A 56,543-nucleotide genomic window follows, 5' to 3' on the forward strand; every position below is an offset into this window, starting at 1 on the left:
AGGACTCCAAGGTCATCGTCGCCGTCAACAAGGACGAGGAGGCCCCCATCTTCCAGGTGGCGGACTACGGCCTCGTCGGCGATATCAACACCGTCATCCCTGAACTCAAGGCGGAAATCGCCAAGGTTAAGGGATAGGATCCGAGATCGCCGGGCGGGAAGCTTGTTCCGCCCGGCGCTCGGCAGGCGCCGAAGGAGCGGGAGGTCAGCCCGCTCCTTCGGGGACTGGAACACCTCAGACGCGCGGTTGGCCGCCTCGGCCCTGCTCCACCGCCCCCGCAAGGGAAAATCGCACGCTGGTGTTGATGCCCCCCCTCGGCTTGTCCCAGGACGCATCTCCCGTGAACACTGACACCAACGCCAAACAGAACCAGGGGAAGACGATGAGATTGCGCCATTGCCTCTATGCAGGCCTCGCTCTTGCGGCGTCGACGCTCCTCGTCCACGAAACGCAGGCTCAGGAAGCCATCCGCGTGCCGATGATGACGCCGCTCACCGGATCGATCGCGGTGCTGGGACAGGATTCCAAGAAGGCCGCGGAGGTTGCCCAGGAAACCATCAATGCGGCAGGCGGCATCGGCGGCCGGCCTCTCCAGCTCGAAATCGTGGACACGCAGGGCCGGCCCGAGATCGCGCGGCGTGAGATGGAGCGGCTGACGCGCGAGGGGCGGGCACCGGTCGTCCTCGCCTGCGACATCAGCGCGGGCACGTCGGGCGCCGCGCAGTACGCCGAATCCGCGCAGGTTCCCCTGCTCAACGGTTCGGCGGTCTCGGCCGATATCCTGGCCCGCGGCTACAAATGGTATTTCTCCCACCAGATGAGCAGCGACGACGAGGCGGCCACCGCATTCGCCTACATGAAGACCGCCACCGGCACAAAGCCTCTCGCCGACCGCCGGATCGCCCTGCTCTATGAGGACAGCCCCCGCGGCGCGGGCACCGGCGAGCGCCTTCGCAAGCTCATGGATGCCAATGGCGTGAAGGTCGTCAGCGAGACCACCTACAACCGTGCCGACCGCAACCTGCTGCCTGTGATGCGCAAGGTTCAGGACAGCACGCCCGAGCTCGTCGTCTGGATCGGCTATACCGAGGATGTGGTGGCCGGGATGAAGGCGGCCCGCCAGCTCGACTTCAAACCCTACGTGCTCGGCATCGGCGGCGGCATGGGCGACCCGCGCCTCCCGGAACTCGTTGACCCCGCCATCATCGAGCAGCTTCACGTCGCGAACGTCGACTACTTCAATCCCGACATCAAGCGCGCCGCCGCATTCCGCGAGGCCTACTTGAAGAAGTTCGGTGCCGAGCCGTCGAGCTATGCCGGCACCTGCTACGCCGCCATCTTCACGCTGAAGGCCGCGCTCGAATCGGCTCTCAAGGCCTCCCCGGACTTGACCACCACCTCGATGCGCGACGCTTTCCGCAAGCTCGACATTCCCGGCGACCAAACAGTGACGTCCTTCCGCTCCATCCGCTTCGATCCGGCGAACGGCCGGAACCTCGGCGCCGAGGATCTCGTGGCGGCCTGGGTCGACGGCAAGCGCAAGGTCACCGTCTTCCCTCCGAGCATTGCCGTCGGCAAGCCCGTCATGTTGCCCTGACCGAGCAAGCCAGCGCATGTCTTTCGCAACCCTCCTCCAGGCCGTCGTTTCCGGCCTGCTGCTCGGCGGCATCTATGCACTCGTCGCAATGTCGCTGGCGCTCGTCTTCGGCGTGATGCGAGTGCTGAATTTCGCCCACGGCGACCTCCTGATGGCCGGCATGTACGGCATCGTCGTCCTCAACCAGGCGTTCGGGATCAACCCGTACGCCGCCATCGTCCTCGTGGCTCCCGTTCTCGCCCTGATTGGCATCGCCGTTTATTTCGTGCTGATCCGGCGGGTGCTCGGCGCCGGTCCCCTGATGCAGGCGCAGGTGACGCTCGGACTGTCCTTTGCCATCCAGAGCACCGCGCTTCTGGTGTTCGGCGCAGACCTTCTGAACGTGCGCACGTCGCTTGACGGCGCGGCGTTCCGGGTTGCGGGCGTGGTGATCGGGACGCCGGAGCTGATCGGGTTCCTCATCTCGATCGTCGTTTGTGCCGCCCTCACCTGGTTCATCCTCAGCACGGAATTCGGCCGCCGCCTGAGGGCGGTGGCTCAGGACCCGACGATGGCCATTCTCTGCGGCATTCCTGTCCGCTCGGTCCAGATGATGGTGTTCGTCGGGTGCACGGCGCTTCTCGCCGTGCCCGCAGGCTGCCTCATGGCCTTCTCACAGCTCACGCCGACGGCCGGCATCCAGTACAGCCTGTTGTCGCTGATGGTCGTGGTGCTCGGCGGCCTCGGCGACTTGCGGGGGGCGTTCGTCGGCGGCCTCCTGATCGGCATCGTCGAAGCCGTGACCAGCGCGCTCTTCAACAATCCCGCGGCGCCCGGCATCATCTACCTGGTGTTCGGCCTCGCTCTCCTGGCCCGTCCCCGTGGCCTGTTCGGACGCGGGAGCGAAGCATGAACAGTCTCTCCCGCTTCACCCGCAGCCAGACCGCGGCGGCCCTCGTCGCCATGTGGCTCGCCATCGCCGCGGCCGCGCTGTTCCTGGACGGCTACTGGATCGGCATCATGGTCGGCCTGCTCGGCTGGATCCTGCTGGCGGCATCCTGGAACATGGTCGGCGGCCTGCTCGGCCAAGTCTCGTTCGGACATTCGGCCTTCTTCGGGCTGGGCGCCTACACCGCCGTGTATCTTGCAACCGCCCATGGCGTGAGCCCCTGGCTCGGCATGCTGGTCGGAGGCCTGCTCGCGGCCGGGTTTTCGATGATCGTGGGGTATCTGCCATTCCGCCGCGGCCTCAGCCCCCTCGTCTTCTCGCTGCTGACGCTGGCTTCATCCTACGTCCTGCTCTTCGCGGTCAGCGGCATCCCGGCGCTGGGCGGAACCAATGGCCTGTTTCCCCCGGCGGTGGGGCAGTCCGTGTGGGACATGCGCTTCAACAGCCCGGTGAGCTATCTCCTCCTTGCCGGCGCCCTGACGACCTTCGCCCTGGCCACCATCCAGATCCTCTATTCGGGTCGGCTCGGTTTCTACTGGCGTGCCATCCATGACAGCGAAGCCGCCGCCGGCGCCATCGGCATCAACACGATGGCGGTCAAGCTGTTCACGTTCGCGGTCAGTGCCTTCTTCGCGGCGATGGCCGGCACCTTCAGTGCCCAGCACACTGGGTTCATCGATCCCCAATCGGTCTTTGGCGTCGAGATCACCATCTATCTTCTTCTCTTCGCTGTCGTCGGCGGCGCAGGCAGCTTGCTCGGGCCAGTGCTTGGCCCGCTGGTGCTGGTGCCGGCGGGCGAGTATCTGCGGACGGCTCTTGCAAGTGCAGGGGGATCGAGCGCGCATCATCTCATCTATGGTGTCGCGCTGATGCTCGCCATTCTGAGCTTCCCCGGCGGCCTCGTCTCCGGCCTCAGACGCTTCGGCCTGACGCGTGGCGCGCTCTCGGTACCAGACCTCGCACCTGCGGCGGGTTCCGCTCCTGACGTTAACCGCACCAAGGCCGCCGACGGCCGCGTGATCCTGACGGCAAGCAGCGTGTCGAAGAATTTCGGTGGCGTCTTTGCGGTGCGGGACGTGTCTATCGAGGTGCGGACGGGCGAGATCCTGGGCATCATCGGGCCGAACGGCGCGGGCAAGACAACCCTGTTCTCGCTGCTCGCCGGGTCCCTCAAGCCCACGAGCGGCAGCATCACCTTCGACGGGCGGGAAATCGCCGGCCTTCCGCCGCATGAAATCTGCCGTGCCGGGATCGGGCGCACGTTCCAGATCACCCGCGCCTTTCCCACGCTGACCGTTGCCGAAACGGTCTATGCGGCGGCCCTGGTCGGACGGTCGGAGGCGAATGCAGCGGCCATCGCGGGCTCCGTCCTGTCGCTGACGCGCCTCGACCAGTATCGCGACATGGCGAGCGCGGATGTCACGCTCGCGGTGCAGCGTCGCCTCGAGATCGCGCGCGCGCTCGCCACCTGCCCCCGCCTCATCCTCCTCGACGAGATCATGGCCGGGCTGACCCCGCGCGAGATCAACGACGCCATCGAGCTGATCCGCAGCATCCGGGACTTGGGCGTGACGGTCATTTTCATCGAGCATCACATCCGCGCGGTGATGGCCCTGTCGGACCGGATCATCGTGCTGGATGCGGGAGAGCTCATAGCCGAAGGGGTGCCGAGCGACGTGGCCCGCAATCCCCGCGTCGTGGAAGCCTACCTTGGCAGTCCGGCCGAGGAGCCGGCTTCTCCCCCGCTTGATAAGGTCAAGGCCCGATGACGCTGCTCTCCGTCGAAGGTGTTCGCTCCGGCTATGGAACGCTCCAGGTGCTCAGCGACGTCTCCCTTGAGGTCGCAGCCGGCGAGGCGGTCGCGATCCTCGGCCCGAACGGCGCCGGCAAATCAACCCTCCTGCGCACGATTTCCGGTCTGATCGCACCCACGGCGGGGGCGATATCGTTTGATGGCCGGGATCTTGTCGCGATGCCCGCGCACCGCATTCCCCATGCGGGCCTCGTGCAGGTCCCGGAAGCCCGTCACATCTTTCCCTCCCTCACGGTCCGCGAGAACCTGTTGGTCGGAGGCACCCCCCTGCCCGGCAAGGCCGCGCGGGAGGCCGCGCTGGAAGAGATCTGGCAGATCTTTCCCATGCTGGTGACAAAGCGCGATGCCCCGGCCGGAACACTCTCGGGTGGACAGCAGCAGATGGTCGCCATCGGCCGCGCCCTCATGTCGAAGCCGCGACTGGTGATGCTGGACGAACCCTCCCTGGGGCTGGCACCGATGGTCGTCCGTGAACTCTACGAGGTCCTGCGGGGCCTTGTTCGATCGGGACTGACCCTGCTTCTGGTGGAGCAGGACGTGCCCGTCGCCCTGGGCCTGGTTTCGCGCGCTTATGTTATCGAGAATGGCGCAATCGTATTGTCAGGGACAGCGGACGAGTTGCGAGAGAGCGATCACGTTCGCCATGCCTATCTTGGCATATGAATTCAGCGGCCCAGCTTCAATTTCAGGCCGCCGGGAATGGACGTCTTCCTCTCCCTGCGCACGGCGTCAACGAACGCATGGCCGCGGCCATCATCGGGGCCTCCTTGCCTCACATTCAGGGAAGAAGGCGTCTAGGATTCTAGACTCAGGACCTATTAATTTCGCTGCGAATGTGATTCACAGTCTCCATTCAGGACGCCGTGCCGCCAAAGCAAGAAAAACGCCGCCCAAGGGCGGCCCGTTCTTCTCGCGGCACGTGAGGCGTGTTTCGGGAGCGGACTGAGACCACGCCCCGGTGCCGGCGGGAGCCGCTTCGGGCGCCAGGCGAAAAGCCGCCAGACGTCCGATTGATGTCTTGCAGGCCTGTTCAATCCTCGCAAGTTTGCAAGGCCGCAACGTCATCCCGCATCTTCCATTGAACGCGCAGCCGAAGGCGGTACACTCCCCAACAAGGTCAACGCCCGGAAATAGAGGCGAGACCGGAGGAACGCTGCATGGCCGGTGGACTGGAAATCGGATTGTCCCTCCTGCGGGGGGATACGGCTTGTCCGATGATGATCGACGACTTCGGCAAGCTGTCAGCCATCGATCTTCACATGCAGACCAATCCTGCCCTGTCGGACCGTCTCGCCGTCGCCGTGCTGGGGATGATCGCGTCCGGCAACCTGCCCCCCGGCGCGAGGTTGCCGGCCGAGCGCCGGATCGCAATGGCCGTTCCGGCAAGCAGGGTCTGCGTCCGGACAGCCCTCGCCCGGCTCAAGTCCGAAGGTTACATCGAAGCCGTCCAGGGGTCCGGCACGCGAGTGGTGCCGATGAACCAGAACGCCAAGCTTGACGCGCTGATCAAGGCGAACGCAGAGAACCTCGAGGACCTGCGCGGTCTTATCGGGTTTCTCGACCGCTGCCTCATCGAGCGTCTGCTGACGCGATCAGGACCGGAAACCCTTAACGAGGTGTCGGCCGCCATTATGGCGCTTCCGCCCCCCGCCCATGCGCAGGACGTGGCCGAGCAGGAAACGCAACTGCGCGTCCTCATCGCGAACGCAACCGGCAATCCGGTCTACCGCCTCGTCACGGAACAGCTCCGCCGCGGCATGCACTGCCTGTTCGACCATTCGCACCGGATGGCACGGGGCGGCTTGAGCGATTTCGTGCTGTCGCGCCGGCACGCGCTCTCGGCCGGCATTTGCCATGCCGATATGGAGGTTGCGAAAGCGGCCCTGTCCGCCGCGATCGCAGGCGTCGGTCACGGCTCCGCCGTCGATGCCGACCACCCCACGCACCAGGATACGATCCTGCGCGGCTTCGCAGTAGCCGGCCATGAGGAACTGAAGCGCCGCATCGCGCGCGAGATCGTCGGCATGATCGCGACGGGCCGAGCCAGCGAGGGAGGCCATCTCATCAGCGAGCGGCGGCTCGCCCAGCTCTTCGGCGTAAGCCGCACATCGATCCGAAAGGCTCTCGCCGCGCTGAGGGAAGAAGGTGTTGTCGCTTCAGACGAGCGCACGGGCTCACGGGTGATGGACATGAAGTCCGAGCTCGCAACCTATGCGGCGGCCGATCTCGACCACTTGCGGACCATGGCGCGGCTTCGCGGCTACCTCGAAGTCTGGGCGGCCTCCCGGGCGGCGGCGCGCGCCACCGAGGCCGATCTGGAAGATATGCGACGGATACTCTCTGAGATGGGCCGCTCGCATCTGACCCCCAGGCGGCGGATCGACCTCGATATGCGCCTCCATCTCACGATCACGCGCGCGGCTGGATCGGCCGTACATCTCTACGTCACGGAGATCTTGCGCGACCTGATGATGGCCTATTTCGACGTCTCGCTGGGCGTCGCGGATTTCGGCCCCGCCTGCGACGCCATGTTGCTCAACCATCACACGAAAATCGTCACCGCGATCACCGCGGGCGATGTCGCCGCGGCTGCGCGCGCCATGTCAGAGCATGTCGGCGCTTTCAGCAACCGGTATGAGGAAATCGGCTGACTTCCGACCACGGAGCCGACGCTGGGCGGACTTCCAACGTGCCTTGTCGGCCCCGGTTCGGTGACGCTAGGGTTCAGCCGCCGGTGAAGTTCGGCTTGCGCTTGGCCCTGAAGGCGTTGACCGCCTCCTGGTGGTCCGACGTCAGGTTGGACATGGCCTCATAGGCGACGCTGGTGTCCATGATTGCGTGGAAGATGCGCTTCAGCTCCAGATTGGTTGCAACCTTGCTCCAGCGGATCGCCTTGGTCGCGCCGCCGAGCAGCTTGCCCACATAGGATGCAACCGCCGCGTCGAGTTCCTCGGCCGGTACGGCGTGGTTGATAAGTCCGATTTCCGCGGCCTTCGTCGCCGGCATCAGGTCGCCGCTCAGCAGATATTCCTTGGCGCGCGCATAGCCAATAAGCTGCGGCCAGATGGCCGCGCCGCCGTCGCCTGCGACGAGCCCAATCGAGACGTGCGGATCACCGATCTTCGCATTCTCGGCGGCGAAGATCACGTCGCAGACAAGCGCGAGCGTCGAGCCCAGCCCCGTGGCGTGCCCGTTCACCTTCGCGATCAGCGGCTTTTCGAGATCGAGCATGGAGAAGACGATGCGCTTGGCTTCGCGGATGGTCTTCTCAAAGGTGTGGGGCCGGTCGATCGCCGACTGCATCCAGTCGATGTCGCCGCCGGCCGAGAAGGCACGCCCAGCGCCGGTGAGGACGACAACGTCCGATCCCTCGTCATTCGCCACGTCGTAGAAGACGTCGGCGAGTTCCTCGTGCAGAAGCTCGTCTGCGGCGTTCAGGGCGTCCGGCCGGTTCATCGTGATCGTAAGCAGGCGCCCTTCGCGTGTGATCACAAGATTTTCGTAACGCTCCTCGATCGGCGGACGTTTCATCCCTCGTTCCTCCCTGTCGGCGGCAGCGAAAGCGCCGCCAGCTTGTCGATGTGACTTTCGGTGCCGCCATGCAGGGCGGCTGAAACCTGCAGGCGCTTGTAGATGTGGCCGATCCTGTAGTCCTCGGTCATAGCGATCCCACCGGAGACCTGGATGAGCCGCGAGGCGGCCGCGAGCCCCTCGCGTCCGAGTGCGATCTTCGCGGACGCTGCCGCGCGGGTGCGCTCGGTCGGCTCGCCCGTCAGGGCCGTCGCCGTCCACAGCGCGAGCGAGCGCAGGGTCTCCAGATCGCAGAAGGCATCGGCCATGAGATGCTGCACGGCCTGGAACGAGCCTAGGCTCTGGCCGAACTGCTTGCGCTGGTTGAGATAGTCGACGGTGAGAGCCAGCCCGGCCGCGAGCGCGCCGTAGGCATCAGCCAGAAGGGCCGCGACGGCCCGGTCCTCGATCTCCGCGGCCAGTTCGATCGCCTCGTCGCCAGTCGCCAACACAACGGCGGCTTCGGAGCCCGAGAAACGCGGCAGAGCGCCGCTGCGCCCGTCGAGGAGCCTGACCGGTTCGAACCCCGCTCCGGCGGCCTCGACACAAAGCAAGGCCGCGTCTCCAACGGACCTCATCCCGGCCAGGACGACCCAGTGCGTCGCAGCGGCAGCATCGAGCGAGAGATGTCCCCGCCCCGACAGTTTCCCGCCCATATGGCGCAATCCACCAGAGCGAACGTCTTCGCGGACGATCCCGAACCTTGCGCGGCCCGCCGCCAGCGGTTCAGCCAGCGACGCCAGCGCTTTCGGCAGCCTCCGCATCAGCCAGGGCATGATCAGGATGTCGGTCGCGAGGGGGAGCGGCAGCAGCACGCGTCCGGCCTCCTCGATCAGCGACAGCCCCTGGAACGAGTCCGCCCCGAGACCACCGAGCTCTTCCGGTAGCCCTGCGGCGAACCAGCCGAGCTCGGCGATCTCGCGATGCCAGTCGGCGAACATCGCGGCGCTTCGCGGTTCCGGCATCCAGGCGCAACGGGCCTCGAGGAAATTCCGTGCGCTCTCGCGCAGCATGCGGTCGTCGTCGAGCTGTTCGGCAGATCGGCGCATCATCGCAGCCCCAGTGTTGAACGCGCGACGATCGTTTTCTGGATCTCGTTCGCGCCGGCATAGATCGTCACGACCCGTCGGAAGAGGTGGCGCTCCGTCCATCCGGCCGTTTCTCCGCCGCCGGCCTCGGGGGCGACGACCGCGGCCGCGCCGAACACATCCATGGCGAGTTCGGTGATCGCCTGCTGGAGCTGCGAGCCGATGATCTTGACGATCGAGGCCTCGGGACCGGGTTCCCGCCCCTGGGTCTGATCGATGAGGACGCGCAGCACCGTGACCTCAAGCCCCCCAAGCTTCTGCTCGACGATCGCGAAGCGGCGGCGCAGGCCCGGCTCGTCGAGCGTCGGCCGGCCGCTCTCGCCGATGCAGAGCGCGGCAGCGGCCTTCAGCCGTTCGAATTCCCGCCGAGACCGATGCACCTGCGCGTTGTTGGTGCGTTCGTGGTTCAACAGGAACTTGGCGTAAGTCCAACCCTTGTCGACCTCTCCGATCAGCGCCTCGTCGGGCACGAACACATCGTCGAGAAATACCGAGTTCACGCTGTGCGCGCCGTCGATCGTGATAACGGGGGTGATCGTTACGCCCGGCGCCTGCATGTCGAGCACGAAGAGAGAAAGACCCGCCTGCGACTTCACCGCCGTGTTGGTGCGGGCGAGGCAAATCATCAGGTCGGCGAAATGCGCCTCCGTCGTCCAGGCCTTCTGACCCGCAATGCGCCAGCCGCCCTCGACCTTCCGCGCGGTCGTGCGCACGGCCGCGAGATCGGATCCCGCCTCAGGTTCGGAATAGCCCTGGCACCAGAACTCGGCGCCCGAGCGGATACCGGGCAGATAGCGCCGCTTCTGCTCCTCGGAGCCGAAACTGTAGATGGTCGGGCCGACCAGATAGACTCCGAAGACGCTGGTCGGCGGCGCGTCGGCGGCGGCGCATTCCGCCTCGAAGATGAAGCGCTGCACGGGTGTCCAGCCCGGCCCGCCATAGTCTTGAGGCCAATGGTGGGCACCCCATCCGCGCGCGTCGAGCAACGCATTCCACTGCGACATGTCCTGCCGCGAATGATGGATGCCCTCGCGGGTCTTTTGCGCGAGTTCGGGCGGAAGCATGGCAGCGACGGCGTCGCGGATCTCGCGGCGGAAGCTGCGTTCTTCAGGTGTCAGGAAAGCATCCAAAGTCTTGATCCGTTGCTGGCCCGCCTGTTTTCGTCAGGATGACAGGCGTGCGGCAAGTTCTCCCCCGGCTTCCCTCAAGACCAATCGGCCGCCGCGTTCTCGCGCAGGCCGGCAAACGACATCAGAATGTCCCGTTCTGCCTCGTTCAGCGGGCGTGGCCTGCGACTCACGCCGTCCATCATCACCGTCACGGAACGGCAACTTGCCGCGCAGGCTCCAGCGATGAAGAGCCCTTGCCCCATGATGATCGAACTGCGGCCGACCTCGAGGATCGCAGTTCCAACCTCCGGCAACTCGCCGAAGGCGATCTCTCGCGAGAAGTCGATGGTGACGGACACGAGCGCGAAGACGTCCGATTGAGCGACGATCGGCCGAAGGTACTGCTTCAACAGACCGTAGCGACCGTCGTCGAACCAGGCGCCGAACACCGAATTGGTGACGTGGTCGTTCGGATCGAGATCGCAGTGGCGGACGGTCGTGCCTTGCCAGTGCCTGAAGAAGCGGCGGCTGGCGAGCATGGGCTCTTCCTGCAGGGTCTGCTTCATGCACCGAACTCCGCTGCCGGTACCAATACGATGGCGCCCGTCGTTTCGCCGGCCTCGAGCGCGCGGTGCGCTTCATTCGCATCGTTGAGCGGCAGCTCAAGGCCGATCCGCGGGGTGAGCACTCCGCTTCTTACCAGTGCGAGCATCTCGTCGACCCCCGCCTGCAAGTCGGCAAGCGTGCGCAGATGCGCGAAGACGCCCGGAACGGCAACAGAAAGCGACCTCTGTGGGCCGAGGCTGGCCAGGTTCACGGCGGAGAGCGGCTCGCCGATCTGCCCCAGATTGATGGCAGTGCCGAACGGCTTCAGGCAGTCGAGCGAACGCTCGAGCGTCGCGCCGCCGATCCCCTCGCAAACGATGTCGACGCCCTGGCCGCCGGTCAGGCGGCGGGTCTCCTCGACGAAGTCCTGTCGCTTGTAGAAAATCACCTCATCGCAGCCGGCCGCGCGCGCGATCTCTGCCTTGGCTTCGGTGCTGACCGTGCCGATGACCCGTGCGCCTTTAGCTCTGGCCCACTGGGCGAGAAGGATGCCGAGCCCGCCTGCCGCGGCATGAACGAGGACGCTATCGCCGGACCGCAGCGGGCGGACACGCGTGAAGATCATGTGCGCGGTCATGCCCTTGAGCATCAGCGCCGCGGCGGTGCGATCGTCGATATCGTCGGGCAGCCGCGCGAGGCTGCGGGCCGGGAGGAGGCGCGCGCTGGCATAGGAGCCGATGGGGGGGCCGGCATAGCCGACGCGGTCTCCCACGGAAATGCCCGCGACCTCCGGTCCCGTTGCCACGACGACGCCCACCGCCTCCACGCCGATGGCTCCGGGCAGGGCTGGCAGCGGAAACACGCCGCGCCGATGGTAGCAGTCGATGAAGTTCACGCCGATAGCCGTCTGGCGCACGAGCACTTGCCCCCTCTGCGGATTAGGCAGGCTCACCGCTGCCGGCGCGAGCTGTCGTGGATCGCCATAGGCCTCGATGCGGATTTCCGTGGCTTTCAATTCGGTCGCTCCCGCGGCGGATTTGCTGATGACGCGAAGCTCGCCGCACGGAAGCGCTTCGGCAATCGGGTGATTGGTCCGCGCGCGAGACCAGCCGCCTTTTGACGCGCCCGGTCGAAACGGCAAGCTCGATGGCAACGACGCCACGGTTCTCCCATGCCAGATCTATCCACCGCCCTTGCCCTTACGATCCCCCGGCTGCTCGGCGAGCGGGCGAAAGCGAGGCCGAATGCGCTGTCACTTTCCGCGCGCTCGATCACCGGCTACCGCGACCGGCTGACCTATGCGCAGCTCGTGGCGCGCATGGAGGCGGTGGCGAGCGGCCTGCACGCGCTCGGCCTCGGCCGGAACGACCGGATCGGCGTGTTCCTCGGCAACGAGGCCGGTCGCGAGTGCATGCTCACGGCTCTGGGCGCGCTCCGGCTGGGAGCCGCCGTCGTTCCGCTGAACACGCGCTCCGCCGATGAAGAGCTGACGCACGCCCTGGAACTCGTCGAGCCTGCCGCCATCGTCACGACGGCCCGCAGCGCACACAGAATTTCGGGCCTTTGTCCCGCCGCGCGGCTGCTGGTCTGTGGCGATCTGGCGGGTGCTCCGGAGCAGGCGCAGCCCTGGCCCGAGCCAACCACCGGCGCGTGGCCGCCCGCTCCGCCGGAGGACGCAGATCCCGATGACCTCGGCTGCCTGCTGTTCACCTCCGGCACCACCGCGCGCTCCAAGGCGGTGATGCACAGCCAGCGCACGATGATCGGCGCCGGCCTTAGCTGCGGCGCGGCGCTGGAGCTTCGCGCCGATGATCTCTATCAGGGAGGCTGGCCCTTCTTCACCAGCTCCGCGCTCAATCTGGGAGCAATGTCGTGCTGGGTTTACGGCGCCTGCCTGGTCTTCGAGGAACCACTCGACAATGGCGGCCGCCTCAGGCTGATCGCGAGCGAGGGCACGACATTTTATCACGGCGTTCCGTCCGTCGTGCATTTCCTGATGGAGGAGTATGCGCAGCAGCCGAGCGACGTCTCGCGGCTGAGGCGGATCGGGTATGGCGGCTCGGCTATGCCGCCCGACGTGATCCGCCGGATCGACCAGCAATGGCCGCACACCGAGCAGGTTCAGATCTACGGCATGACGGAAAGTGGTCCGGCCGGAACCCGCCTGAGACCCGCCGACCTCTGGCGCAAGCTCGGCTCGATCGGCGAGGCGATGCCCTATTGCGAGATCCAGGTCGTCGATGATCAGGCGAATCCCGTGGCGGCCGGGACGACCGGCGAGATCCTGATCAAGGGACCCGGCGTGGCCCGTGGCTATTATCGCCTGCCCGAAGCCAGCACCGAAGCTTTCGTCGCCGGTGGCATCCGCACCGGGGACGTCGGCCATCTCGACGAAGACGGCTTCCTCTTCTTCACCGACCGTAGCAAGGACGTGATCAATCGCGGGGGACTCAAGGTCGCCTCCGTCGCGGTCGAAGAGGTGCTCTACCGCCATCCAGCCATCCGCGAAGCGGCGGTGGTGGCGATACCGCATCCCGCGCTTGGGGAGGATGTCGCGGCCTGTGTAGTCGCACGCGACGGCGCGACGCTCGATGTCGAGGACCTGTCGGCCTTCTGCGCGCGCAGCCTCGCCGACTATGCCCGGCCGCGCCGCTGGCTCGTCATTGATGAACTGCCGAAGAACCCGATGGGCAAGGTCCTGAAGAAGGAGTTGCGCCAGCGTCTCGCCGCGACGGCCCCATAGGCCCGAATGGTCTTCGCAGCGGGCCAGCGTCCCCCTTGCCGCTCATGATGAAGCAGGTGAACCTGAAGCACTCAAAGGGCCGACAGAGCCCTCGGGAAACGCTCACCTCAGGGAGGAGACGATGACACATTCGATCTCGCGGCGCGGCGTGCTCGGCATAGCAGCGACGATGACGCTCGGTTCGAAGGCTTTCGCGCAGCCGGCTGAGGTCGTGATCGGCTGGATTCTGCCTCTGACGGGCGTTTCGGCCTCGGTCGGCCAGCAGACGCGCGTCGGGGCCCAGATCGCCACGGACCAGATCAATGCCGCAGGCGGCATCAAATCGCTCGGCGGAGCCCGGATCAGGCTGGTCTTCGGCGATTCCCAGTCGAAGCCCGATATCGGCGTCTCGGAAACCGAGCGGCTGATTCAGCGCGAGAACGTCGCCGCCGTGGCTGGTGCCTTCAACAGCGCCGTCACTTTCCCGGCCAGCGAAGTGGCGCAGCGCTACAAGACGCCCTGGCTCACCATGGGCGCCGTCAAGGATGAGATCACCGAGCGCGGCTTCGAATACGTGTTCCGCCTCAACAACAAGGCAATCTACGACGCCCGCGAGCAGCTCGACGCCATGGATTTCTTCAAGAAGGAGACGGGCAAGGGGCCGAAGACGCTCGCGATGTTCTACGAAGGCTCCGATTGGGGCCGCTCGCACGCCGCCAATGTCCGAAAGCTCGCCAAGGAGCGGGGCTACGACGTGGTGCTCGACGAGGCCGCCCCGCCGAACCAGGTCGATTTTTCCTCCCAGCTCCTCAAGATTCGCGCCGCCAAGCCCGACGCCCTCATCGTCGCGTTCTACACCCCGGACCAGCTGCTGCTCTCGCGCCAGATGATGGAGCAGCGACTGGATTTGCCTTACGGCGTCCATTCGGTCGGCGGTGGCACCGAAGATCCAGCCTTCTATAAGGCGATCTCGCCCAGGGCCGTCGCCTACTATTTCGTGCAGGAGGACCGGCAGGTCGACGCCCTGCAGGGCGTGCGCTACCCCGAATACGACGATCTCGAGAAGAAATTCCGCGAATTACTCGGATACAACATGAGCGCCTATGGCGCGCAGGGATTCACGACGATGTACGTGCTGAAGGATGCGCTGGAGCGTGCCGCGTCGAGCGATCGCGACAAGCTGCGCGACGCACTCGCCAAGACCGACATCACCTCGGGCCCAGCCCTCTATGTCGGCTACCAACGCATCAAGTTCGACGAGCACGGCCAGAATACCTTCGCGCACGGCGCCATCTCACAGAATCTCGACGGCCAGCGCCGCACCGTATGGCCGGCAGAGAGCCGGGCGAAGGACATCAAGCCGATCTGGCCGGTGCCTGCCTTCGGGGCGCGATCCTGAGCGGAGCAGCCGATCCAGGCCCCCACCTGGTCAGCCGCGTCACGCGACGACGGCAGCGCAACTGCGCTCCGTCGTCACCCTCAACCTCCTGCTGGAGCAGGACAGCTTTCCTGCGCTGTCGGGAAAGCGAGAGGCAACCGACGATTTCATGGATCCACTCATTCTAGGCTTCGCCGTGGTCAACGGTTTGCTGATTGGCGGCATCTACGGAGGCGTCGCTCTCGGCCTGAGCCTGATCTTCGGCGTCCTGCGCGTGGTCAACTTCGCGCACGGATCGCTGCTGATGGTCGGCCTCTATACTGCCTACTGGCTGCAAGCACTAGCGGGCATCGACCCCTATGCCAGCGTGATATTCACCGTGCCACTGCTCTTCTGCATGGGCTATTTCATCCAGCGTGTCATCATCGCGCCGCTGATTTGGCGCGAGAGCGCGCTGGTCGTCGAGCCGCTGTCGGCGCTGCTGCTAACCGCCGGCGTCTATCTCGTTATCGATAACCTCGCGCTGATGGCATTCGGACCCGATGTCCGCTCGGCCTCGACCAGCCTGGACATGCCGCCGATCATGCTGGGGCCGATTCCGGTCAACATGCAGCGTTTCATCGGTTTTTCGGCCGCCATCCTGGCCGCGATCGGATTGGTGGTCTGGCTGCGCCAGACCCGCATGGGCCGCGCCATCCGGGCGACGGCACAGAACCGTGACGCCGCCGCGCTCTCCGGCATCGACGTGCCGATGATCTATGCGGTGACTTTCGGCGTCGGCACGGCGCTGCTCGGGCTCTTCGGCTCGCTGCTCGCGACCTTCATCCCGATCACGCCCAATGTCGGCCTATCCTTCGGCATCCGCTCCTTCATCGTCGTGGTGCTCGGCGGCATCGGCTCGATACCGGGTTCGATCCTGGGTGGTCTCGTCATCGGCGTGTTCGAGGCCATCGCCTCTCAGTTCGTGCCCGCGACCTCGGCCGCGATTCTCTCGCTTGGTCTCTTCATCCTGATCCTGCTGGTGCGTCCCGGTGGCCTCATGGGGAAATTGTGATGGCGCTCAGGACCAATAAAAACATGGCCGCCCCACAGCTGGCGACGAAGTCGGGATATGGCCGCATGGCAACTCTGCTCGTGGTCGCGGCAGGGGTGGTCGCGCTTGCTCTGCCGATCGCAATGCCCGATCCGTACTTCGTCCATTCCTGCATCGTCGTTCTCCTCTTCGCCTACATGGCGACATCCTGGAACTTCGTCTGCGGCTATGTCGGGCAGCTTTCGATCGGCCATGCGATGTTCGCCGGCGTTGGCGGCTATGCCACGGTGCTGATCTTCTCCCGCCTGGGCATTTCGCCCTGGCTCGGGATGCTGGTGGGAGGCGTCCTCGCGGCCATGCTGTCGGTCGTTGTGGGCTACCCCACCTTCCGGCTGAAGGGGCCGTACTTCGCCCTCACCACGATCGCCTTCGCCGAGATGATCCGGATCTGGGTCGAGAACACCGACACCTTTCTCGGCATTCCGCTCAACGGCGCGGCCGGCATCACGGTGCCGCTCGTCGGAGAAAGCTGGGTGGCCTTCCAGTTCAACGGCAAGACGCCCTATTACTATGTCATCCTCGTCATGTTGGTGTTGGCCCTGCTCGCCACCTGGCGGCTGGAACGGTCCAAGCTCGGCTTCTATCTCAAGGCGATCCGCGGTGATCGCGATGCGGCGGAAGCGCTCGGCATCAGCCCGGCACGCTATCAGCTCGTCGCGCTGGCCATCAGCGCGTTCATGACTGGAGTGGGCGGCGGCTTCTACGCCCAGTTCTTTCGCTACGTGAACGCGGATCGTCTGATCGGGGTCGAATTCTCCATAGACTTGGCACTGATGAGCATCATCGGCGGCCAAGGCACGGTCTTCGGCCCGCTGCTTGGCGCGGTGCTGCTCACGCCGATCGCGGAGATCACGCGCGGTCATCTCGGTGGCGTGCTGCCCGGCCTGCACATCGTGATCTACGGGATCATCCTGATCCTGGCCGTACTCTACCTGCCGAAGGGTCTGATCGACCCTCTCAGGAGCATCCTGTCGCGCCTGTCGAAGAACGGGAGGTCGGCATGAGTGGCGACGGCACGCCCCTGCTCCAGGTGCGCGGCATCTCCAAGCGCTTCGGCGGATTGCAGGCCGTCCATGATCTTTCTTTCGACCTGCGCCGGGGCGAGATCCTGGCGCTGCTCGGCCCCAACGGTGCCGGGAAGACGACCGCCTTCAACATGATCGCCGGCTATTTCCGCACCGATCAGGGCCGCATCCTGTTCGAGGGGCGCGACATCGCCGGGCGCAAGCCCTGGGACATCTGCCGGATCGGCATCGCGCGCACCTTTCAGCTGTCGAAGCCCTTCAGCGACCTGACCGTCGCCGAGAACTTGATGGTCGGCGGTTTCGTCCGCAGAAGCGAGATCGACGAGATCCGGGCAAAAGCGCTGGAGATCGCGGACTTTCTCGGGATGGGGCACCAGGCTGCGACGGAGGTTCAGCACCTGACGGCCTTCGATCGGCGTAAGCTTGAACTCGGCCGAGCCCTCTCAACCGAACCGAAGCTGCTGCTCATGGACGAGGTCGTGGCAGGCGCCACCCCTTCGGAAGCGCAGGAGATGGTCGAGCTGGTCCGCCGGATTCGCGACCGGGGCGTGACGATCCTGATCGTCGAGCATGTGATGAAAGTGATCATGGCGCTCTCGGAACGCGTCATCGTGATGGAGTCGGGCCGGCTCATCGCCAACGGGAAGCCCAAGGACGTCGTCCGGCAGCCCGAGGTCCTCAAAGCCTATTTCGGTGAGGGATATGCAGCCCGCGCTTGAACTCGATGAACTCCGCTCGGGCTATGGCGACGTCCAGGTTCTGGACGGCGTGTCGCTCGCGCTGATGCCTGGCGAGATCGTCGCCCTGATCGGTGCCAACGGCGTCGGCAAGACGACGCTGCTGCGCACGGTATCCGGCCTCGTCCGCGCGACGGCGGGAACGGTTACGCTTTATGGCGAGCGCATCGACAAGCTGCCGGCGCACAGGATCACGGCCGCCGGCTTCGTCCAGTCCCCGGAGGGCAAGCAGCTTTTCACGGGCATGACCATCGAGGAGAACCTGATGGTCGGTGCCCATAATGACCGCGCCTACCCGCGCATGAAGACGACGATGGAGGAGGTCTACCAGCTTTTCCCCATCCTGGCGGAACGCCGGCACAAGCTGGCCTCGACGCTGTCGGGCGGCCAGCAGCAGATGCTGGCCGTCGGGCGCGCGCTGATGGCCCGACCGAAGGTGCTGGCGCTCGACGAACCCTCGCTTGGCCTCGCGCCCTTGATGGTGGACCGGCTGTTCGAGGCGATCGGCGAGGTCCGGAAGCTCGACATCTCGATCCTCATCATCGAGCAGAACGTCTTTCAAGTGCTGTCGATGGCGGACCGCGGCTACGTGCTGGAGCGCGGCAAGGTCATGCTCTCCGGCACGGGTCGCGAACTGCTCGAGAACGAGCATCTGCGCTCGACCTATCTGGGCATCTGAGATGGCACGGCCATCAGCACCTCCTCCTTCACCGTCACGATCGCGGACCCTCCTGCCATGACGCACACAAACCATCCTCCGACGGAGCCCGACCTGAAGGCCTTGGCGGAGCGGGCCCACAATATGCGCCGCCTGATGATGCGGATGGCGAGCGGCAAAGGCGAGGGCTACATCGCCCAGGGCCTGGCGATCGCCGACTTTCTCTCGGCGATGTATTTCCACGAGCTTCGCTACGACCCCGCCGATCCGCACTGGCTGGGTCGCGACCGGTTCGTGCTCTCCACGGGGCACTACTCGATCGCCTTCTACGCCTGCCTCGCCGAGGCGGGCATGTTGCAGGTTGAGGAACTGCCGACCTACGGCTTGAACGGCTCGCGCCTGCCGATGAGTACCTTCGAGAACGTGCCGGGCATCGAGGTTTGCGGCGGCTCGCTGGGGCAGGGACTGGGGCAATCGGTCGGCATGGCGCTGGCGGCCCGGCTGGACCGCAACGGCGCCCGCGTCTTCAGCGAGCTCTCGGACGGGGAGCTCCAGGAAGGCTCGACGTGGGAGGCGGCCATGTCGGCGACGACCTTCAAGCTCGACAATCTCGTCGCGCTCATCGACTGCAACGGCATCCAGGCCGACGGCGCGGTCCACGTCGCGATCGAGCCGGTCGCGGAGAAATGGCGCAGCTTCGGCTGGGACACGCGCGAGGTTGACGGCAACGATCTGGCCGCATTGACGGCGGCGCTCGCCGCCTCCCGAGAGCCGGACGGCGCTCCCAAGGCGATCGTCATGCGGACCGTTCCGGGCAAGGGCATTCCGACACTGGAGAAGCGCGAGCGGGCGCATTTCGTCCGCGTCGGCAACGACGAATGGGATGACCTCACCGCCGAGATGGAGGCTCACTATCATGGCTGAGCAAGTTTCCGGGCGCACGCTCGGCATGGGCGAGATCGTCGACACCGGTGCGAAGCCCTTCGAGTTCGCCCCCTTCGGCACGGAGCTCGCGCAGCTCGGGAAGGAACGCACCGAAATCGTCGGATTGACCGCCGACATGGGACGCTACAGCGACATCCTGCCGTTCCGCGACGCGCATCCCGAGCGCTTCTTCAACGTCGGCGTCGCCGAGCAGTCCCTGATCATGACCGCAGCCGGCCTCGCGAAGGCGGGCAAGATCTCATACTGCACCAGCTATTCGGCCTTCATCACGCGGCGCGCCTATGACTTCGTGGCCATCGCTTGTGCGCACGCCTTGGCGGAGGTCAAGATCTTCGCCGGCATGCCTGGCTTCATGAACGGCTACGGCGCCACCCATCAGGCGACCGAGGACATCTCGATGATGCGGGGCATCGCGGACCTGACCGTGATCGACCCGTGCGACGCGACCGAACTCAAGCAGGTCGTCCGGGCCGTCGCCGACATTCCCGGCACCGTGTATGTCCGCAACCTGCGCGGCAAGGTGCCGGTGGAACTCGGCGCGGATTATCGCTTCATTCCCGGCAAGGCGCAGGTGATCCACGAGGGCCAGAGTGTCGGCGTGATCGGGACGGGCTTCATGTCGGCCCGGGCGCGCGACGCGGCCAAGGTCGCGGCCGAACACGGCGTGAGTGCCGCCGTCCTCCATGTCTCCACCCTCAAGCCCTTCGACAAGGACGGTGTCATCGCTTTCGCCAAGCGCTTTGACAGGCTGGTCGTCACCGAGAACCACAAGATCTCGGGCGGTCTCTGCACGCTGGTGGTGGAGGCGCTCTACGAGGCCGGCCTGATGAAACCAATGGTCAAGGTCGCGCTTGCTGACAGCTTCTTCGAATGCGGCGCGCAAGCCTGGCTTGAGCACAAATACGGCATCGACCTGCCGCGCTTGGTCCAGGCGATTGTCGAGGGGAGGTAGGTGCCGATGCAACTCGAGAACAAGGTCGCTCTGATCACCGGTGCCGGCTCGGGGCTCGGTCTCGCGACAGCGCAGGCCTTCGCGCGAGAGGGCGCGTGCATCATGATCAACGACCTCCGCGAGGAGGTTGCGCGCAACGCCGCGTCTGCGCTGGGAGGGGGACATGCCTCCATCGGCGGCGATGTCTCGCGGGAAGCCGATGTCGACGCCATGGTCCGGGCGACTCTTGATCGCTATGGCCGGATCGACATCCTCATCAACAATGCCGGCGTGCCCGACAGCTTCGTGCCGACGGTCGACCAGCCGCTGGAGCACTGGCAGCGGCTGATCGACATCCATCTCACCGGGACCTACCTGGTTTCCAAGAAGGTCGCGCCGCACATGATCGCGCAGGGCAGCGGCTCAATCGTCAACCTGTCGTCGATCGCCGGCGTGCTCGGCCTGCCGGTGCGCACGGCCTACAGTGCCGCGAAGGCCGGCATCAGCATGCTGACGCGCGTGCTCGGCTGCGAATGGGGCCCCCACAACGTCCGCGTCAATGCGATCGCGCCGGGCTACATCCTGACGCCGATGACGGAGGAGCTGATCCGCGAGGGCAAGATCGACTCCGATCGCGTCCGGCGGCGCACACCGATGGGCAAGCTCGGGCGGCCCGAAGACATCGCCGAAGCGATGATCTTCCTCTGCTCCGACCGCGCCCGCTTCATCACCACCGTCATCATCCCTGTCGACGGCGGCTACTGCGCCTGGGGTGCCCCGAGCGACGCCTATACAGGCGAGCTGACCGGCGCCATCGGCTGAACCACGGAACGATCATCATGAGGATATTCGGATCGCCGGGGCGCTATATCCAGGGGCCGGGCGTGCTCGCGGACATCGGCCGGATCGCCAAGACAATCGGCGCAAGCGCCTGCGTGATCGTCGACGACGGCGTAAGAGATCTGGTCGGCGCGCCGATCGAGCGTAGCCTGAGGGAGGCGGGTGTCGCGGCCCTCGTCCTGCCCTTCTCCGGCGAGATCACCTATGCCCGGATCGAGGCTTTGACGGAGCGCGCGCGTCCCGTCTCGCCCGCCCTCGTCATCGCCGCCGGCGGTGGCAAGGGGCTGGACGTCGGCAAGGGCGTCGGCGAGCGCCTTGGCGTGCCGACCGTGACCGTGCCGACCATCGCCTCCAACGACGCGCCGACCAGCGCGACCTATGCCGTCTACGACGACAGCCATACGATGATCGCGACCGATCGCATGATCGGCAACCCGCACACCGTGCTGGTCGACACCCGACTGATCGCCAACGCGCCCGCGAAATTCCTGCGCTGGGGCATCGGCGACGCGCTGACCAAGAAGTTCGAGGCGGACGGCTGCTGGGCGGGGCGGGGCAAGACGCCCTTCGGCACCCGTCCGCTGCGGACCGGCATGGTGATCGCGGACGCTGGCTATCGAACCCTGCGTGCCCATGCGGCCGCAGCGCTCGCCGCGGTCGAGCGCCGGGAGGTGACCGACGATGTCGAGGCGACCGTGGAGGCCTGCATCCTGATGAGCGGACTCGGTTTCGAGAACGGCGGGCTGTCGCTCGCCCATTCGATGACGCGCGGCCTGGTCAAGGCGCGCGACGCCATGAAGGCTCCCCACGGAGAGCAGGTCGCCTACGGCACTCTCGTGCAACTCGCCGCGGAAAACCGCCCCGATGCGGAGGTCCTCGATCTCATGGGCTTCAATCGCGAGATCGGCCTGCCGGTGCGGCTGGCCGATCTCGGCATGAAGAACGTCACGAATGAGGAGATCGACGAGATCGCGCGCCGCACCATGACCGCCCCGCACATTGCCAATTTGGCCATCGAGCTCGACCAAGCCGGGATCGCTGCCGCCATGCGGCGGATCGAGCGGCTGGCGGCGGGCTGAGCCGCGTCGGCGCCATGACGGAACCCCGCCCCTTCACCTATCACGTCCCCGACGTGGCCATCGCCGATCTGCGCGAGCGGCTTGCCCGCACGCGGCTGCCGGATCGCCCCCCCTGCGCCGCGTGGGAGCTTGGAACCGACAACGATTATCTGGCCGACCTTCTTGCCTATTGGCGGGACCAATTCGACTGGCGCGCGCAGGAAAGCCTGCTGAACGGCTTCGCGCAATTCCGGCTGCGTCTCCCGGACGTCGATCTGCATTGCCTGCGTGTCGAGGGGCGTGGCCCCGATCCCGTTCCACTGCTGCTCTGCCATGGCTGGCCGGGATCGGTCTTCGAATTCCTGGAGCTGATCCCGCGCCTGACCGATCCGGAGCGCTTCGGGCTCGACCCACGGCTCTCCTTCACCGTCGTTGCTCCCTCGCTGCCGGGCTACGGCCTTTCCTTCGAACCCGGTCAGGCGCGTTTCGGCGTCGAGGAAATGGCCGACAGGCTCGTCGATCTCATGGGCGCCTTCGGTCACGAGCGCTTCCTGGTCCAAGGCGGAGACTGGGGCGCCTTCGTCGCTGCCCGAATGGCCCACGCCCATCCCGACCGGATCGTCGGCCTGCACCTCAACCTGCTGCCGCTGCCACGCGATGGCGGCCCATCCCCAGACGCTTCGCCGGAGGAAATTGCCCATTTTGACCGGCTGCGCGTCTGGCTGCGGGAAGAGACCGGCTATCAGTGGATCCAGGGCACGAAGCCGCAAACCCTCGCCTTCGCCATGACGGATTCTCCGGCCGGCCTCGCCGCCTGGCAGGTCGAAAAATTCCGCTCCTGGTCGGATTGCCACGGAACGATCGAGAACGCCATCCCGCGCGACAGACTGCTGGCGAACATTGCCTTCTACTGGTTCACCGGCGCGATCAGCTCCGCCTTCCATCCTTACTACGCGCGCATGCACCGGGACTGGCCGATACCGCGCGGTACCCGCATCGCCGTACCCATGGGCTATGCGCAATTTCCCCACGAGATGGTACGGCCGCCCCGCACGCTCGCCGACGCGATGTTCGCCGACATCCGTCAGTGGAACTCAATGCCCCGGGGTGGGCATTTCGCGGCGCTGGAGCAACCCGAACTGCTGGCGCACGAGATCCGCTCCTTCGCCGAGGCCCTGCAATCGTGACTGGGGGCAAGGCCGTAGTGATCCTGTCTGCCGGCGCCGTGCCCAACGGAGCGATGGACACAATGCCCAAGCCTATCCCGCGCCTCGTCTGGGCGGACCTGCCACCTGCGGTCCAGCGCCGTGCCGTCTGGCTCGTGCGGGATCTCGTCGCCGCCTCTCTGCCGGGTGCAGGCGTGGCTTCGGCAGCGATCACCGCGGCACATGTGGAGCGCAATTTCAGATCGGGTGGCGCGACCATCCTCGCCTCGGGCGCGCGCTCGACGGTGTCAGGCGCGGCGCTGGCCAACGGCATGCTCTCGGATGCGCTGAGCCTCAATGACGGCCATGTCCTCGCCAAGGGCCATCCGGGCGCGAACATTATTCCCGCGGTGCTCGCTGCGGCGGAGGAGGCCGACGCAACGCTCAGCGAGTTCCTGGCTTCAGTCGTTTTCGGCTATGAGCTCGCGGTGCGCGCGGCGATGGATTTGCACGCCCGCAGCCCAGTTTATCGCGCGGCGGGCGCCTGGGGCCCGATGGCATCCGCCGCCGCCATCTGCCATCTGCGGCGCCTGTCGGACAATGTTATCCGGCACGCGATCGGTTTCGCCGAGTTCCACGCGCCGCATGCGCCGCTTCTGCCCTCGCTCTCGCAGCCGGCGATGACGAAGGACGCCATCGGCTGGGGCGCGTTCCTTGGCGCGACGGCGGCGGAACTCGCCGAGGCGGGCTTCACCGCGCATGATTCCGAATTCTTCGATGCGGACCCTTTCGAAGATATCGGCCGGACCTGGCGATGCCTCGACGGCTACGTCAAGCCATTCCCGGTGATCCGGCTCTCGCAGCCGGCGATCAAGGCGGCACTCGACCTGCGCGGCCGGCACGCGCTCGATCACCACCGCATCGCGCGCGTTGCCATCCGTACCTTCGCCAACTCAGCAAATCTGCCGCGCCTCATCCCCACCGTGACGGAGGAGGCGCAGTACGGCCTGCCATGGCCCGTGGCCTACGCCCTCGTGCATGGTCGCTTCGACGTACAGGACGTCATCGACGGCCTCTCCGATCCTGATGCGGCGGCACTCATGGGCAGGATCGAGGTCTCCATCCTGGCCGAATACGACGCTCTCTATCCGGCAAAGCGCGTGTCCGATGTCTCCATCGAAACCGATAGCGGCGAACTCTTCAACTCCGACCCGGTCACCGCCGACGGCGATGCCGGCGATCCGGGCTGGGAGGACATCATCGAGGCGAAATTCCGCGCACATGTCGGGCTAGAACCGGACGATCTCGATGCGCCTCTCTGCGATCGTCCCCTCGGCCGTTTGCCTCGAGACGAACTCATCGCCGCGATCTGCCGAGCCTCAGGCCCGATACGGTGCGGGACGCGCTCCGGGCACTGACCCATGACTGGTCTGGCGCCCGGACCAGGTCTCACCTTGCCACCCCGCGCCCGCGGCGGTGAGCTGTATCGCCAGCGAATGGAAAGATCATGCCCATCGTTACTGTGGCTCTCATGGAAGGGCGTACGCAGGAGCAGAAGGACGCAATGTTCGCACGCGTGACAGAAGCGCTGTGCGCGACACTGGACTGCCGGCCGGAGCAGGTCCGCATCAGGGTTGAGGACATGTCCGACGGCGACTTCGCAGTCGCCGGCAAATCCGTTGCCAGGAGCAACGCGGAACGGGAATCGCCATGAAACATCGCATGCACGCCGACCAGGAACCCACCGCATGAATGACGAGAGTGGCGAAGGTACGATCAGGACCGAAAGGCGCGGCGCGCTGATGCTGATCGGGGTCGACCGGCCGCGGAAGCTCAACGGCTTCTCAGGCATTATGGTGACTGCCCTCGCCGACGCCTACCAGGTCATGGAGGATGAGCCGGACGTCCGTGTCGGCGTGCTGCACGCCTTCAGCCCGCATTTCACCGCGGGGTCCAGCTTGACCTGGAGTGGGCCCTTCCGGTAGACGGATTGAACTTTAGGAATTGACCGTGGGCCGGGCTTTCAGAGGATGAGAGCCCATGACACGCATTGATCTCACAGCATCGCGTTCAAACGTCAGATCGCGCAGGAGTTCATCTCCGGCGAGACGCTGCATGGCCTTGCTAAGCGGCACGACCTGTCGTGCGACCTGATCCGTTTGTGGGTGCAGAAGCACGAGACCGGCGCCTTCGATGAGGACGCCGAGGCTGCGGACCGGATGCAGGAATACCAGATAGCCTAGGAGACATTCGCCGACGTCGCCGAGAGCCTTCCGACATTCATCGACGACGTCTACAACACCAAGGGGCGTCACTCGGCGCTCGGCTATCTCAGCCCGCGCCAGTTCGAGGATCATCACGCCCGGCAGACGGTCCAAACCGAAGCTTGACCACTGTCCAGTTCAAAGGGCCCACTCCAATAGGGGGCAGGTTCCACGCCGATTGACAGCCCATGCATCGGAAAGTGACCTGAGACGACGCCTCGCTCACTCAACTCGGCCAGCACATTGAGCAGATCGCGCGTGGAGCGCGCAAGGCGGTCGAGCCGCACGACAATGAGCACATATCCGGCCTTCAGCGAGGTGATGCAACGTCGCAACTTTGGCGCCGCTTGCCGCCTCAGAAAAGACGTTCTGGCAGCCAGATGCCCTGAGGTGCTCGATCTGTCTATCCACCATCTTCCGCCAGTAGATAGAGCGCACAGACACCGACCACGAATGCATTATTAATTACAATTATATACACCAAACATATTAAATTTTGATGTTTCGTCTCGCGCATAGAATATTTTGTAATTATATAAATATCATCAATTGCACAATTATCGCCTCGCGTTATCGGAAAGCCAATTCGATAATCGGGCACCCAACCTCGATGTGAAAACAGAGTTCACCTCTGCAGCAAAAGCAGGCTGTCGAAGCGACCGATGAGCTTAGCTCATTCATTGGTGCCAAAAAATGGCTTGTAACCTGCAAGCATCCGGTGGGATTCAGTCATCAACGAGAAGGAAAAATCCCCCAGAGACCGTGGAACGGGGAATTGCAGATGACTAAATCGAGGTCGATTGCCTATACAGCAGCCGTATTCGTTAGCTTGGCGTCCTTTCTGCAGGCAAATGCGCAGAGTGGCGGCAATCCGGCGTTCTCCGACGGGGTGATCAAGCTCGGGGTCCTCACCGATATGTCAGGGCCCTATGCCGATTACGCTGGTAACGGCTCCTTCACGGCTGTGAAGATGGCGGTGGAAGATTTTGGCGGAAAGCTCGGCGGAAAGCCCGTCGAAGTGATCGTCGCGGACCATCAGAACAAGAGCGACGTCGGGGTCTCCATCGCGCGGGCCTGGTACGACGTGGACAAGGTGGACGCCATCTTCGACATCTCGAACTCCGCGGTCGCCCTCGCCGTTACAGGGGTGACGAAGGAAAAGAACAAGGTGGTCATTCTGGGCGGCGTCAGCACCCCAAAAATCACCACCGACACCTGCACGCCCAATAGCGTCCAGTACATTTACGACGCGAACGCGCTCTCCAACGTCGTCGGAAAGGCGATCGTGCGCGACGGCGGCGACACCTGGTTCTTTCTCACGGTAGACTTCGCCTTCGGGCACGGGCTTGAGAAAACCACTGCCGACGTGGTCAAGGCGAGCGGCGGCAAGGTGCTTGGCAGTGTTCGTTTCCCCCTGAATACGGCGGATTTCTCCTCCTTCCTGCTTCAGGCGCAGGCCTCCAACGCGAAGGTCATCGCCCTCGCCAGCGCCGGCTCTGACACGACCAACGCGATCAAGGGAGCAAACGAGTTCGGCATCTCCAACGCCGGCCGCCAGCGGGTGGCGACGCTGCTCACCTTCATCACTGACGTGCACAGCATGGGGCTGACCCAGGCGCAGAATCTGCTGCTTGCCACCGCCTTCTACTGGGACCGGGATGAAGAGGCGCGCAAGTTTGCAAAGCGCTTTCAGGAGCGCATGGGAAAAATGCCAACCATGGTGCAGGCAGGCATGTATTCGGCTGCCATGCACTATCTCAGGAGTGCCGAAAAGGCGGGGACCGATGCCGGTACGGAAGTCGTCGCCCGGATGAAGGCCGAGCCTATCAACGATTTCTTCTCAAGGGGCGGCCACATCCGGCCAGATGGCCTTCATGAGCACGAGATGCAGCTGATGCGGGTGAAGATTCCTGCGGAATCCAAGGGGCCGTGGGATTACTACGCTCCGCTGTCCACCGTTACTGCTGCGGATGCCTTCTCGCCGATGGTTCCGGGCGCCTGCGCCGCCATCAAGTGACGTATGGGTGCGGCGGCCAACCCTGCCGCCGCGCCCATTTTCTCATCGAGGTCAGAATGCGCATCGTCAATCTGTTCCGCTATCCGGTGAAGGGCCTGTCTGCCGAAGCCATGGGCGAGGTGGTGCTGGAGGCCGGTTTCGGCTTTCCCCTGGATCGCAAGTATGCGGTAACGGACGGGTCATTGCAGTTCGACCCTGCCGCGCCGAAGCCGGCACCCAAGACGCAATTCCTCATGCTGGCCAAGCATGAGAACCTCGCCCGGCTGAAGTCACGTCTCATTGAGGCCGATAACCGGCTGGAGCTCCGCAACGGGGCTGACGTGCGCACCTTCGCGCTTGACGATGCCGCGGAGCGGAGCGCCCTGGCACGCTTACTCGCCGGCGTGGTGGATGTGCCACTGCCTGGCGAGCCGGAGGTCGTCCATGCCCCCGGCCATCAGTTCACCGATGTCAGCGTCCACTCGGTCGCGCTTATGCGCTCCATTTCCCTGATCAACCTGACCACTGTAGGGGACCTGTCGGCCCATCTCGCCTTGCCACTCGACCCCATCCGTTTCCGCGCCAACCTCTATTTCGAAGGTCCGGCCGCCTGGAGCGAACTGGATTGGGTGGGGCGGCGCCTCGGCATTGGCGAAGTGGCGCTGAAGGTCGTCCGGCGCACCAAAAGATGCGCCGCGACCAGCGTCGATCCAGATCGGGCGGTGCGCGACATCAACCTGCCCATCGCCATCCGCGATTATCAGGGCCATGGCGACCTCGGGATCTACGCAGAGGTCGAGGCCGGAGGCAGGATCGCGGCCGGCGATCGTATCGAGCTGCTCGACTGAGGCGCGAGCGCGCGGCTCCGGGGGCCGCACGCACTCAGCACTGGCCCACCAGCCAGCCAGAAAAGAGCTTCACCTCGCTCGTCAGGGCCTTGTCCCTCGGGCAGAGCAGGTAGTATCCGCCAGCGCTGCGGACGCTGAGCTCGAACGGTTTAACCAGCTCATCGCGCCAGTCCACATTGTCGATCTCGATGGTGGGCACACAGGCGATGCCCTCCCCGTCGCGCGCCGCCATAACCGCCATGAAGGAATGGCCGACATCCACGCGCCCTGCGCCTTGCGTGGGAGCGGCACCGGCAGCATGGAGCCAGGCAGCCCAGCAGTCAGGCCGCTTCTGGTTGTGGATCAGGCGGAACCGCCCGAGGTCGTCCAGCGAGGTGAGCGGGCCGTGCCGCTCGAACAGCCGGCGGCTCATCACCGGCGTGATGCGATCCTCCCAAAGGGGCGTGACCGATACATCGTCCCACGTCTCCGTCATCCGGAAATCGATCTGCGGGGCGTTGGGATCGAAGGTTGCGCCCGGAAGCTTGCCGACGCGTAGGGCCACATCGACGCCTTCCCTCTTGAAATTCACGGGCTCCAGTGAGGACGAGACCTGCAGGCGGATCTCAGGATAGGTCATCATGAAGGTAGTCAGCCGCTGCATCAGCCACAGGACGCCGATGGTGGGCAGGACGCTGACCGAAAGAGAGCGCGCTTCCTGCAGACTCTGCACGGTGGCGCGCTCAATCTCATCGAGCGCCGAGATGGCGGCTGCGAGATAGCTCTGGCCGAAGGGGGTCAGTTCCACCTGCCGAGTGAGGCGCCGGAAGAGCGGCGCGTGGAGGAAGTCCTCGAGCAGCTTGATCTGACGGCTGATGGCGCCCTGGGTTACGTTGAGTTCGTCGGCAGCCTTGGAGAAGCTCAGATGGCGACCGGCGGCCTCGAATGCGCGCAGAGCCAGCAGCGGCGGCAGACGGCGCTTCATCGGCGGCCCGCGTCGGCGTCACGTCCTGAAATGCCACGTCGAATATGAAGCGTCAGCATGGCGGAACTCTAACCCTCCGGATCAGCGGATTTCAACGTGTCCTCTGGCTGACGGGGCATCGTTTCCCATGCAGCAACCCCCTCGCCGACGCAGGCTGCGAACGAGCGGACGATCCGCTCCTTGGGCAGGCCGTCCACGATGAACACGAGGAAGGATGGCAGGTCCGCATCGCCCTCCCGCTCCATGTGCTCGGGGAAATAGGCGATGTGCCGGACGCAATTAATCAGCACCGGCGCATCCGCTCCCTTCAAGGTCAGGAAGCCCTTGATGCGCAAGATGCGGTCGCCATGACGGTGCAGCAGCAACGACAGCCACAGGGCGAGGCGGCTCCACTCCAGCGGCTGCTCCACGCGCAGGCAGAAAGTTTCGGGTTCCGCCGGCAGACATGCGAAGGCGCCGGTTGGTCGCCGCAGGGCCGGCCGGAGGCTTTCCCCCCGCCAGCGTCCTGCGAGGGCACTGCTGGCGATGCGGTCGGCCCTTAGGTCCGCGGCCTGCTCGACCAGCCAGCCGAACTGCGTCTCGACGGCCGGACGACGGGACGCGAGCGGCTGCACGCGGGCCACGTGGGCATCCACCGCCGCCAAGGAGTCGGAGGCGGCCATATCGGTCTTGGTGATCAGGACGACGTCGGCGGCCTCGATCTGGCGCCGGTGCTCTGCGGCATCGAGACTCTCCAGGGCGTGGACCCCGTCGACGAGCGTGACGACGAGGGCGATCCGCAGCTGGCCATTGAGATAGCGATCCGACGTAATGGTCGCAATCACCGCCAGCGGATCCGCGAGCCCGCTCAACTCGAGGATCACACGATCGAAGTCCTTCCGCGTACGATGCAGGGCAAGCACCCCGTGCAACTCTTCCTTGACCCCGCGGTCGATACGGCAGCACAGGCACCCATTGGCGAGGAGCGCGACCGCGCCGGTATTATTGCGCAGCAGATGGTCGTCAACGCCGAGAGCCGCTGCCTCGTTCACGAGCAGCAACGTACGCGTGAAGGCAGCCTCATCGAGCGCCCGACGCAGGAAGGTTGTCTTGCCGCTGCCGAGGTAGCCGGTGACGATGAACACGGGAAGGCGGAGATCGCCCGTCGGTCCTTTCATCGTGCGCCGGCGGTGCCGGCCTCCATGCGGGCGATGAAGGCGTCGTCCAGCGGGTCGACGGGACGACCCGACAGGCGCGCGACGCCCTCCCAAACCTCAGGCAATGTCTCGACGATCAATGCGCCGCCGGCCCTGTCCTCAAGGATCCACGAGGTGAGCATCCAGTCCCGCACCGCGATGCCGGCGTGGGCGCAGATCATCGCAAGCGCGCGCGCCTGGGCCATGCGCGCGGCGGCCGGAAGCGGATCGCGCCCTTCGCCTGCGGGGTACCGACCGGGGCTCGACCAGTGGCCCATGCCACTCCATATGCCGCACATGCCGCACACGGGTTCAGCCCGCGAATGGGTGGGCGCGGTCGAATTCGCGGGCAATGGTCTCCAGCGTCTTGAATTCGACGCCCGGAAGCCGTGCCATGTGCTCGACTAGTCGTGAGAGCATCCGCAACACCTGCGGCCGGCCGGCCACGTCCGGGTGCAGGCAGAAGCAGAAAACCGCCTCGTCCAACTCCTCGTAGACCCAGTCGAACTGCTCGCGCCACAGCTCCTCGATGTCCTTCGGGTTCATGAAGCCGTGGCTGTTCGGCGACTTCTTGATGAACATCATGGGCGGCAGGTCGTCGAGATACCAGCTCACCGGAATCTCGATCAGCGGCGTCTCCTTGCCCCGTGACAGGGGCTTCATCCAGCTCGATGCCGGCTGGCCATAGTCGATGGCAGTCCAGCTGTCCCCCACGCGCAGGCGATAGCAGGAGAAGTCGCGATGCATCATGGAGTGGTCGTAGAGAATGCCACGTTCCATCAGAAGGCCGGGGGTGTTGGGGCTCAGCTCCCACCATGGCGCGGCATAGCCCACGGGCCGCCGCCCCGCGAGGCCGGTCAAAAGCTCGATGCAACGATCCAGGACGTCTGCCTCCTGAGCCGGCGACATGGCGAGCGGGTTCTCATGGGTGTAGCCATGCAGCGCGATCTCGTGTCCGCGTGCCGCGACCTGCGCCATCTCGGCCGGAAACGTCTCGACCGAATGGCCGGGGATGAACCAGGTGGTCTTCAGGCCGTAGCGATCGAACAGGTCGAGAAGCCGGAGGCTTCCCACCTCGCCCGCAAAGAGGCCGCGAGAAATGTCGTGCGGGGAATCCGCACCGCCGAACGTGCCTATCCACGCGGCAACCGCATCTACATCGACGCCGAATGCACAGGTGATTTTCTTCGTCATGTCATGTCGCCCGGAAGGTTTCAGATATCGAGAACGAGAACCGATCCGGCCTCGGCGCGGGCCGTGCACACTGCCACGTAGCGGCTGCGCTCCACCTCTCCAAGGCAGGTGTCGCGGTGGATCGGTTCGCCGGAAAGCCAGCGCGTCAAGCAGGTGCCGCAATAGCCCTCCCGGCAGGAGTGGTCGACGTCGAGGCCCGCCACCAGGAGCCCGTCGAGGATCGTATCGCCCGGCGGGATTTCGAGGGTGACCCCGCTTTGCGCGCACGAGACGGTGAACGGCGCATCCTGCGCTTCGGATGCAGCAAGCGGCGCCGCACCGAATGCCTCGAAGTGAAGGCTCAACCCTCCGATCTCCGTGCCGACCCGGCTCACGGCCGTCATCAGGCCGGCTGGCCCGCAACAATAGACGCGAGTCCCCGCGGGTTGCGCACGTAGCAGAGACGCGACGTCGAGACCGCGGGAGGGATCTCCGTCATCCAGCACAAACTTCACTTGGCCATGGCGGCGTGGCGCCAGGAGCTCCTCAAAATAGACAACGTTCTCCTCGCGCCGGCTGCACACGATCAGATCATAGGAGCGCCCTTCGCGCTCGCAGGTATCTGCCATGCAGATGAGCGGGGTCAGGCCGATCCCGCCGGCAATGAGCAAGGTCCGCTCCGCCGGGCGAAGCGGGAAATGATTGCGGGGGCCACCGATCTCGACCGTGGCGCCGACATGAAGATGCTGGTGGACCCAGCTCGACCCTCCGCGGCCGTCCAGTGCAGCCTGCACCGCCACAACATAGGGCTCCCCCGGACTATACGGCCGGACGAGCGAGTATTGCCGCACGCCAACTTCGGGAATGTGAATGTCTATATGCGCGCCAGCTTCATATGGAGCGAGAAAACCCGCATCATCGACGTCGATTTCCAGCTCAACAACAGCTGAATTCAATGCCCTTCTGGCTATGATGTGACCTATTGTTTTTCCTCGACCAACCGTCTTCATCCCGAAAAATCTCATTTTATTCTCTAAACTATGGTTTCATGCACGCTATTGCATGACAAACGATTTGTGATTTTGTATGGATTAGTTTCCCTCATGCTTGCCCCCTTGGCGGAGGAGAGCAAGGAGAGGGAGGCTCCGGCCCAGCTTGCAGGGCTCATCTGCTGAGGGCGAGACGCCTGAGAGCACGCGCCCGTTGGCGCAGTCGCCTTCGGGCGACCTCAAAGATGAATGGCGCGATTGTCGCCCGCCGGGGTATCGATGACCAACGGCAATCGCGTCGCTCTCCCGAAGGACACTTACCGTCATCGCCTCACTGAAAGAGAATACACAGCATGCCCAACGCCGGTCGCTGCTCACTTCAGTTCGGCTTTGCGCGTTGATGAGTGACTGCAAGCATCTCTTTTGCTCCCTCGTGACCAACTCCGCCCGGCGAGATCGTTAGGCAATGCCGCCGGGACCGACGTTCACCGTCCTTGCCAGACCGCAAGCCAGCAGCGCGCATCCACCCGCCAGCACCGGCCGCCCGCCGCCAGCGTCGATCAGCGCGCCCATTTTCGGCGAGACCAGCCAGGCCACCAGAAGCCCCACCGACAGGCCGCCGACGATCCATTGCAGCGGCCGGCCCGTATCCCCTGAAATCGGCCCGGCCAGCACCGCGAGCAGGTAGAAGGACGAGCCCCAGGTGGAGGATCTGCACCACGCCCAGCGCGGCGATGACCACCGGAGACGCCTGATCCTTCACGTCGCGCTTGCGCAGCAAGTGGGCACGGGTGCCGGCGTTGGCTCCGCTGCCGGGGCTCGGCAGCACACGCTCTTTTGGTCAGGTACTGCTCCGACTTCGCTGACGGCGGGAGGCGGCAGCGAGGAGACGCTGTCGCAACAGGCGGCTGCAGCGGAAGGGTTGGCCCGACATACGCCGGTTTCCGGCAGGATGAGCCGAACGTCGTTCGCGGCCCCCATGTCTCCGGCGATGGCGGCCACGACCGAGCGCACCTGCTCATAGCCCGTCAGCATGAGGAAGGTGGGGGCACGGCCATAGCTTTTGATCCCGACGGTGTAAAAGCCGGGCTCCGGATGAGAGACCTCGCGGTGCCCATGAGGGGGCACGGACCCGCATGAATGGAGGTTCGGGTCGATCATCGGGCCCAGTACCCGCACGCTTTCCAGCCAAGGGTCGAGATCAACGCGAATCTCGCGGGTGAGAGCAAGGTCTGGCCGCTGGCCGGTGCAGACGACGATGCGGTCGGCTGGGCCAATCGTCCGCCGGCCATACGGCGTCGGACCCTCCACATAGAGCCGGCCGTCTTCCTCCCGGATGGTCTCGGCAGCAAAGCCCGTGATGAGCGGAATCTGGCCGCCTTCAACCTGCTCCTTCAGGCACTGCCCGAGATCCGCCCGGCCGGAGAGCTGATCGTTTGAACCGCCTCCGTAGACACGAGAGAGGTCCAACCCGCGCGTGACCCAGATGGCTTGAGTGCCCGTCGCTTCCAGAGACAACGCGTGGAGGTCCAGGAGAACGTTGGCGGCCGAATGGCCGGCGCCGAAGACCAGTGTCGTGCGCCCCGCATAGTCGGAGCGGTCACGCCCCAGCACATCCGGTATCCCGTAGGCAACTCGCTTGGCGTGCGTGGCCTCTCCATCCGCAGGCAGCCCGCTTCCGCCGAGAGGGTTGGGCGACGTCCAGGTCCCCGAGGCATCAATGATGGCGCGTGCGCGATCACGCCGAACCACACCCGAACGGCTCGCGATACTGAGCACGAAAGGGTGCTCGCTGCGGCCTCGGCTGGAAATCTTGTCGATGCCACTCCGACCGATGTCGGTCACCCGGGCGCCGAACTCGATGGCGGACGCCATGGCGGGCACCTGCGACAGGGGCTCCAGATAGTCCGCCACGAGGTCGGCGCCCGTCGGGCACATATCCGCGTTCGGTTCGCGCCAGCCTGTGCCTACCAGGAGCATCCGGCTCACCGGATCGATATTGTAGCGCCACGGCGAGAACAGATGCACATGGCCCCAATCGCGGATGTTGGTCGCAACCGCATCGCCGGCCTCGTAGACCCTGACCGCGATGCCTCGGTCGATGAGATGGGCCGCTGCAGCGAGCCCAATGGGGCCTCCGCCAATGACGGCAACTGGCATGTTCTCCATTTCACTCCTCCGATTATTCTAGAATTTTCGAATAATTGGGCAAGAAAAGGCCGTTCAGACGGCCCTTTCAGATGCTTCGGCGGCGCAGCCTTCATCAGCGCAGCACTCGTCTGCGAGGAAGCCGATCAAGGCATTCATGGCCGGGTAGACGGCCCGGCAGATCAGAGTCGTCCCGTGCCGCTCCTGTGACACCAGACCATTCTGAACCAGCCGTTGCAGGTGGTGCGAGAGAGTCGATGCGGGGATGCCAAGGCGCTCCTGCACCTGATTGACCGGGAGGCCGCCACGCCCTGCCCGGACGACCGCCCGGTAGACCTTGAGCCTCGTCGGATTTCCAAGCGCCTCAAGCTGCTTGGCGGCTAATTCGATATTCATGGAATTAACCTATGGCCCGCCCCACTGCGGGTCAAGGGTTATTTCGGCAATTATCGAATTAGTCGGCGGGACGGATTTTTCCGACCTCCGCCGTTCGCTCGTACCAGCCCTTGGAGCGGTTCACGATCCACACCACCGAGAGCATCACGGGCACCTCGATCAGCACGCCCACCACCGTGGCGAGCGCCGCCCCCGAGGTGAAGCCGAACAGGGAGATGGCTGCGGCCACGGCCAGCTCGAAGAAGTTCGACGCACCGATCAGAGCCGAGGGCCCGGCGACGCAGTGCGCCTCCCCGGTTGCGCGGTTCAGCAGATAGGCGAGGCCGGCGTTGAAATAGACCTGGATCAGGATCGGCACCGCAAGCAGCGCGATGACGAGCGGCTGGGCGATGATGGCCTCGCCTTGGAAACCGAAGAGAAGCACCAGCGTCGCCAGCAGCGCCACGAGGGAGAGCGGTCCGAAACGCGCAAGCAGGCTGTCCAGCGCCGCCTGCCCACCGTGCGCCAGCAGCCGGCGGCGCAGCAGTTGCGCGACGATGACTGGAATGACGATGTAGAGCACCACGGACAGCACCAGCGTGCCCCAGGGCACCGTGATGGCGGAGAGGCCCAGCAGCAGGGCGACGATGGGCGCGAAGGCGACCACCATGATGGCGTCGTTCAGCGCCACCTGTGACAGGGTGAAATGCGGCTCGCCCTTGGTGAGGTTCGACCACACGAAAACCATCGCGGTGCAGGGCGCCGCGGCGAGGATGATCAGGCCGGCGATGTAGCTGTCGATCTGGTCCGCCGGCAGCAGGGGCCGGAACAGCCAGCCGATGAACAGCCAGCCGAGCAGCGCCATGGAGAAGGGCTTCACCGCCCAGTTGACGAACAGCGTCACGCCGATGCCGCGCCAGTGCCGACCGACCTCGCCGAGGGCGGCAAAATCGATCTTGAGCAGCATAGGAACGATCATCAGCCAGATCAGCACGGCCACCGGCAGGTTCACCTGCGCGATCTCCACGGCGCCGATGGCGTGGAAGACCGACGGGGCCAGATGGCCGAGCAGTACGCCCGCGACGATGCACAAACCGACCCACACGGTGAGATACCGCTCAAACAGGGACATTGCTGATCTCCGTACTCAGCCGACTCAGGCCACGTCGGAGCGCGGATCGGTGCCACCTTCGAGGCGGCCGATCTCGCGCAGTTTGGTGCCGAGGGCGAGGCGGTCGAGCTTGGTGATCGGCAACGCCGTGAACACCGAGATGCGGTTCTTGAGATAGCGGAAGGCGGCGTTGAAGGCCGCTTCCCTAGCGATGTCGCTGCCCTCCACCGCGGCGGGGTCCTCGATACCCCAGTGGGCCGTCATCGGTTGCCCCGGCCAGATGGGGCAGGCTTCGCCGGCCGCGTTGTCACAGACGGTGAAGACGAAATCCATCACCGGCGCGCCCGGCTCGGCGAATTCGAGCCAACTCTTGGAGCGAAAGCCGTAGGTCGGATAGCCGAAGGCATTCAGCGTGCGGATGGCGAGCGGGTTCACCTCGCCCTTGGGGGCGCTCCCGGCCGAGAACGCACGGAACCGGCCGGCCCCGTCCTTCGCCAGGATGCTTTCCGCGAGGATCGAGCGGGCGGAATTGCCGGTGCACAGGAACAGCACGTTGAACACGTGATCGGGGCTCGTGTCAGGCATGGGTGTCCTCAGTCTTGGGTTCGCAGGCGCAGGACAAGGCGGCAACGGCGGGGGCGCAGACCTCGGGATGACCGTTGCAACAATCGCGCATCAGGAAGGCCACGAGGTCCGAAAGAGCGGGATAGACGGCGCTGTAGATGATGGATCGCCCGTCCCGCCGCGAGCGCACCAGCCCGGCCTGCTCCAGATGGTTCAGGTGGAAGGACATGCGGGAGGAGGAAGCGCCGCCCATCGCCTCGCCGATGGCGCCCGCCGGCAACCCTTCTGGCCCGGCCTGCACCAGAAGGCGCACCACGCGGAGACGGGTTTCCTGAGAAAGCGCGGCGAAGGCGGAGAGGGCCTCGGATTCATCCATGAGTCAATATCTCAAGATTTATTGAGATATTGACTAGCCTAGTTCGCGGGAGCCGACAACTGGATTGTGACTGGAAACGGCCTGAGCCCTGGATGCCCGTCTAGCCTGTCCACGCACGATGGGGGGCAGACAGGAGCCGGGCGGCCGGCCCCATAGGTCGCCCGGCTCACCCGTCATACCCGCGGACGCCCTCGCTGATCGCCGGCCTGATGGCGGTTGCGCGGCATCGTCGAAGCTATAGAAATGCGGCTCCGAGGAGCGAGCGACCGTGTCTCCTGAAGGCCACATCCTGATTGTCGATGACGACGCCGAGATCCGCCGGCTCGCCGGCAAGTTCCTGCGCGAGCACGGGCACAAGGTGACGTCGGCGCAGGATGCCCGCGAGATGCGGGAGGCCATGGCCGCCGGCCCCGTAGACCTCATCATCCTCGACATCATGCTGCCGGGCGTCAGCGGACTCGATCTGTGCCGCGACCTGCGCCGTAGCTCCAACGTCCCCATCATCATGCTCACCGCGCGCGGGAGCGACGTGGACCGGATCGTCGGGCTGGAGCTGGGCGCCGACGACTACCTCGCGAAGCCCTTCAACCCGCGTGAGCTGCTCGCCCGCATCCATGCCGTCCTGCGGCGGACGCGGCCCTCGGACGCCGTCCCGACCACGGGCGGTTCCAGCCTGAAGTTCTCCGGCTGGACGCTCGATACCCGGCGGCGGGAACTGACCAATCCTGAAGGCGCGGTGGTGGACCTTTCCACCGGGGAATACGACTTGCTGCTGACCTTCCTCGAGCACCCCCAGCGGGTCCTGAACCGGGACCAGCTGATGGACGCCGCCAAGAACCGAACGGCCACGGGCTTCGACCGCGCCATCGACATCCAGGTGAGCCGGCTGCGCAAGAAGCTCGAATCCCACGGCAGCCTGGAGATGGTGAAGACGGTCCGCGGCGCGGGCTATTTCTTCGCCCCGGAGGTGGAGCGCTCGTGATCCGCGCCCTCGACAGCCTCGCCATGCGCACCGCCGTGGTGGCGGTGGTGGGCATTGTCGTGGTGCATGTGCTCAGCCTGTGGACCTACGAGCACGCCATGGAGCGCCAGCGCCACGCCGCCCACGCGGTGCGCCTCGCCGACCAGTTGATCTCTCTGCGCCGGTCGCTCGCTGCCGTGACACCGGAAAACCGCGAGGATGTGGCCCACGATCTGTCGGGCGGTGCCATCGACGCGCATTGGAGCCGGGAGGCGATGGCTGCCGTCGGCGCCCACGCGACCGAAGCGGCCCAGCGCCTCGCCGAGGAGGTTCGCACCCTGGCGCCCGAGCTTCAGGCCGGCGATGTGCTGGTGAGCGCCGGGGCCGATCCGCATCTCAGTCTCGTGGCGGTGCGCCTGCCGGACGGCAGCTGGCTCAACGCCCGCCTGTTCGCCTCCGCCCCGCAGGCGCCGGGGGCGCATGGGTCCCTGCTCTCCACCACGCTCATGGCGGCGGGCGTGCTGCTGCTCTCGCTCGCCATCGCCGCGTGGCTCACCCGCCCGCTCCGGGCCATGGCGCGTACGGTTGCGGCCTTGCCGCCCGCCGCCCCCCTCGTGCGACTGCCCGAGACCGGCCCCAAGGAGGTTCGCGAGCTGGCCCATGCGTTCAACGGCATGCAGGCGCGGATCGCCGGACTGGTGGAGCGGCGCACGCAGGCCCTGGCCGCCGTCTCCCACGATTTGCGCACGCCCATGACGCGGCTGCGCTTCCGACTGGAGGATGTGAGCGATCCGGCGCTGCGCCACGCCATGGCCGAGGACATCGCGGAGATGGAGCAGATGGTGGATGCCACCCTCTCCTACCTGCGCGGCGAGGCCAGCGACGAGCCGGTGCGGCCGCTCGATCTGGTGGCGCTGGTGGAGACCATTGTGGACGGAGCGCGGGACCGGGGCCTTTGCGCTGATCTCTCCGCCCCGCCGCGCTTCGTGGTGGCGGGACGGCTCGTCAGCCTGAAGCGGATGGTGTCCAACCTCGTCGAGAATGCCCTCACCTATGGCGGCTCCGCCCATGTGACGCTGACGGACGAGGGCGCCGCAGCCGTGCTGGGGGTGCGCGACCACGGCCCCGGCATTCCCGAAGACCAACTGGCCGCCGTGCTTGAGCCGTTCGTCCGGCTCGAGGCCTCGCGCAGCCGCGCGACCGGCGGCGTCGGGCTGGGCCTCACCATCGCGCGTACCGTGGCCGAGGCGCACGGCGGCACTCTGACCCTCGCCAACGCTCCCGATGGCGGCCTGATCGCGACAGTGCGCCTGCCCAAGGTCCAGGCTGAAACAAACTGATACAGAAGCGATACGCGGCGTGACGCGCCGCCCGCTATCGCTCACCCGTACCGGCATCACGAGCGGACGGGTTGAGGTATGGGGTCCCATTTCTTGCGGAACGTCGTGTCTGGCCTGCGCGGGCTTCTCGCCTGCGCGGCGCTGTCCGGCTCCGCTGCGGCCCATGAAGGCCACGACCATGGGGCGCCACCGCCCCCTCAGGTGACGACGCTCGCCCCCCGCGTCGAGGCCGCCTCTGCCGATTTCGAGCTGGTGGCGGTGCTGCGCGATGACATCCTGACGATCTATCTCGACCGCTTCGCCGACAATGCTCCGGTGGAGGGCGCCGCCGTCGAAGTGGACACGCCGGAGGGCTCGCAGCCCGCAAAACCCGCCGGACCGGGCACCTATGTGTTGCCCGCGCCGTTCGCGGCGACGCCGGGCGCGCACGATATCGCCTTCACCGTCACGGCTGGCGACACGGTGGACGTGCTTGCCGGCACCCTGACCATTGGGCCGGCCGCACCTTCATCCGATGCGAGGCCGCCCGCGCCGGCGACGCTGGCGCTGATCGGCGGGACACCGTCCGGCGCGCTCGCGGGCGTTGCCGTGGGCCTCCTCATCGGTTTTCTCGCCGGGGCGCTTGTCGTATCGCGGCGGCGGGCGGGGAGGCTCCTCCTCCTTGGAACGGTCGGCCTCGCGCTTGCCGGCCCACGCGACGCCCGGGCGGACGCGCCGAAGCCCGCTCCGCGCGACATGGCACAGCGCCTCCCCGACGGTTCGGTGATCGTGCCCAAGCCGACCCAGCGCATCCTCGGTGTGCGCACGCTCGTCACGGCGTCGGGCGCCTTCGCCGGCACGGTGGAATTGCCCGGCCGCGTGGTGCCGGACGCCAATGCGAGCGGCCTGGTGCAAAGCGCAGTGGGCGGCCGCCTCGCGCCGCCCGAGGGCGGCTTCAAGCCGCTCGGAACGAAGGTCGCGGCAGGCGAAATCCTCGCCTACGTGCATCCGCCCATCGGCGCCTCCGACCTCAAGGACCTGGAGCAGCAGGGTTACGAGCTGGACCAGCAGATCGCCCTGGTGAAGCGCCGCTACGAGCGGCTCTCGGCCATTCCCAATGCCGTGACCCGCCGCGAGGTGGAGGAGGCGGAGATCGAGCTGAACGGCCTCAAGACCCGCCGGGCCAAGCTGGAGCGGGTGCAGCGTGAGCCGGAGGCCCTCCGCGCGCCGGTCGCCGGGATCATCGCCACCGCCGACGCCGTCGCGGGGCAGATGGCGGACCCGAACACGGTGGTGTTCCGCATCGTCGACCCCGCCCGGCTCTGGGTGGAGGCGCTCGGCTTCTCGCCGGACGCAGGGCGATCGGGCGCGACCGGCCGGCTGCCGAACGGACGCACGGTGGACCTCAGTTTTCTGGGGGCGGGCATATCTGAACGCGCGCAGGCGCTCCCCCTCCTGTTCTCGGTCGCCTCGGATACCGGGGAGCTGCGCCCAGGCCAGTTCCTGACGGTATTCGCCGAGGCCGGCGCCCCGCGCATAGGCATCGCGATCCCCCGCTCTGCGGTCGTGCGCGGGGCGAACGGCCAATCGATCGTCTATGCGCACATCAGTGCCGAGCGCTTCGTCGCGCTCGAAGTGAAGACCCTGCCCCTCGACGCCTCCCGCGTGCTGGTGGTGGCGGGTCTCTCCCCCGGCCAGCGCGTCGTCACCGACGGCGCCGAACTCATCGACCAGATCCGCTGAGGCCGGCCGATGTTCACCGTCCTCGTCACCCAGTCCCTGCGCCACCGCCTGCTGGTGCTGGCGCTCGCCGCCGTTCTGGTGGTCTACGGCGCCTATGCAGTGACGCGCTTGCCGGTGGACGTGCTGCCCGACCTCAATCGTCCCACCGTGACCATTATGACCGAGGCGGATGGGCTCGCCCCGGCCGAAGTCGAGCAACTCGTCACCTTCCCGCTCGAGACGGCGATGAACGGGCTGCCGGGCCTCATCCGCCTGCGGTCGGTGTCGGGCGTCGGCCTCTCCGTCCTCTATGTGGAATTCGACTTCGGCACCGACATCTTCCGCGACCGCCAGCAGATCGCCGAACGCCTTGCGCTGGTGCGGGACCGCCTGCCCGCGAACGTCTCGCCGCAGATGGGGCCGATCAGCTCCATCATGGGGCAGATCCTGATGTTCGCCGTGACCAGCGACACGGCCTCCCCCATGGCGGTGCGCGAGGCGGCTGATTTCGTCATCAGGCCCCGCCTCCTCGCCACTTCGGGTATCGCCCAGGTCATTCCCATGGGGGGCGAGGTGCGGCAGTTCCGCGTCTCTCCGGACCTCGCCGCCATGCGGGCCAACGGCATCACGCTCGATGCGCTGGAAAAGGCACTCGCCCAGTTCGGCACCAATTCGGGCGGCGGCTTCGCCGACCAGAGCGGACGCGAGTTCCTGATCCGGAACATCGCCCGCACGCTCAGCCTCGACGACCTGAAGACCCTCGTGCTGCCCCGCCCCTCGGGAGGGAACGTCTTCCTCCACCAGATCGCGCAGGTGGACTACACCGCGCGGCTGAAGCGCGGCGATGCCGGCTATATGGGGCGCCCGGCGGTGATCCTCTCGGTGGAGAAGCAGCCGGAGGCGGACACCCTCGCCTTGACCCGTGCGGTGGAGGAGGCGGTGGGCGACCTCAACCGGACGCTGCCCGACGGCATCCGCATCTCCCCGCCCGTGTTCCGGCAGGCGGACTTCATCGCAGCCTCCATCGGCAATGTGGAGAAGGTGCTGATGGAAGCCATGGCGGTGGTGGCTGTGGTGCTGTTCGCGTTCCTGCTGAACTGGCGCACCACGCTCATCTCGCTCACCGCCATCCCGGTGTCGATCCTCACCACCGCCATCGTGTTTCACGCCTTCGGCCTCTCGATCAACACCATGACGTTGGGCGGCCTCGCCATTGCCATCGGCGAGCTGGTGGATGATGCCGTGGTGGACGTGGAGAACATCTTCCGGCGTTTGCGCGAGAATGCCGCCGCGGTCGCGCCCCGCCCGGTGTTCGACGTGGTGGTGGCGGCGAGCCGGGAGGTGCGCTCGGGCATCGTCTACGCCACGCTCATCATCGTGCTGGTGTTCGTGCCCCTGTTTGCGCTGCCCGGCATCGAGGGACGGCTGTTCGCCCCGCTGGGGCAGGCCTACATCGTCTCCATCCTCGCGAGCCTCGCCACCTCCATCACGCTGACGCCGGTGCTCGCCTTCTACCTGCTCCCGGCGATCAGTCGGCAGGCCGAGCGGGACGGCGCGCTGGTGCGCATGCTGAAGGGTGGGTACGCGACGGTGCTCGCAAGTGCTTTCCGCCATCCGCGTCTCGTGATGGGAACGACGACCCTGCTCTTCGTCGCAGCTCTAGCCGCTGCCGCCGGCCTGCCGCGTGCCTTCCTGCCGCCCTTCAACGAAGGCTCGCTCACCATCTCCATGTCGTTTCGTCCGGGGCTCTCGCTCGCCGAGAGCCACCGCATGGGGCTCATCGCCGAGGGCCTCATCCTGGAGGTTCCGGAGGTGAAGGCTGTCGGCCGGCGCACCGGGCGGGCGGAGCTGGACGAGCACGCCGAGGGCGTGCACGCCTCCGAGATCGAGGTGGACCTTTCCCCCTCCGCCCGCAGCCGCGCCGAGATCACCGCCGACATCCGCGACCAGCTCGCGGTCCTGCCAGCATCCTTCAACATCGGCCAACCCATCTCGCACCGGCTCGACCACATGCTCTCCGGCGTGCGGGCCGAGAGCGCCCTGAAGCTGTTCGGCGAAGACCTCGACACCCTGCGCGCCACTGCGGACACCCTGCGCCAGCGCCTCGCCGCCATTCCCGGCCTCGTCGACCTGCAGGTGGAGCGGCAAGTGCGCGTGCCGGAGGTGACGGTGCGCGTGGATTATGGCCGCGCCGCCCTCTACGGCCTCCAGCCCGCCCAGGTGACAGACGCGCTGGCGCGGCTCTCGAACGGTCGCGTGGTCTCGACCCTCGTGGACGGCAACCGGCGCTTCGACCTGATAGTCCGCTTGCCCGACGCGACACGCAGCGCCGACGGACTGGCCGGCCTCCTCATCGAGACGCCTTCCGGCTGGATACCGCTCTCGCAGGTGGCCGAGGTAAAGGAGACGGACGGCCCGAACCAGATCCTGCGTGAAGGCGGTCGGCGGCGCATCGTGGTGCTGGCCAACACCTCCGGCGCACGGGACACGGCCGCCATCATCGCCGACATGCGCCGCGTTATCGGGGAGACGGCCCTTCCGACCGGAACTTCGACCAGCCTTGAAGGCACCTTCGCCGCGCAGGAGGAATCCATGCGCACGATCGGCGGTCTTGCCGCTGTGTCCTTGCTGCTGGTCTTCGCCATCCTCTACAGCCGCTATCGCTCGGCGCAGTTCGCGCTGGTCATCATGGGCAGCGTGCCGCTGGCGCTCATCGGCGCGGTCCTCGCCCTGTGGCTGGCCGGTCAGCCGCTCTCGGTGGCGAGCATGATCGGTTTCGTCACGCTCACCGGCATCGCTGCGCGCAACGGCATCCTGAAGATCAGCCACGTCATCAATCTGGCCATTGCGGAGCGCCAGCCCTTTGGCCCGGCGCTCGTCATGCGCGGGAGCCTCGAACGGCTGACCCCGGTGCTGATGACCGCGGCGTCCGCCGGAATCGCGCTGCTGCCGCTCATGAGCGGGGCCGAGGTGCCGGGCAAGGAGATCCTCCACCCCGTCGCCATCACGATCTTCGGCGGCCTCGTCAGCGCCACGCTGCTCGATGCGGTGCTCACCCCCGTCCTTGTCCTGCGGTACGGCCGTCGACCGCTGGAGCGGCTGGTGGCGGGCGCAGGCGAGACTTCCCCCATCCCCGACGCCGCCCGCGCGGACGCCTTCTGACGGAGCCTGTCATGATTTTTCGCCGCCTCGTCCCCGCCCTCCTCGCTCTGCCCCTTTCCGCCACGCTGCTGCTCGCGCACGAGCCCGGCACCGGCGCCAATGGCGGGGTGCGGGTGGATGCCGGGCGCTATCACGCCGAACTGGTGTCAGACGGTACCGCCACCGTCGCGCTCTATCTCAGCGACGGGTCCGACAAGCCCGTCGCGGCCGACGGCTTCAAGGCCAATGCCATCCTCGTGGTGGACGGCAAGGCCCAGCGCTTCCCCCTCTCTCCCGCCGGCGGCAACCGGCTGTCCGGCACCGCCGCCGTTGCTGTTCCCAAGGGGGTGAAGGGCGCCGTCCAGATCACCGCTCCGGACGGCTCCTCCGCCCAGGCCAAATACTGACATCCCCATGATTCCTGCCTCGCCTCGTCCGCCCGGCGATGCCTCCCAGAGGCCCACCATGACCCGACCAATGCCAATTCCCAACCTCTCCCGCCGCGCCTTCCTCGCGGGCGGTGCCGCCGCTGGCGCGCTCGCCGTCTCGGGCGGGTGGAACCGCGCCTTCGCCGCCCCGCTCCTCACCGTGGAGAGCCTCACCCTCGACGTGAACGGCAAGGCCGCCAAGGTTTTCGCGGTGAAGGGCCCGGCCGGTGAGGGCATCTTCGCCAAGGAGGGCGACCGCCTCTCCGGCGCAGTGCTCAACGCATCCGACACCCCCGCAGTGATGCATTGGCACGGCCAGATCTTCGCCCCGCCGGACCAGGACCGGGCGCGCCCCGACGGCGGTGAGCTGGCGCCCGGTGGGACGGACCAGGGGGATTTCCTGCTCACGCCCGGCACCCACTGGATGCATTCCCACACCCTGAGCGAACAGCAACTGCTCGCCGCTCCCCTCGTCACCCGCGAGGCGGATGCCGGCGAGGTGCAGGATGTGGTGGTGATGCTGCACGATTTCTCCTTTCGCAGCCCGGAGGAGATCCTCGCCCGGCTCGGCGGGAGCAGCGCCCATGGCGGTCACGGCATGGGCGTCACAATGCAGGGAATGGCCATGCCGGGAATGGATCATTCCGGCCATGGAATGGGCGGCATGGGAGCCATGGGTGGAGGGATGCCGGCGTCACCGTCGGCTGGCCAGATGGGCCACGGCATGGCCGGCGGCATGATGGCCCACGCCAACGATGTCGATTACGACGCCTTCCTCGCCAACCGACGCACCCTCGCCGACCCCGAAACGGTGCAGGTAGAGAAGGGCGGCCGGGTGCGCCTGCGCATCATCAACGGCGGCACAGCCACCGCCTTCTTCATCAGCGTGCCCAGTCTCAAGCCCAGATGCATCGCCGTGGATGGCTCGCCCTGCGTGCCTGTCGAGGCGGATGCCTTTCCCTTGGCCCAGGGCCAGCGGATCGATCTCATCGTGGATATTCCCACGGGTGGCGGCGCCTTTCCCGTGCTGGCACAGGTGGAGGCCTCGCCGCGCCGCACCGGTCTCGTCCTGGCGACCGCCGGCGCGTCTGTTGCGCGCATCGCCGAGAGCGCGGACCGGCCGCAGGGCCTTGTCGATCTCACGTTCGAGGCGCACCTCGCGGCAACGAAGCCGCTGGCGCCGCGCAAGGCTGACCGCATCGTTCCCATCATGCTCGGAGAGGAGGCCGGCTACCGCTGGACCATCAACGGCCGCATCTATGGCGAGGCCAAGCCGTTCGAGGTGAGCTCCGGCGAGCGGGTGGAACTGACGTTCATGAATCCCACCACCATGAGCCATCCCATGCACCTGCACGGCCATCATTTCCAAGTGGTCGGCATTGGTGGGAGGCGCTTCCCCGGGGCGGTCCGCGACACAGTGATGGTGCCCCCGCAAATGTCCGTCACGATCGCCTTCGACGCCGGGGCGAAGGGCGAATGGTTCCTCCATTGCCACCATCTCTACCACATGGCCACCGGAATGATGGCGGTCGTGAAGGTGGCCTGATCCCGCAGAAGAGAGACCGTCATGCACTACGATCAGATGATGAGCGGCGGCATGTGGGGGATGTGGCTCTTCGGCCTCCTCATGGTGGCGCTTGTCGTGCTCGGCATCGCCGCACTCATCAAGTATCTCGGGCGCTGAGGGCGAAGCACCGCCCGGAAAGGGCAGGGTCGAATTGTGAAGCTCGGTATCGTCTTCGCACTCGTCTCGGCCGGACTGTTCGTCGCAAGCACACCGCTCGCCAAGCTGCTTCTCGGCGCCATCGATCCGTGGATGATGGCCGGTCTGCTTTATCTCGGGGCAGGCGCGGGCCTCGCGGCCGTGCATCTGTCCCGGGCCGCGCTCCGGCTGCCGGCGGTGGAGGCGCCGCTGCGGAGGGTTGATGTGCCGTGGCTAGCGCTGGTGATCCTCGCCGGCGGCGTCCTCGGCCCGCTGCTGCTCATGTTCGGCCTCGCCCGGACCGACGGCGCGAGCGCATCCCTTCTCCTCAATCTGGAAGGTGTGGCGACCATGGCCATCGCCTGGATCGCCTTCCGCGAGAATGTGGACAGGCGCCTCCTTCTGGGCGCGCGATCCATGTCGCCTTTCGGCAGGTGGTGAGCCTGGACTGGCACGGCATCGGGTCGGACCTGCCTCTGGAATCGGTTTGCGCCTGCACGCCCAGTGTCATCCAGAAGAAGCCGACAGCCCGCCCGCGCGCACGCTGCTTCTGGTGATGACCCGGCGATGACCCAGCATCACGACGATGCTTTCCGCGACTGGACGGACGGCCGATTATCGTGTGTTTTCTTGGATTTAGGTGGCGCGCCGGGGAAGATTCGAACTCCCGACCCCCAGATTCGTAGTCTGGTGCTCTATCCAGCTGAGCTACCGGCGCCTGTGCCCGTGACCGGCGGACCGGTCGGGAAAGCGAGGAGCTTTCCAGGGCGTTCGCGGCTTGGAATTCCGCGAGGCCCGTCTGCTACCCCTTTTTATGGGAGGGTGCAAGGCCCCCGGCCCGCATCGCTCATGAGACCGGCCGGAAAGAGCGCGCCTTGTGGAAAACTCGGCCCGCTCACGCCCGGATGCGTTCCCGTCGGTGATGCCGGCTCTCCGGCTGGTCGGGGATGGTGATGCGGAAGGCGGTGCCGATCTTGGTGTCGAGCAGGCGGATGTGGCCGCCGTGCGCCCGCACCAGTTCGTCGGCGATGGGCAGGCCGAGCCCCGTGCCGCCGCGCCGGGCGGAGGAGACGAAGGCCTCGAACAGATGCTCCCGCCGCGCCGCGGGAATGCCCGGCCCAGTGTCGCTGAGCTCGATCTCCACCACCGGCCCCTTGCGGCGGGCGCGGACGCGGATCTGGTCGCGCTCGGGGTCGAGCGGGGCACGCGCCTCGAGCGCCTGGAGGGCGTTGCGGGTGATGTTGAGGATGACCCGGAACAGTTGATCGGGATCGGCATCGGCGGTGAGCCCGCGCTCCACGTCTGCCACCCAGCCGACCCCCGCGCTGCCGCCGGGCGAGAGGCCGAGGGTTTCGCGCACCTCCTCGAACAGATGGGCGAGCTCCACGTCGCGCCGCTCCGGCAGGGGCTCCTTGGCGCGACCGTAGGACAGGGTCTGCTCGCAATAATGGATGGCGCGGTCGAGGGCGGCGAGCAGCTTCGGCGCGAAGCGCTGCACGGTCGGGTCCGGCACCGAGGCGAGGCGGTCCGAGAGCAATTGGGCGGACGACAGCAGATTGCGCAGATCGTGATTGATCTTGGACACGGCAAGGCCCAGCGCCGCGAGGTGGCTCTTCTGGTGCAGGGTGTGGGAGAGCTCGCGCTGCAATTCCTCGAGCGCCTCCTCGGCGGTGCCGATCTCGTCGGAGCGGCCGGAGGGCACGATGATGCGCGAGGCGTCCTCCGGATCCTCGCGGAAGGCGGACATGCGCTCGGTGAGGCGGCGCATGGGCCGCACGAACAGCCAGTTGAGGCTCACATAGACCAGCACGCCCGCTACGACAGCCACGGCGAGCGAGATGAGCAGTACGGTCGCTGCGAAGCGCAGCAGCGCCACGCGCAGCGGGGTCTCGCTGAGCACGATCTCGATGAAATCGGCCCCCCGCGGCGGTTCGCCGACGATGCGCAGGATGCGTCCGTTGTCGGCGACGAGGGTGTCGAAGGCATCATGCACCGCGCCCCAGAGCGTGGTCTCGCGCATGTCGATGTGCACGTCCGCCTCGGGCGGCATGTCGGAGGCGGCGAGGAGGCGCCGGGTGCCCTCCCGCTTCACCACGATCACCTTGGCGCCCACGCTGTCGAGAAGCTCGCGGGTCATGTCCACCGTGACGCCATCCTGCGGCGCGGCGTCGAGCACGAGGGCGGCGGTGCGGGCGGCGGCGAGGCGGTCGGACAACCAGGCGATGCGGTAATTGGCGATGGTGGGCACCAGCACGGCGATTTCCGCCGTGGCCACCACGGCCACCGTCAAGGCGAGCAGTTTTGCCGACAAGCCGAGGCTCCACCGGCGGCGCTTGGGCGCCGGTGCCTCCTCGGGCTTATGGCTCCTCGGCTCGAACATCGTATCTGATACGGGGGGAAGGCCCGTCCCGGATCCCTCGGGCCCATTGCACGAAGGGATCAGCGTTAAGACATAGGCAACCATCGGGGAACGGGCCAGAGCAACCTCAATTTGAGGTAAACGGCCGAAACGGCAGCGCTTTCGCTTGCCAGCCCGTCAGCATACGGGCGCGAGGCTTTCGCCCTACTCTTCCTCGCCGAACCGGTCGCCGACGAGGGTGCCGAGGGCGTCGAGCACGTCGGACGCCTCCCGGCCGGTGGCGGTGACGGTGACACAGGTGCCGGGCCCGGCAGCCAGCATCATCAGGCCCATGATGGAATTGCCGCCCACCGCCTCGCCGCTGCGGCACACCGTGACCATGGCGTCGAAGCGCTCCACGGTCTGTACGAACTTGGCGGAGGCGCGGGCGTGGAGGCCGCGTTTGTTGATGATGGGAAGCACGCGCACCAGCGCCTCTGGCGCGATAGGCCGGCCGCAGGCGATGGCCGGATCGTCGGAACAGCCGCCCGCCGCGCAACCGGCGTCGGCGAAAAGCTCAGTTACCGGAGAGGACGCGGCTTGCGACATTGATGTATTTCCTACCGGCTTCCTGGGCGACGTCCACGGCCTGGGCCAGCGGCATCTCCCCACGCACCTTGGCGAGCTTGACCAGCATGGGCAGGTTGATGCCCGCGACCACCTCGACGTCAGGCGTGTTCATCACCGAAATCGCGAGGTTCGAGGGGGTTCCCCCGAACATGTCGGTGAGGATCACCACCCCGTCGCCGGTGCGAACGCGATCCACCGCCTCGATGATGTCCTGGCGCCGCCGCTCCATGTCGTCTTCTGGACCGATGGTGACAGCGGCGATCTGGGCCTGCGGGCCCATCACGTGCTCCAGAGCGGAGCAGAATTCGTCTGCCAGACGGCCGTGTGTGACGAGGACGAGACCGATCATGCTTCCTCCGCCCTCATCTTCCCCCTGATGAAGGCCTCCCGCGCTGCGGGACGGCCATATTCAGAGCGGCTCAAAAATTACGCAAGGGGTGCAACGCACAAAAGCACATTTAGTTTTCGTAAGCTCGCGTCTTGAGAATGCAAGCGATTACGACAGGCGCCAGGTCCAGGCTGAAGATCGGAGTTCTAGGGATTTCAATGCCTTGAATTTGTTCCCGAAGCTCGGCCGGGTCGGGCATGCGGACCATTTCCGATGCCGCCAGATCGACCACATGCCGCACTGCGACGGAGGAACGGTGCTCCATCCGCCTCACACCAATACCGCGCAACTCGATCAGCCCTGCAAGTAAAGGAGGCGGCCGGGCGATCAGCATACCATCCTCCACCGCAAGCACCACCCGGTCGTCCGCCACCAGCTCGGCCGGCGGCAGGGCGCGGGGGGCATCGAGGATGAGCCTCAGCGCCAGCATCGACTTGCCGGAGCCCGAGGGGCCGCGGATGAGAAGCCCCACGTCCCCCACGGCGACGCAGCTTGCGTGGATGGTGGGTGGCGCGGCCCCGGTCACGGTCAGCCGGTGGGCAGGCGCACGACGAAGCGCGCGCCGGTGACGTGGGGGGTGCCATCGGGATCGGTGGCGGTGCGGTTCTCGGCCCAAATGCGCCCGCCGTGGGCTTCCACGATCTGCCGCGAGATGGAGAGGCCGAGGCCGGAATTCTGGCCGAAGCCCTGGTGCGGGCGATCCGTGTAGAAGCGCTCGAAGATGCGCGAGAGGGCATCGGGGCGAATGCCCGGCCCGTCGTCGTCCACGGTGATCTCCGCCCCGTCCTTGAGGCGGCGGCAGGTGACGCGCACGGAACCGCCCTGCGGCGAGAAGGAGCGGGCGTTGGAGACGAGATTGTCCACCACCTGGCCGAGGCGCGAGGAATGGCCGGCGATGTTGTAGTCCTGCGGCGCCCCCGCCGCGCGATCGAAGGCGAGGGAAACGCTGACCCCGTCATCCTTGCGCACGTCCTGCGCGAGGCCGACCACCATCTCCAGAAGCTGCTTCAGGTCCACCGTCACGGCTTCCTGCCGCTGCAGCTCCGCATCGAGGCGGCTGGCGTCGGAAATGTCGGAGATCAGGCGATCGAGCCGCTTCACGTCATGCTGGATCACCTCCAGCAGGCGCGAGCGGGAGGAATCAGTCTTCGCGAGGGGCAGCGTCTCCACCGCGCTGCGCAGGGAGGTGAGCGGATTCTTCAATTCGTGCGCCACATCCGCCGCGAAGCTCTCGATGGCCTCGATGCGGTTGTAGAGCGCGCTCGTCATGTCGCGCAGGGCGCCGGAGAGGTGGCCGATCTCGTCGGCGCGGGCGGTGAAATCGGGAATTTCCACCCGGGTCTTGATGCGCCGGCGCACCCGCTCCGCCGCGGCGGCGAGCTTGCGCACGGGATCAGCGATGGTGCCGGCGAGCAGCACGGAGAGCAGCACCATCACCGCCGCCGCCACCAGGAACACGCGGACGATGACGAAGCGCTCGGCCTTCACCGCCGCATCGATCTCGCCGCTCTGGGTGGAGAGCAGCAGCACGCCGAGGATGGCGCGGAAGCGCTGGATGGGCACGGCGACCGAGACCACCACCTGCCCGCGCTCATCCACCCGCACCTCGCTGGCCTTGGTGCCGAGCGCGGCGGAGGCGACTTCCGGATAGTTCTTGCCGGCCTGCGGCCCCATCTCGCGGTAGAGCGGCAGGTCGCCACGGCCGAGCCAGAGCTGGATGCCGAGCCACGCGCGCTCCAGGAAGCCGGGCTTGGGCTCATTGGGCGAGGGCAGGTCGAAGCGCAGGATCTCGCCGCGGGAATAGAGCGAGCGGGAATCCAGCAGCAGCTGGCCTTCCCGGTCATAGATGCGGGCGCGGGTGCGGGTCGGGCCGACGAGGCGGCGCAGCACCGGGGCCACGCGCTCGGGATTGATGGGGAATTCCAGCGGCGCGAAGCCGTCCTCGGGGCCGTAGCTCTCGCCCGCCTGCAATTCCAGCAGGCGATCGGGGTCGAGCGTGATGGCGTTGGTCTCGACCTGCGCCGAGGAGGCGATGGCGGCGGCGATGATCTCGCCCTGCACCAGAAGGCTCTGGATGCGCGCGTCGATGAGGCCGGAGCGGAATTCCGAGAGATAGAGGATGCCGGAGACCAGCGCGCACAGGCCCGCGAGGTTCAGGAGCACGATGCGCCGCGTGAGCGACGAGAAGCCCTTGAACGCCACGAAGCGGCGCACGCGCCGAACGGTGGCGAGAATGCCCGCCGGCTCGCTCGGACGCTCCAGCGGCGCCTCGTTGGTCTCGACCGTCATGTGGTGCCGAACCTGCCGCGCGCGGCCCGGATCACTCCTTGAACCGGTAGCCGACGCCGTACAGGGTCTCGATCATCTCGAACGAATCGTCCACCGACTTGAACTTCTTGCGCAGCCGCTTGATGTGGCTGTCGATGGTGCGGTCGTCCACATAGACCTGATCGTCATAGGCCGCGTCCATGAGGGCGTTGCGGCTCTTGACCACGCCCGGGCGCTGGGCGAGCGCCTGGAGGATGAGGAACTCGGTGACGGTGAGCGTCACCGGCTCGGCCTTCCAAGTGCAGGTGTGGCGCTCGGGGTCCATGCGCAGATTGCCGCGCTCCAGCACCTTGGCGCTGTCCACCTCGCGCGGGGCGGCGCCGTCCTTGGCGCCGGCGCGGCGCAGCACCGCCTTCACCCGCTCCACCAGCAGGCGCTGGGAGAACGGCTTCTTGATGAAATCGTCGGCGCCCATCTTGAGGCCGAACAGCTCGTCGATCTCCTCGTCCTTGGAGGTGAGGAAGATCACCGGCATGTCGGTCTTCTGGCGCAGGCGGCGGAGCAGCTCCATGCCGTCCATGCGGGGCATCTTGATGTCGAGGATGGCGAGGTCCGGCGGGTTGGTCTTGAACCCGTCCAGGGCCGAGGCGCCGTCCGTGTAGGTGTCGATGCGGTAGCCCTCCGCCTCCAGAGCGATGGAGACCGAGGTCAGGATGTTGCGGTCGTCGTCGACGAGGGCGATCGTGGGCATGACACCTCTTTAAAGCCGTCCGGAAAGCGGACCGTTGAACACGGGCCTTCAAGCCAGCCATCTGTTGCGGCCTCTCACTGCGGTGAACCGCGTTCGCGTGGCCGAAATGTGACACACAAGACTCGATCGACGCAAAATAGCGGGATTCTCCACCGACACCAAATGGCGGCCGCCGAATACCCTTAATCAAGCTTTCCCTTTCCGTGCGTCCCTTACGGAAGGTTCGGGCGTCCGGTTGCGCTCCTCCCCTTGCGCCCGGCCGCCGCGCCGGAGCATCGTGGCACCGCCCCGCAGGAGGAGCCCCATGACCAAGCCGTCCGCGACCGCCGTCCGCCACCTCGTGCGCGAGGCCCGCTTCGGCGCCCTTGCAACGCTGGAGGCTGACGGCGCGCCCTACGCCTCTCTGGTGGCAATCTCCACGGACCCGGAGGGCCGCCCGACCCTGCTCATCTCCCGCCTCGCCCGGCACACCCGCAACATCGCGGGCGATGCCCGCGTCTCCCTTCTTGTCTCGGCGGCCGGCGCCGAAGACCCGCTGAACGCGCCCCGCGCCAGCCTCATCGGCCGCATCGTGCCCGCCCCGGCCCCGGAGGTCCGTGCGCGCTATCTCGCCCGGCACGAAGCGGCGGCGGGATATGCGGATTTCACGGATTTCGCCTTTTACGCCATCGACATCACCGAGGCGCACCTGGTCGAGGGCTTCGGCCGCATCGTGGACGTGCCGGGGGAAAAGCTGCTCACCGGCTGGCAGGGGGCGGAGGCGCTGGCCGAAGGGGTGGACGGCGTGATCGCGCACATGAATGCGGACCATGCCGATGCCGTGCAGCTCTACGCCACCGTGCTCCTCGGCGCGCCGGAGGGCGACTGGCGCCTGCTCTCCCTCGATCCCGAGGGGTGCGAGCTGATCTGCGGCGATCTCGTGCGCCGGCTCGACTTTACCAGACGGGTGGAAGACCTTGCTGCAGTGCGGCAAGAACTGGTGAAGCTGGTGAACGACGCACGGCGTGGAACTCCGGCCTGAATTTAAACGTTTAGCCTCCGTTTGTCGGAGTTTCCTTGGCGCTCAACTCCCTCTAGCGTGCGCGACGCGGCTTCGAGGGATGCGCAAAGACGTCCCCGGCCCGACACCGCCCGCATAACTCTACGAGAGCGGGACGGCGGATGAATGCCGGCGTCACGCCGGCGGGAACTGTGGAGGAATCTTCCGTGCTCGAAACCGGTCACCGGAACAGCGCCTGCGGCGCGGACACTTTCGGCCTCAAGCATCTTACGGCGGTCCACTGGAATCTGCTCGAGCCCGAGCTCTACGAGCATGCGCTCGCGCACAAGGAAGGGCACCTGTCCTCCGGCGGCGCGCTGATGGCCGAGACCGGCGCCCACACCGGCCGCAGCCCCAAGGACAAGTTCGTGGTGCGCGACGCCACGACCGAGGGCGAGGTCTGGTGGGACAACAACGGCGCCATCACGCCGGAGCAGTTCGAGACGCTCTATCAGGACTTCCTGAAGGAGGCCGAGGACAAGACCCTGTTCGCGCAGGACCTTTATGGCGGCGCCGATCCGGCCTCCCGCATCAAGGTGCGCGTCTATACCGAGTTCGCCTGGCACTCCCTGTTCATCCGCACCATGCTGCGCCGCCCCGAACGGGCCGAGCTGGACGGCTTCGTGCCGGAGATGACCATCATCGACCTGCCGTCCTTCAAGGCCGACCCGGCGCGCCACGGGGTCCGCTCGGAAACGGTGATCGCGGTGGACTTCACCCGCGGCATCGTGCTCATCGGCAACTCGTCCTACGCGGGCGAGATGAAGAAGTCGGTGTTCACCGCGCTCAACTACATCCTGCCGAAAAAGGGCATCATGCCCATGCATTGCTCGGCGAACGTAGGCGACGCGGGCGATGTCTGCCTGTTCTTCGGCCTGTCGGGCACCGGCAAGACCACGCTGTCCGCCGATCCCAACCGCACGCTCATCGGCGACGACGAGCACGGCTGGAGCCAGGACGGCGTGTTCAATTTCGAGGGCGGCTGCTACGCCAAGACCATCCGCCTCTCCGCCGAGGCCGAGCCCGAGATCTTCGCCGCCTCCAACCGCTTCGGCACGGTGCTGGAGAATGTGGTGCTGGACAAGGTGACGCGGGTGCCGGACTTCGACGACGGCAGCCTCACCGAAAACACCCGCTCCTGCTATCCCCTCGCCTTCATCCCCAATGCCAGCCCCACCGGCCGCGCGGGGCAGCCGAAGAATGTGGTGATGCTCACCTGCGACGCCTTCGGCGTGCTGCCGCCCATCGCGCGGCTGAGCCCGGCGCAGGCCATGTATCACTTCCTCTCCGGCTACACCGCGAAGGTCGCGGGCACCGAGAAGGGGGTGAAGGACCCGGAAGCCACCTTCTCCACCTGCTTCGGCGCGCCCTTCATGCCGCGCCATCCCTCCGTGTACGGCAATTTGCTGCGCGATCTCATCGCGGAACATGGCGTGGACTGCTGGCTGGTGAACACCGGCTGGACCGGCGGCAAGTTCGGCACCGGGCGGCGCATGCCCATCAAGGTCACGCGCACGCTGCTCACCGCCGTGCTGGACGGTTCGCTAAAGGGCGCCTCCTTCCGCACCGACCCCTATTTCGGCTTCGAGGTGCCCACTTCCGTGCCGGGCATCGAGCCGCACATCCTCTATCCGTCCAAAACCTGGGCGGACAAAGCGGACTTCGACGCCACCGCGCGCCGCCTGGTGAACATGTTCCGCGAGAACTTCGCCCGCTTCGAGACCCATGTGGACGCCGCCGTGCGCGACGCCCAGCCCCAGGTCCGCATTGCCGCCGAGTGAGCGGCGGCCTTCGCAGGCTCCAGACGCAAAAAGGCCCGGCGCGTTGCGCCGGGCCTTTCCGTTTGAGAGGGAAATGCTTCAGCCGCGACGGCGCTGCTGGCCGAGGCCCATCTGCTTGGCGAGCTCCGAGCGGGCGGCGGCATAGTTCGGGGCGACCATGGGATAGTCGGCCGGCAGGCCCCACTTCTCGCGATACTGCTCGGGGGTCATGTCGTAGCGCGTGCGCAGGTGGCGCTTCAGCGACTTGAACTTCTTGCCGTCCTCCAGGCAGATGATGAAGTCCGCGTTCACGGAACGCTTCACCGCCACCGCCGGCTTGAGCGGCTCGGCGTCGGCCGGCGCCTCGCCGGTGCCGAGGCGCGTGAGCGCGTTGAAAACGTCGTTGATGAGGGCCGGCAGCTCGGCCGCGGCAACCGTGTTGTTGCCGACGTAGGCGGAGATGATATCCGTCGCGAGCTCGATGAAGGCCGTCTGTTCCGTGGTGTCGCTCATGGGACCTGCTTCGCGTTGAGATGGCGTGAGATGACGAATGCGCGGTCGGTCAGGTTTCGCGCTTCCGAACAATCAGGACATGCAATCGGCGGGCGGATCGGGAGAACTCGGCGTATGCGATCAAGGTGGGGTCCAGTGCTGCCAAGGCACCACCAGGACGCTTTCGCCGCGCCCCGCTGCGCTCGTCCGCAGACACACAGTGTACGAACCTCGGACAGTGTACGTACCCTGAACAGTCGCCCGCGCACGGATGCTGCGAAGACGGCTATAAGTCCGTGTTAGTTTCGTGTTTTCAACTTTGCAACCGATATTTCCGCAATACGGCTCGTCTTCTTGATTTGTCGCAATATCGCAAATCTGCACTACCGGCCCGGCGTGCTGCCGCCCAGGCCATCCCGCCCCTCGATCCACCCGCGC

At 66.3% G+C, this 56,543-nt stretch carries 53 protein-coding genes, 1 tRNA gene and 3 pseudogenes; 31 read left to right on the plus strand and 26 right to left on the minus strand.

Features of this window, described 5'->3' with window-relative positions; all coding sequences use genetic code 11:
* From ACE3QW_RS23410 to ACE3QW_RS23435, 6 genes and pseudogenes are all read left to right on the plus strand, one after another.
* Window positions 1-137, plus strand: a pseudogene (locus ACE3QW_RS23410) (electron transfer flavoprotein subunit alpha/FixB family protein); the annotation flags it as partial.
* 203 nt (window positions 138-340) lie between these two features.
* Window positions 341-1,597 (plus strand): ABC transporter substrate-binding protein, encoded by a 1,257-nt coding sequence (locus ACE3QW_RS23415; protein WP_374254369.1) that lies wholly within the window; start codon window positions 341-343, stop codon window positions 1,595-1,597.
* A 16-nt stretch (window positions 1,598-1,613) separates the two neighbouring features.
* Complete coding sequence (locus ACE3QW_RS23420) at window positions 1,614-2,489, plus strand: branched-chain amino acid ABC transporter permease (RefSeq protein WP_250166976.1); 876 nt, start codon at window positions 1,614-1,616, stop codon at window positions 2,487-2,489.
* 50 nt (window positions 2,490-2,539) lie between these two features.
* Window positions 2,540-4,294 (plus strand): ATP-binding cassette domain-containing protein, encoded by a 1,755-nt coding sequence (locus ACE3QW_RS23425; protein ID WP_374254371.1) that lies wholly within the window; start codon window positions 2,540-2,542, stop codon window positions 4,292-4,294.
* A 2-nt stretch (window positions 4,295-4,296) separates the two neighbouring features.
* Complete coding sequence (locus ACE3QW_RS23430) at window positions 4,297-5,001, plus strand: ABC transporter ATP-binding protein (protein ID WP_374254533.1); 705 nt, start codon at window positions 4,297-4,299, stop codon at window positions 4,999-5,001.
* A gap of 551 nt (window positions 5,002-5,552) precedes the next feature.
* On the plus strand, window positions 5,553-6,989 hold the full coding sequence (locus tag ACE3QW_RS23435; protein WP_250166974.1) for a FadR/GntR family transcriptional regulator: 1,437 nt from the start codon (window positions 5,553-5,555) through the stop codon (window positions 6,987-6,989).
* A gap of 73 nt (window positions 6,990-7,062) precedes the next feature.
* Here ACE3QW_RS23435 and ACE3QW_RS23440 read toward each other — a convergent pair whose 3' ends face one another.
* The 5 genes from ACE3QW_RS23440 to ACE3QW_RS23460 form a co-directional block, all read right to left on the minus strand.
* Entirely contained in the window at window positions 7,063-7,869 is an 807-nt protein-coding gene (locus ACE3QW_RS23440; RefSeq protein ID WP_374254374.1) for an enoyl-CoA hydratase/isomerase family protein, read from the minus strand.
* Window positions 7,866-8,960 carry an acyl-CoA dehydrogenase family protein gene (locus tag ACE3QW_RS23445; protein ID WP_374254376.1) on the minus strand — a complete coding sequence of 365 codons (1,095 nt, stop codon included), beginning with the start codon at window positions 8,958-8,960 and terminating at the stop codon, window positions 7,866-7,868. Before ACE3QW_RS23445 ends, ACE3QW_RS23440 begins: the two co-directional genes overlap by 4 nt.
* Complete coding sequence (locus ACE3QW_RS23450) at window positions 8,957-10,126, minus strand: acyl-CoA dehydrogenase family protein (RefSeq protein WP_374254377.1); 1,170 nt, start codon at window positions 10,124-10,126, stop codon at window positions 8,957-8,959. The genes ACE3QW_RS23445 and ACE3QW_RS23450 overlap by 4 nt, the downstream gene beginning before the upstream one ends.
* A 74-nt stretch (window positions 10,127-10,200) precedes the next feature.
* On the minus strand, window positions 10,201-10,671 hold the full coding sequence (locus tag ACE3QW_RS23455; RefSeq protein ID WP_374254379.1) for an acyl-CoA thioesterase: 471 nt from the start codon (window positions 10,669-10,671) through the stop codon (window positions 10,201-10,203).
* Window positions 10,668-11,813 (minus strand): quinone oxidoreductase, encoded by a 1,146-nt coding sequence (locus ACE3QW_RS23460; protein ID WP_374254381.1) that lies wholly within the window; start codon window positions 11,811-11,813, stop codon window positions 10,668-10,670. Before ACE3QW_RS23460 ends, ACE3QW_RS23455 begins: the two co-directional genes overlap by 4 nt.
* 9 nt (window positions 11,814-11,822) lie before the next feature.
* On the opposite strand from ACE3QW_RS23460, the gene ACE3QW_RS23465 reads away from it, so the two are divergent.
* The 14 genes from ACE3QW_RS23465 to ACE3QW_RS23530 all read left to right on the plus strand — a co-directional run bounded on the left by ACE3QW_RS23465 (window position 11,823) and on the right by ACE3QW_RS23530 (window position 25,168).
* Window positions 11,823-13,394 (plus strand): class I adenylate-forming enzyme family protein, encoded by a 1,572-nt coding sequence (locus ACE3QW_RS23465; RefSeq protein ID WP_374254383.1) that lies wholly within the window; start codon window positions 11,823-11,825, stop codon window positions 13,392-13,394.
* Between the two features lie 121 nt (window positions 13,395-13,515).
* Window positions 13,516-14,772 carry an ABC transporter substrate-binding protein gene (locus ACE3QW_RS23470; protein ID WP_374254385.1) on the plus strand — a complete coding sequence of 419 codons (1,257 nt, stop codon included), beginning with the start codon at window positions 13,516-13,518 and terminating at the stop codon, window positions 14,770-14,772.
* 148 nt (window positions 14,773-14,920) lie between these two features.
* Window positions 14,921-15,805, plus strand: a complete 885-nt coding sequence (locus ACE3QW_RS23475; RefSeq protein ID WP_029557333.1) for a branched-chain amino acid ABC transporter permease — start codon at window positions 14,921-14,923, stop codon at window positions 15,803-15,805.
* Window positions 15,805-16,848 carry a branched-chain amino acid ABC transporter permease gene (locus ACE3QW_RS23480; RefSeq protein WP_374254387.1) on the plus strand — a complete coding sequence of 348 codons (1,044 nt, stop codon included), beginning with the start codon at window positions 15,805-15,807 and terminating at the stop codon, window positions 16,846-16,848. The genes ACE3QW_RS23475 and ACE3QW_RS23480 overlap by 1 nt, the downstream gene beginning before the upstream one ends.
* The gene (locus ACE3QW_RS23485; protein ID WP_250166965.1) at window positions 16,845-17,588 is read left to right on the plus strand and encodes an ABC transporter ATP-binding protein; all 744 of its coding nucleotides are present in this window, start codon (window positions 16,845-16,847) and stop codon (window positions 17,586-17,588) included. Before ACE3QW_RS23480 ends, ACE3QW_RS23485 begins: the two co-directional genes overlap by 4 nt.
* Window positions 17,572-18,285 carry an ABC transporter ATP-binding protein gene (locus tag ACE3QW_RS23490; protein WP_250166964.1) on the plus strand — a complete coding sequence of 238 codons (714 nt, stop codon included), beginning with the start codon at window positions 17,572-17,574 and terminating at the stop codon, window positions 18,283-18,285. Before ACE3QW_RS23485 ends, ACE3QW_RS23490 begins: the two co-directional genes overlap by 17 nt.
* Before the next feature lie 123 nt (window positions 18,286-18,408).
* On the plus strand, window positions 18,409-19,188 hold the full coding sequence (locus ACE3QW_RS23495; RefSeq protein WP_374254390.1) for a transketolase: 780 nt from the start codon (window positions 18,409-18,411) through the stop codon (window positions 19,186-19,188).
* Complete coding sequence (locus ACE3QW_RS23500) at window positions 19,181-20,161, plus strand: transketolase family protein (RefSeq protein WP_374254392.1); 981 nt, start codon at window positions 19,181-19,183, stop codon at window positions 20,159-20,161. The genes ACE3QW_RS23495 and ACE3QW_RS23500 overlap by 8 nt, the downstream gene beginning before the upstream one ends.
* Before the next feature lie 6 nt (window positions 20,162-20,167).
* A complete protein-coding gene (locus tag ACE3QW_RS23505) occupies window positions 20,168-20,962 on the plus strand; it encodes an SDR family NAD(P)-dependent oxidoreductase (protein ID WP_374254394.1) in 795 nt (264 codons plus the stop codon).
* 17 nt (window positions 20,963-20,979) lie between these two features.
* Complete coding sequence (locus tag ACE3QW_RS23510; protein WP_374254396.1) at window positions 20,980-22,059, plus strand: glycerol dehydrogenase; 1,080 nt, start codon at window positions 20,980-20,982, stop codon at window positions 22,057-22,059.
* Window positions 22,060-22,073: 14 nt separating this feature from the next.
* A complete protein-coding gene (locus tag ACE3QW_RS23515; RefSeq protein WP_374254398.1) occupies window positions 22,074-23,225 on the plus strand; it encodes an epoxide hydrolase family protein in 1,152 nt (383 codons plus the stop codon).
* A 62-nt stretch (window positions 23,226-23,287) separates the two neighbouring features.
* Window positions 23,288-24,601, plus strand: coding sequence for an MmgE/PrpD family protein (locus ACE3QW_RS23520; protein WP_374254400.1), 1,314 nt, complete (start codon window positions 23,288-23,290; stop codon window positions 24,599-24,601).
* Window positions 24,602-24,690: 89 nt separating this feature from the next.
* The gene (locus ACE3QW_RS23525) at window positions 24,691-24,897 is read left to right on the plus strand and encodes a 2-hydroxymuconate tautomerase family protein (protein WP_250166957.1); all 207 of its coding nucleotides are present in this window, start codon (window positions 24,691-24,693) and stop codon (window positions 24,895-24,897) included.
* A gap of 34 nt (window positions 24,898-24,931) precedes the next feature.
* Window positions 24,932-25,168, plus strand: coding sequence for a hypothetical protein (locus ACE3QW_RS23530; RefSeq protein ID WP_374254402.1), 237 nt, complete (start codon window positions 24,932-24,934; stop codon window positions 25,166-25,168).
* A 12-nt stretch (window positions 25,169-25,180) separates the two neighbouring features.
* On the opposite strand, the gene ACE3QW_RS23535 is transcribed toward ACE3QW_RS23530, so the two are convergent.
* On the minus strand, window positions 25,181-25,540 hold the full coding sequence (locus ACE3QW_RS23535) for a hypothetical protein (RefSeq protein WP_374254403.1): 360 nt from the start codon (window positions 25,538-25,540) through the stop codon (window positions 25,181-25,183).
* Complete coding sequence (locus tag ACE3QW_RS23540; RefSeq protein WP_374254534.1) at window positions 25,540-25,746, minus strand: recombinase family protein; 207 nt, start codon at window positions 25,744-25,746, stop codon at window positions 25,540-25,542. The genes ACE3QW_RS23535 and ACE3QW_RS23540 overlap by 1 nt, the downstream gene beginning before the upstream one ends.
* A gap of 482 nt (window positions 25,747-26,228) precedes the next feature.
* Here ACE3QW_RS23540 and ACE3QW_RS23545 point away from each other — a divergent pair, with 482 nt between their 5' ends.
* A complete protein-coding gene (locus tag ACE3QW_RS23545; protein WP_374254405.1) occupies window positions 26,229-27,464 on the plus strand; it encodes an ABC transporter substrate-binding protein in 1,236 nt (411 codons plus the stop codon).
* Window positions 27,465-27,520: 56 nt separating this feature from the next.
* Window positions 27,521-28,291: an MOSC domain-containing protein gene (locus tag ACE3QW_RS23550; protein ID WP_374254407.1), complete on the plus strand. Its 771-nt coding sequence runs from the start codon at window positions 27,521-27,523 to the stop codon at window positions 28,289-28,291.
* Window positions 28,292-28,325: 34 nt separating this feature from the next.
* Here the strand turns inward: ACE3QW_RS23550 and ACE3QW_RS23555 are convergent, their stop codons facing one another.
* From ACE3QW_RS23555 to ACE3QW_RS23605, 11 genes and pseudogenes are all read right to left on the minus strand, one after another.
* Window positions 28,326-29,255 carry a LysR substrate-binding domain-containing protein gene (locus tag ACE3QW_RS23555; RefSeq protein WP_374254409.1) on the minus strand — a complete coding sequence of 310 codons (930 nt, stop codon included), beginning with the start codon at window positions 29,253-29,255 and terminating at the stop codon, window positions 28,326-28,328.
* Between the two features lie 68 nt (window positions 29,256-29,323).
* A complete protein-coding gene (locus ACE3QW_RS23560; protein ID WP_374254410.1) occupies window positions 29,324-30,379 on the minus strand; it encodes a GTP-binding protein in 1,056 nt (351 codons plus the stop codon).
* 29 nt (window positions 30,380-30,408) lie between these two features.
* Window positions 30,409-30,708 carry a hypothetical protein gene (locus ACE3QW_RS23565; protein WP_374254412.1) on the minus strand — a complete coding sequence of 100 codons (300 nt, stop codon included), beginning with the start codon at window positions 30,706-30,708 and terminating at the stop codon, window positions 30,409-30,411.
* Window positions 30,709-30,742: 34 nt separating this feature from the next.
* Complete coding sequence (locus ACE3QW_RS23570) at window positions 30,743-31,624, minus strand: polysaccharide deacetylase (RefSeq protein WP_374254414.1); 882 nt, start codon at window positions 31,622-31,624, stop codon at window positions 30,743-30,745.
* Between the two features lie 20 nt (window positions 31,625-31,644).
* Entirely contained in the window at window positions 31,645-32,613 is a 969-nt protein-coding gene (locus tag ACE3QW_RS23575) for a PDR/VanB family oxidoreductase (protein ID WP_374254416.1), read from the minus strand.
* Between the two features lie 480 nt (window positions 32,614-33,093).
* Window positions 33,094-33,355 (minus strand): annotated as a pseudogene (locus ACE3QW_RS23580) (MFS transporter); the annotation flags it as partial.
* Entirely contained in the window at window positions 33,352-34,761 is a 1,410-nt protein-coding gene (locus tag ACE3QW_RS23585; protein ID WP_374254417.1) for an NAD(P)-binding protein, read from the minus strand. The pseudogene ACE3QW_RS23580 and the gene ACE3QW_RS23585, both read right to left, overlap by 4 nt.
* Before the next feature lie 54 nt (window positions 34,762-34,815).
* Window positions 34,816-35,136 carry an ArsR/SmtB family transcription factor gene (locus ACE3QW_RS23590; RefSeq protein WP_374254419.1) on the minus strand — a complete coding sequence of 107 codons (321 nt, stop codon included), beginning with the start codon at window positions 35,134-35,136 and terminating at the stop codon, window positions 34,816-34,818.
* A gap of 58 nt (window positions 35,137-35,194) precedes the next feature.
* Complete coding sequence (gene arsB, locus ACE3QW_RS23595) at window positions 35,195-36,247, minus strand: ACR3 family arsenite efflux transporter (protein WP_374254421.1); 1,053 nt, start codon at window positions 36,245-36,247, stop codon at window positions 35,195-35,197.
* A gap of 24 nt (window positions 36,248-36,271) precedes the next feature.
* Complete coding sequence (locus tag ACE3QW_RS23600) at window positions 36,272-36,811, minus strand: arsenate reductase ArsC (RefSeq protein WP_374254422.1); 540 nt, start codon at window positions 36,809-36,811, stop codon at window positions 36,272-36,274.
* Entirely contained in the window at window positions 36,804-37,166 is a 363-nt protein-coding gene (locus tag ACE3QW_RS23605) for an ArsR/SmtB family transcription factor (protein WP_374254424.1), read from the minus strand. Before ACE3QW_RS23605 ends, ACE3QW_RS23600 begins: the two co-directional genes overlap by 8 nt.
* Before the next feature lie 268 nt (window positions 37,167-37,434).
* On the opposite strand from ACE3QW_RS23605, the gene ACE3QW_RS23610 reads away from it, so the two are divergent.
* From ACE3QW_RS23610 to ACE3QW_RS23640, 7 genes and pseudogenes are all read left to right on the plus strand, one after another.
* Entirely contained in the window at window positions 37,435-38,148 is a 714-nt protein-coding gene (locus ACE3QW_RS23610) for a response regulator (protein WP_374254426.1), read from the plus strand.
* Window positions 38,145-39,467 (plus strand): ATP-binding protein, encoded by a 1,323-nt coding sequence (locus ACE3QW_RS23615; RefSeq protein ID WP_374254428.1) that lies wholly within the window; start codon window positions 38,145-38,147, stop codon window positions 39,465-39,467. Before ACE3QW_RS23610 ends, ACE3QW_RS23615 begins: the two co-directional genes overlap by 4 nt.
* Window positions 39,468-39,572: 105 nt before the next feature.
* Window positions 39,573-41,189: an efflux RND transporter periplasmic adaptor subunit gene (locus tag ACE3QW_RS23620; RefSeq protein WP_374254429.1), complete on the plus strand. Its 1,617-nt coding sequence runs from the start codon at window positions 39,573-39,575 to the stop codon at window positions 41,187-41,189.
* A gap of 9 nt (window positions 41,190-41,198) precedes the next feature.
* Window positions 41,199-44,330, plus strand: a complete 3,132-nt coding sequence (locus tag ACE3QW_RS23625; protein ID WP_374254430.1) for an efflux RND transporter permease subunit — start codon at window positions 41,199-41,201, stop codon at window positions 44,328-44,330.
* A gap of 11 nt (window positions 44,331-44,341) precedes the next feature.
* Window positions 44,342-44,716 (plus strand): hypothetical protein, encoded by a 375-nt coding sequence (locus ACE3QW_RS23630; RefSeq protein WP_374254431.1) that lies wholly within the window; start codon window positions 44,342-44,344, stop codon window positions 44,714-44,716.
* 70 nt (window positions 44,717-44,786) lie between these two features.
* Window positions 44,787-46,283, plus strand: coding sequence for a multicopper oxidase family protein (locus tag ACE3QW_RS23635; protein WP_374254433.1), 1,497 nt, complete (start codon window positions 44,787-44,789; stop codon window positions 46,281-46,283).
* Between the two features lie 171 nt (window positions 46,284-46,454).
* Window positions 46,455-46,850 (plus strand): annotated as a pseudogene (locus ACE3QW_RS23640) (EamA family transporter); the annotation flags it as partial.
* Between the two features lie 230 nt (window positions 46,851-47,080).
* On the opposite strand, the gene ACE3QW_RS23645 reads toward ACE3QW_RS23640, so the two are convergent.
* From ACE3QW_RS23645 to ACE3QW_RS23675, 7 genes are all read right to left on the minus strand, one after another.
* Window positions 47,081-47,157: transfer RNA gene (locus ACE3QW_RS23645), tRNA-Arg, on the minus strand.
* A gap of 177 nt (window positions 47,158-47,334) precedes the next feature.
* Window positions 47,335-48,819, minus strand: a complete 1,485-nt coding sequence (locus tag ACE3QW_RS23650) for an ATP-binding protein (protein ID WP_081837602.1) — start codon at window positions 48,817-48,819, stop codon at window positions 47,335-47,337.
* Between the two features lie 183 nt (window positions 48,820-49,002).
* A complete protein-coding gene (locus ACE3QW_RS23655; RefSeq protein WP_024277704.1) occupies window positions 49,003-49,386 on the minus strand; it encodes an HPr family phosphocarrier protein in 384 nt (127 codons plus the stop codon).
* A complete protein-coding gene (locus ACE3QW_RS23660) occupies window positions 49,355-49,756 on the minus strand; it encodes a PTS sugar transporter subunit IIA (RefSeq protein ID WP_024277703.1) in 402 nt (133 codons plus the stop codon). The genes ACE3QW_RS23655 and ACE3QW_RS23660 overlap by 32 nt, the downstream gene beginning before the upstream one ends.
* 109 nt (window positions 49,757-49,865) lie before the next feature.
* Window positions 49,866-50,321 (minus strand): HPr kinase/phosphorylase, encoded by a 456-nt coding sequence (locus ACE3QW_RS23665; RefSeq protein ID WP_374254435.1) that lies wholly within the window; start codon window positions 50,319-50,321, stop codon window positions 49,866-49,868.
* 2 nt (window positions 50,322-50,323) lie between these two features.
* Window positions 50,324-52,084: a stimulus-sensing domain-containing protein gene (locus tag ACE3QW_RS23670; protein ID WP_374254437.1), complete on the minus strand. Its 1,761-nt coding sequence runs from the start codon at window positions 52,082-52,084 to the stop codon at window positions 50,324-50,326.
* 31 nt (window positions 52,085-52,115) lie between these two features.
* Complete coding sequence (locus ACE3QW_RS23675; protein WP_029557293.1) at window positions 52,116-52,814, minus strand: response regulator transcription factor; 699 nt, start codon at window positions 52,812-52,814, stop codon at window positions 52,116-52,118.
* A 304-nt stretch (window positions 52,815-53,118) separates the two neighbouring features.
* Here ACE3QW_RS23675 and ACE3QW_RS23680 point away from each other — a divergent pair, with 304 nt between their 5' ends.
* Window positions 53,119-53,835 carry a HugZ family protein gene (locus tag ACE3QW_RS23680; protein WP_374254440.1) on the plus strand — a complete coding sequence of 239 codons (717 nt, stop codon included), beginning with the start codon at window positions 53,119-53,121 and terminating at the stop codon, window positions 53,833-53,835.
* Between the two features lie 185 nt (window positions 53,836-54,020).
* Window positions 54,021-55,634, plus strand: a complete 1,614-nt coding sequence (locus ACE3QW_RS23685) for a phosphoenolpyruvate carboxykinase (RefSeq protein ID WP_029557291.1) — start codon at window positions 54,021-54,023, stop codon at window positions 55,632-55,634.
* Window positions 55,635-55,712: 78 nt separating this feature from the next.
* Here ACE3QW_RS23685 and ACE3QW_RS23690 read toward each other — a convergent pair whose 3' ends face one another.
* Complete coding sequence (locus ACE3QW_RS23690; protein WP_024277697.1) at window positions 55,713-56,126, minus strand: MucR family transcriptional regulator; 414 nt, start codon at window positions 56,124-56,126, stop codon at window positions 55,713-55,715.
* Between the last annotated feature and the right edge of the window lie 417 nt (window positions 56,127-56,543).

Origin of the sequence: Xanthobacter sp., assembly GCF_041911315.1 — a bacterium.
GTDB classification, from domain to species: Bacteria; Pseudomonadota; Alphaproteobacteria; order Rhizobiales; family Xanthobacteraceae; genus Xanthobacter; species Xanthobacter aminoxidans.

Bases quoted from the DNA above. Each gene is read 5' to 3' on its own strand.
- ACE3QW_RS23605 (WP_374254424.1), bottom strand. From the start codon at position 37,166: ATGGATGAATCCGAGGCCCTCTCCGCCTTCGCCGCGCTTTCTCAGGAA.
- ACE3QW_RS23475 (WP_029557333.1), top strand. From the start codon at position 14,921: ATGGATCCACTCATTCTAGGCTTCGCCGTGGTCAACGGTTTGCTGATT.
- arsB (WP_374254421.1), bottom strand. From the start codon at position 36,247: ATGTCCCTGTTTGAGCGGTATCTCACCGTGTGGGTCGGTTTGTGCATC.
- ACE3QW_RS23535 (WP_374254403.1), bottom strand. From the start codon at position 25,540: ATGATCCTCGAACTGGCGCGGGCTGAGATAGCCGAGCGCCGAGTGACG.
- ACE3QW_RS23490 (WP_250166964.1), top strand. From the start codon at position 17,572: ATGCAGCCCGCGCTTGAACTCGATGAACTCCGCTCGGGCTATGGCGAC.
- ACE3QW_RS23650 (WP_081837602.1), bottom strand. From the start codon at position 48,819: ATGTTCGAGCCGAGGAGCCATAAGCCCGAGGAGGCACCGGCGCCCAAG.
- ACE3QW_RS23670 (WP_374254437.1), bottom strand. From the start codon at position 52,084: ATGACGGTCGAGACCAACGAGGCGCCGCTGGAGCGTCCGAGCGAGCCG.
- ACE3QW_RS23455 (WP_374254379.1), bottom strand. From the start codon at position 10,671: ATGAAGCAGACCCTGCAGGAAGAGCCCATGCTCGCCAGCCGCCGCTTC.
- ACE3QW_RS23565 (WP_374254412.1), bottom strand. From the start codon at position 30,708: ATGGGCCACTGGTCGAGCCCCGGTCGGTACCCCGCAGGCGAAGGGCGC.
- ACE3QW_RS23510 (WP_374254396.1), top strand. From the start codon at position 20,980: ATGAGGATATTCGGATCGCCGGGGCGCTATATCCAGGGGCCGGGCGTG.
- ACE3QW_RS23485 (WP_250166965.1), top strand. From the start codon at position 16,845: ATGAGTGGCGACGGCACGCCCCTGCTCCAGGTGCGCGGCATCTCCAAG.
- ACE3QW_RS23550 (WP_374254407.1), top strand. From the start codon at position 27,521: ATGCGCATCGTCAATCTGTTCCGCTATCCGGTGAAGGGCCTGTCTGCC.
- ACE3QW_RS23530 (WP_374254402.1), top strand. From the start codon at position 24,932: ATGAATGACGAGAGTGGCGAAGGTACGATCAGGACCGAAAGGCGCGGC.
- ACE3QW_RS23435 (WP_250166974.1), top strand. From the start codon at position 5,553: ATGATGATCGACGACTTCGGCAAGCTGTCAGCCATCGATCTTCACATG.
- ACE3QW_RS23625 (WP_374254430.1), top strand. From the start codon at position 41,199: ATGTTCACCGTCCTCGTCACCCAGTCCCTGCGCCACCGCCTGCTGGTG.
- ACE3QW_RS23630 (WP_374254431.1), top strand. From the start codon at position 44,342: ATGATTTTTCGCCGCCTCGTCCCCGCCCTCCTCGCTCTGCCCCTTTCC.
- ACE3QW_RS23600 (WP_374254422.1), bottom strand. From the start codon at position 36,811: ATGCCTGACACGAGCCCCGATCACGTGTTCAACGTGCTGTTCCTGTGC.
- ACE3QW_RS23525 (WP_250166957.1), top strand. From the start codon at position 24,691: ATGCCCATCGTTACTGTGGCTCTCATGGAAGGGCGTACGCAGGAGCAG.
- ACE3QW_RS23520 (WP_374254400.1), top strand. From the start codon at position 23,288: ATGCCCAAGCCTATCCCGCGCCTCGTCTGGGCGGACCTGCCACCTGCG.
- ACE3QW_RS23495 (WP_374254390.1), top strand. From the start codon at position 18,409: ATGCGCCGCCTGATGATGCGGATGGCGAGCGGCAAAGGCGAGGGCTAC.
- ACE3QW_RS23440 (WP_374254374.1), bottom strand. From the start codon at position 7,869: ATGAAACGTCCGCCGATCGAGGAGCGTTACGAAAATCTTGTGATCACA.
- ACE3QW_RS23590 (WP_374254419.1), bottom strand. From the start codon at position 35,136: ATGAATATCGAATTAGCCGCCAAGCAGCTTGAGGCGCTTGGAAATCCG.
- ACE3QW_RS23690 (WP_024277697.1), bottom strand. From the start codon at position 56,126: ATGAGCGACACCACGGAACAGACGGCCTTCATCGAGCTCGCGACGGAT.
- ACE3QW_RS23480 (WP_374254387.1), top strand. From the start codon at position 15,805: ATGGCGCTCAGGACCAATAAAAACATGGCCGCCCCACAGCTGGCGACG.
- ACE3QW_RS23420 (WP_250166976.1), top strand. From the start codon at position 1,614: ATGTCTTTCGCAACCCTCCTCCAGGCCGTCGTTTCCGGCCTGCTGCTC.
- ACE3QW_RS23555 (WP_374254409.1), bottom strand. From the start codon at position 29,255: ATGAAGCGCCGTCTGCCGCCGCTGCTGGCTCTGCGCGCATTCGAGGCC.
- ACE3QW_RS23465 (WP_374254383.1), top strand. From the start codon at position 11,823: ATGCCAGATCTATCCACCGCCCTTGCCCTTACGATCCCCCGGCTGCTC.
- ACE3QW_RS23635 (WP_374254433.1), top strand. From the start codon at position 44,787: ATGCCAATTCCCAACCTCTCCCGCCGCGCCTTCCTCGCGGGCGGTGCC.
- ACE3QW_RS23505 (WP_374254394.1), top strand. From the start codon at position 20,168: ATGCAACTCGAGAACAAGGTCGCTCTGATCACCGGTGCCGGCTCGGGG.
- ACE3QW_RS23425 (WP_374254371.1), top strand. From the start codon at position 2,540: ATGTGGCTCGCCATCGCCGCGGCCGCGCTGTTCCTGGACGGCTACTGG.
- ACE3QW_RS23680 (WP_374254440.1), top strand. From the start codon at position 53,119: ATGACCAAGCCGTCCGCGACCGCCGTCCGCCACCTCGTGCGCGAGGCC.
- ACE3QW_RS23575 (WP_374254416.1), bottom strand. From the start codon at position 32,613: ATGAAGACGGTTGGTCGAGGAAAAACAATAGGTCACATCATAGCCAGA.
- ACE3QW_RS23500 (WP_374254392.1), top strand. From the start codon at position 19,181: ATGGCTGAGCAAGTTTCCGGGCGCACGCTCGGCATGGGCGAGATCGTC.
- ACE3QW_RS23445 (WP_374254376.1), bottom strand. From the start codon at position 8,960: ATGATGCGCCGATCTGCCGAACAGCTCGACGACGACCGCATGCTGCGC.
- ACE3QW_RS23515 (WP_374254398.1), top strand. From the start codon at position 22,074: ATGACGGAACCCCGCCCCTTCACCTATCACGTCCCCGACGTGGCCATC.
- ACE3QW_RS23470 (WP_374254385.1), top strand. From the start codon at position 13,516: ATGACACATTCGATCTCGCGGCGCGGCGTGCTCGGCATAGCAGCGACG.
- ACE3QW_RS23660 (WP_024277703.1), bottom strand. From the start codon at position 49,756: ATGATCGGTCTCGTCCTCGTCACACACGGCCGTCTGGCAGACGAATTC.
- ACE3QW_RS23585 (WP_374254417.1), bottom strand. From the start codon at position 34,761: ATGGAGAACATGCCAGTTGCCGTCATTGGCGGAGGCCCCATTGGGCTC.
- ACE3QW_RS23675 (WP_029557293.1), bottom strand. From the start codon at position 52,814: ATGCCCACGATCGCCCTCGTCGACGACGACCGCAACATCCTGACCTCG.
- ACE3QW_RS23545 (WP_374254405.1), top strand. From the start codon at position 26,229: ATGACTAAATCGAGGTCGATTGCCTATACAGCAGCCGTATTCGTTAGC.
- ACE3QW_RS23655 (WP_024277704.1), bottom strand. From the start codon at position 49,386: ATGTCGCAAGCCGCGTCCTCTCCGGTAACTGAGCTTTTCGCCGACGCC.
- ACE3QW_RS23570 (WP_374254414.1), bottom strand. From the start codon at position 31,624: ATGACGAAGAAAATCACCTGTGCATTCGGCGTCGATGTAGATGCGGTT.